The organism is Streptococcus sp. CCH8-C6, assembly GCF_001557225.1.
Taxonomy (GTDB): domain Bacteria; phylum Bacillota; class Bacilli; order Lactobacillales; family Streptococcaceae; genus Streptococcus; species Streptococcus sanguinis_C.
Genome location: NZ_LSJN01000018.1, coordinates 230,687 through 287,470 on the forward strand (window position 1 = coordinate 230,687; position 56,784 = coordinate 287,470).

At 41.2% G+C, this 56,784-nt stretch carries 60 protein-coding genes, 1 tRNA gene and 2 pseudogenes (2 of these 63 only partly in view); 54 read left to right on the top strand and 9 right to left on the bottom strand.

Annotated elements, in window-relative coordinates; genetic code table 11:
* From lepA to AX677_RS02065, 14 genes are all read left to right on the top strand, one after another.
* Positions 1 to 1,313: the 3' portion of a translation elongation factor 4 gene (lepA, locus tag AX677_RS02005; protein ID WP_060975991.1), read on the top strand. 511 nt of this gene lie to the left of the window's left edge; 1,313 of the gene's 1,824 nt are visible here — the last part of the coding sequence; its start codon lies beyond the left edge, outside the window; its stop codon occupies positions 1,311 to 1,313.
* A 103-nt stretch (positions 1,314 to 1,416) separates the two neighbouring features.
* Positions 1,417 to 1,731 carry a hypothetical protein gene (locus AX677_RS09475; protein WP_156445972.1) on the top strand — a complete coding sequence of 105 codons (315 nt, stop codon included), beginning with the start codon at positions 1,417 to 1,419 and terminating at the stop codon, positions 1,729 to 1,731.
* 26 nt (positions 1,732 to 1,757) lie between these two features.
* Positions 1,758 to 1,910: a hypothetical protein gene (locus tag AX677_RS09590; protein ID WP_082730190.1), complete on the top strand. Its 153-nt coding sequence runs from the start codon at positions 1,758 to 1,760 to the stop codon at positions 1,908 to 1,910.
* Positions 1,911 to 2,349: 439 nt separating this feature from the next.
* Entirely contained in the window at positions 2,350 to 3,141 is a 792-nt protein-coding gene (gene pnuC / locus AX677_RS02015; protein ID WP_002895303.1) for a nicotinamide riboside transporter PnuC, read from the top strand.
* A 104-nt stretch (positions 3,142 to 3,245) separates the two neighbouring features.
* A complete protein-coding gene (locus tag AX677_RS02020; RefSeq protein ID WP_082730191.1) occupies positions 3,246 to 3,890 on the top strand; it encodes a hypothetical protein in 645 nt (214 codons plus the stop codon).
* 167 nt (positions 3,891 to 4,057) lie between these two features.
* Positions 4,058 to 4,552, top strand: a complete 495-nt coding sequence (locus tag AX677_RS02025) for a YkgJ family cysteine cluster protein (protein ID WP_002909597.1) — start codon at positions 4,058 to 4,060, stop codon at positions 4,550 to 4,552.
* 88 nt (positions 4,553 to 4,640) lie between these two features.
* Complete coding sequence (locus AX677_RS02030) at positions 4,641 to 5,474, top strand: AraC family transcriptional regulator (protein WP_060975994.1); 834 nt, start codon at positions 4,641 to 4,643, stop codon at positions 5,472 to 5,474.
* 53 nt (positions 5,475 to 5,527) lie between these two features.
* Positions 5,528 to 6,454, top strand: a complete 927-nt coding sequence (locus AX677_RS02035) for a DNA repair protein RadC (RefSeq protein ID WP_060975995.1) — start codon at positions 5,528 to 5,530, stop codon at positions 6,452 to 6,454.
* A 190-nt stretch (positions 6,455 to 6,644) separates the two neighbouring features.
* Positions 6,645 to 7,334, top strand: coding sequence for a YjjG family noncanonical pyrimidine nucleotidase (locus tag AX677_RS02040; RefSeq protein WP_060975996.1), 690 nt, complete (start codon positions 6,645 to 6,647; stop codon positions 7,332 to 7,334).
* 230 nt (positions 7,335 to 7,564) lie between these two features.
* Positions 7,565 to 7,837, top strand: coding sequence for a 30S ribosomal protein S16 (rpsP, locus tag AX677_RS02045; protein ID WP_002895310.1), 273 nt, complete (start codon positions 7,565 to 7,567; stop codon positions 7,835 to 7,837).
* A gap of 19 nt (positions 7,838 to 7,856) precedes the next feature.
* Complete coding sequence (gene kphA / locus AX677_RS02050; protein ID WP_002895313.1) at positions 7,857 to 8,096, top strand: RNA-binding protein KphA; 240 nt, start codon at positions 7,857 to 7,859, stop codon at positions 8,094 to 8,096.
* Between the two features lie 116 nt (positions 8,097 to 8,212).
* A complete protein-coding gene (locus AX677_RS02055) occupies positions 8,213 to 8,761 on the top strand; it encodes a putative immunity protein (protein WP_060975997.1) in 549 nt (182 codons plus the stop codon).
* Between the two features lie 15 nt (positions 8,762 to 8,776).
* Complete coding sequence (locus AX677_RS02060) at positions 8,777 to 9,568, top strand: alpha/beta fold hydrolase (protein ID WP_060975998.1); 792 nt, start codon at positions 8,777 to 8,779, stop codon at positions 9,566 to 9,568.
* Between the two features lie 162 nt (positions 9,569 to 9,730).
* Positions 9,731 to 10,516 carry an alpha/beta fold hydrolase gene (locus AX677_RS02065; protein ID WP_060975999.1) on the top strand — a complete coding sequence of 262 codons (786 nt, stop codon included), beginning with the start codon at positions 9,731 to 9,733 and terminating at the stop codon, positions 10,514 to 10,516.
* A 110-nt stretch (positions 10,517 to 10,626) separates the two neighbouring features.
* On the opposite strand, the gene AX677_RS02070 is transcribed toward AX677_RS02065, so the two are convergent.
* Positions 10,627 to 11,085: a hypothetical protein gene (locus AX677_RS02070; protein WP_060976000.1), complete on the bottom strand. Its 459-nt coding sequence runs from the start codon at positions 11,083 to 11,085 to the stop codon at positions 10,627 to 10,629.
* Positions 11,086 to 11,283: 198 nt separating this feature from the next.
* Between AX677_RS02070 and rimM the strand changes: the two genes are divergently transcribed.
* The 3 genes from rimM to AX677_RS02085 all read left to right on the top strand — a co-directional run bounded on the left by rimM (position 11,284) and on the right by AX677_RS02085 (position 15,225).
* Positions 11,284 to 11,802 (top strand): ribosome maturation factor RimM, encoded by a 519-nt coding sequence (gene rimM / locus AX677_RS02075; protein ID WP_060976001.1) that lies wholly within the window; start codon positions 11,284 to 11,286, stop codon positions 11,800 to 11,802.
* The gene (gene trmD / locus AX677_RS02080; protein WP_002933534.1) at positions 11,792 to 12,514 is read left to right on the top strand and encodes a tRNA (guanosine(37)-N1)-methyltransferase TrmD; all 723 of its coding nucleotides are present in this window, start codon (positions 11,792 to 11,794) and stop codon (positions 12,512 to 12,514) included. The genes rimM and trmD overlap by 11 nt, the downstream gene beginning before the upstream one ends.
* Positions 12,515 to 12,723: 209 nt before the next feature.
* Positions 12,724 to 15,225, top strand: coding sequence for a CAP domain-containing protein (locus AX677_RS02085; RefSeq protein WP_060976002.1), 2,502 nt, complete (start codon positions 12,724 to 12,726; stop codon positions 15,223 to 15,225).
* A 163-nt stretch (positions 15,226 to 15,388) separates the two neighbouring features.
* Here the strand turns inward: AX677_RS02085 and AX677_RS02090 are convergent, their stop codons facing one another.
* From AX677_RS02090 to AX677_RS02100, 3 genes are all read right to left on the bottom strand, one after another.
* A complete protein-coding gene (locus AX677_RS02090) occupies positions 15,389 to 16,225 on the bottom strand; it encodes a sugar ABC transporter permease (protein WP_002895328.1) in 837 nt (278 codons plus the stop codon).
* The gene (locus AX677_RS02095) at positions 16,225 to 17,583 is read right to left on the bottom strand and encodes a carbohydrate ABC transporter permease (protein ID WP_060976003.1); all 1,359 of its coding nucleotides are present in this window, start codon (positions 17,581 to 17,583) and stop codon (positions 16,225 to 16,227) included. The genes AX677_RS02090 and AX677_RS02095 overlap by 1 nt, the downstream gene beginning before the upstream one ends.
* 81 nt (positions 17,584 to 17,664) lie before the next feature.
* Positions 17,665 to 18,921, bottom strand: a complete 1,257-nt coding sequence (locus AX677_RS02100; protein ID WP_002895331.1) for an extracellular solute-binding protein — start codon at positions 18,919 to 18,921, stop codon at positions 17,665 to 17,667.
* Positions 18,922 to 19,285: 364 nt separating this feature from the next.
* Here AX677_RS02100 and uvrC point away from each other — a divergent pair, with 364 nt between their 5' ends.
* Positions 19,286 to 21,121: an excinuclease ABC subunit UvrC gene (gene uvrC, locus AX677_RS02105; protein WP_060976004.1), complete on the top strand. Its 1,836-nt coding sequence runs from the start codon at positions 19,286 to 19,288 to the stop codon at positions 21,119 to 21,121.
* An 87-nt stretch (positions 21,122 to 21,208) separates the two neighbouring features.
* Positions 21,209 to 21,699, top strand: a pseudogene (locus AX677_RS09595) (DUF4274 domain-containing protein).
* A gap of 95 nt (positions 21,700 to 21,794) precedes the next feature.
* On the opposite strand, the gene AX677_RS02115 reads toward AX677_RS09595, so the two are convergent.
* Entirely contained in the window at positions 21,795 to 22,595 is an 801-nt protein-coding gene (locus tag AX677_RS02115; RefSeq protein WP_060976005.1) for an amino acid ABC transporter substrate-binding protein, read from the bottom strand.
* Between the two features lie 171 nt (positions 22,596 to 22,766).
* Here AX677_RS02115 and AX677_RS02120 point away from each other — a divergent pair, with 171 nt between their 5' ends.
* The 12 genes and pseudogenes from AX677_RS02120 to AX677_RS02175 all read left to right on the top strand — a co-directional run bounded on the left by AX677_RS02120 (position 22,767) and on the right by AX677_RS02175 (position 34,558).
* The gene (locus AX677_RS02120) at positions 22,767 to 23,372 is read left to right on the top strand and encodes a nitroreductase family protein (protein ID WP_060976006.1); all 606 of its coding nucleotides are present in this window, start codon (positions 22,767 to 22,769) and stop codon (positions 23,370 to 23,372) included.
* 69 nt (positions 23,373 to 23,441) lie between these two features.
* Positions 23,442 to 24,848 (top strand): dipeptidase PepV, encoded by a 1,407-nt coding sequence (gene pepV, locus AX677_RS02125; RefSeq protein WP_060976007.1) that lies wholly within the window; start codon positions 23,442 to 23,444, stop codon positions 24,846 to 24,848.
* Between the two features lie 53 nt (positions 24,849 to 24,901).
* On the top strand, positions 24,902 to 25,486 hold the full coding sequence (locus tag AX677_RS02130) for a uracil-DNA glycosylase family protein (RefSeq protein WP_060976008.1): 585 nt from the start codon (positions 24,902 to 24,904) through the stop codon (positions 25,484 to 25,486).
* An 11-nt stretch (positions 25,487 to 25,497) separates the two neighbouring features.
* Positions 25,498 to 25,986 carry a prolyl-tRNA synthetase associated domain-containing protein gene (locus AX677_RS02135; RefSeq protein ID WP_060976009.1) on the top strand — a complete coding sequence of 163 codons (489 nt, stop codon included), beginning with the start codon at positions 25,498 to 25,500 and terminating at the stop codon, positions 25,984 to 25,986.
* Between the two features lie 275 nt (positions 25,987 to 26,261).
* Positions 26,262 to 27,224, top strand: a complete 963-nt coding sequence (locus AX677_RS02140) for a zinc-binding alcohol dehydrogenase family protein (RefSeq protein WP_060976010.1) — start codon at positions 26,262 to 26,264, stop codon at positions 27,222 to 27,224.
* A complete protein-coding gene (locus AX677_RS02145) occupies positions 27,217 to 27,531 on the top strand; it encodes a rhodanese-like domain-containing protein (protein WP_082730193.1) in 315 nt (104 codons plus the stop codon). The genes AX677_RS02140 and AX677_RS02145 overlap by 8 nt, the downstream gene beginning before the upstream one ends.
* Positions 27,532 to 27,629: 98 nt before the next feature.
* Positions 27,630 to 28,754 carry a DUF6574 domain-containing protein gene (locus tag AX677_RS02150; RefSeq protein ID WP_060976012.1) on the top strand — a complete coding sequence of 375 codons (1,125 nt, stop codon included), beginning with the start codon at positions 27,630 to 27,632 and terminating at the stop codon, positions 28,752 to 28,754.
* Between the two features lie 24 nt (positions 28,755 to 28,778).
* Positions 28,779 to 29,190 (top strand): annotated as a pseudogene (locus AX677_RS08940) (hypothetical protein); the annotation flags it as partial.
* Between the two features lie 10 nt (positions 29,191 to 29,200).
* Positions 29,201 to 29,962, top strand: coding sequence for an LD-carboxypeptidase LdcB/DacB (ldcB, locus tag AX677_RS02160; RefSeq protein ID WP_268869223.1), 762 nt, complete (start codon positions 29,201 to 29,203; stop codon positions 29,960 to 29,962).
* A 75-nt stretch (positions 29,963 to 30,037) separates the two neighbouring features.
* The gene (locus AX677_RS02165; protein WP_002933561.1) at positions 30,038 to 30,328 is read left to right on the top strand and encodes an AraC family ligand binding domain-containing protein; all 291 of its coding nucleotides are present in this window, start codon (positions 30,038 to 30,040) and stop codon (positions 30,326 to 30,328) included.
* A 594-nt stretch (positions 30,329 to 30,922) separates the two neighbouring features.
* The gene (locus tag AX677_RS02170; RefSeq protein ID WP_060976013.1) at positions 30,923 to 32,887 is read left to right on the top strand and encodes a hypothetical protein; all 1,965 of its coding nucleotides are present in this window, start codon (positions 30,923 to 30,925) and stop codon (positions 32,885 to 32,887) included.
* Positions 32,888 to 33,109: 222 nt separating this feature from the next.
* The gene (locus AX677_RS02175) at positions 33,110 to 34,558 is read left to right on the top strand and encodes a hypothetical protein (RefSeq protein WP_060976014.1); all 1,449 of its coding nucleotides are present in this window, start codon (positions 33,110 to 33,112) and stop codon (positions 34,556 to 34,558) included.
* Positions 34,559 to 34,694: 136 nt separating this feature from the next.
* Here AX677_RS02175 and AX677_RS02180 read toward each other — a convergent pair whose 3' ends face one another.
* Together AX677_RS02180 and AX677_RS02185 are read right to left on the bottom strand one after the other, a co-directional pair.
* Positions 34,695 to 34,937, bottom strand: coding sequence for a type B 50S ribosomal protein L31 (locus AX677_RS02180; protein ID WP_002895374.1), 243 nt, complete (start codon positions 34,935 to 34,937; stop codon positions 34,695 to 34,697).
* A gap of 107 nt (positions 34,938 to 35,044) precedes the next feature.
* Positions 35,045 to 35,980: a bifunctional oligoribonuclease/PAP phosphatase NrnA gene (locus AX677_RS02185; protein WP_060976015.1), complete on the bottom strand. Its 936-nt coding sequence runs from the start codon at positions 35,978 to 35,980 to the stop codon at positions 35,045 to 35,047.
* Positions 35,981 to 36,085: 105 nt separating this feature from the next.
* Here AX677_RS02185 and AX677_RS02190 point away from each other — a divergent pair, with 105 nt between their 5' ends.
* From AX677_RS02190 to AX677_RS02220, 7 genes are all read left to right on the top strand, one after another.
* Positions 36,086 to 36,526, top strand: a complete 441-nt coding sequence (locus AX677_RS02190; protein ID WP_060976016.1) for a flavodoxin — start codon at positions 36,086 to 36,088, stop codon at positions 36,524 to 36,526.
* A 124-nt stretch (positions 36,527 to 36,650) separates the two neighbouring features.
* On the top strand, positions 36,651 to 38,033 hold the full coding sequence (gene sufB / locus AX677_RS02195; RefSeq protein ID WP_060976017.1) for a Fe-S cluster assembly protein SufB: 1,383 nt from the start codon (positions 36,651 to 36,653) through the stop codon (positions 38,031 to 38,033).
* Positions 38,034 to 38,184: 151 nt separating this feature from the next.
* The gene (locus AX677_RS02200; RefSeq protein WP_002900255.1) at positions 38,185 to 38,448 is read left to right on the top strand and encodes a chorismate mutase; all 264 of its coding nucleotides are present in this window, start codon (positions 38,185 to 38,187) and stop codon (positions 38,446 to 38,448) included.
* A complete protein-coding gene (gene crcB, locus AX677_RS02205; protein WP_060976018.1) occupies positions 38,448 to 38,822 on the top strand; it encodes a fluoride efflux transporter CrcB in 375 nt (124 codons plus the stop codon). Before AX677_RS02200 ends, crcB (AX677_RS02205) begins: the two co-directional genes overlap by 1 nt.
* On the top strand, positions 38,819 to 39,145 hold the full coding sequence (crcB, locus tag AX677_RS02210; RefSeq protein ID WP_060976019.1) for a fluoride efflux transporter CrcB: 327 nt from the start codon (positions 38,819 to 38,821) through the stop codon (positions 39,143 to 39,145). Before crcB (AX677_RS02205) ends, crcB (AX677_RS02210) begins: the two co-directional genes overlap by 4 nt.
* A gap of 118 nt (positions 39,146 to 39,263) precedes the next feature.
* Positions 39,264 to 39,611: a 50S ribosomal protein L19 gene (rplS, locus tag AX677_RS02215; RefSeq protein WP_002900259.1), complete on the top strand. Its 348-nt coding sequence runs from the start codon at positions 39,264 to 39,266 to the stop codon at positions 39,609 to 39,611.
* A gap of 40 nt (positions 39,612 to 39,651) precedes the next feature.
* Positions 39,652 to 39,723: transfer RNA gene (locus AX677_RS02220), tRNA-Arg, on the top strand.
* Positions 39,724 to 39,835: 112 nt separating this feature from the next.
* On the opposite strand, the gene mnmE is transcribed toward AX677_RS02220, so the two are convergent.
* Complete coding sequence (gene mnmE / locus AX677_RS02225) at positions 39,836 to 41,209, bottom strand: tRNA uridine-5-carboxymethylaminomethyl(34) synthesis GTPase MnmE (protein WP_060976020.1); 1,374 nt, start codon at positions 41,207 to 41,209, stop codon at positions 39,836 to 39,838.
* 177 nt (positions 41,210 to 41,386) lie between these two features.
* Here mnmE and rpiA point away from each other — a divergent pair, with 177 nt between their 5' ends.
* The 6 genes from rpiA to AX677_RS02255 all read left to right on the top strand — a co-directional run bounded on the left by rpiA (position 41,387) and on the right by AX677_RS02255 (position 46,633).
* On the top strand, positions 41,387 to 42,064 hold the full coding sequence (gene rpiA, locus AX677_RS02230; protein WP_060976021.1) for a ribose-5-phosphate isomerase RpiA: 678 nt from the start codon (positions 41,387 to 41,389) through the stop codon (positions 42,062 to 42,064).
* 13 nt (positions 42,065 to 42,077) lie between these two features.
* Positions 42,078 to 43,289, top strand: coding sequence for a phosphopentomutase (locus AX677_RS02235; protein ID WP_060976022.1), 1,212 nt, complete (start codon positions 42,078 to 42,080; stop codon positions 43,287 to 43,289).
* Positions 43,290 to 43,318: 29 nt separating this feature from the next.
* Complete coding sequence (locus tag AX677_RS02240; RefSeq protein ID WP_002924561.1) at positions 43,319 to 44,131, top strand: purine-nucleoside phosphorylase; 813 nt, start codon at positions 43,319 to 43,321, stop codon at positions 44,129 to 44,131.
* Positions 44,132 to 44,418: 287 nt separating this feature from the next.
* Positions 44,419 to 45,132, top strand: coding sequence for a purine-nucleoside phosphorylase (gene deoD / locus AX677_RS02245; RefSeq protein WP_060976049.1), 714 nt, complete (start codon positions 44,419 to 44,421; stop codon positions 45,130 to 45,132).
* Complete coding sequence (locus tag AX677_RS02250; RefSeq protein ID WP_060976023.1) at positions 45,129 to 45,890, top strand: hypothetical protein; 762 nt, start codon at positions 45,129 to 45,131, stop codon at positions 45,888 to 45,890. Before deoD ends, AX677_RS02250 begins: the two co-directional genes overlap by 4 nt.
* Positions 45,891 to 45,901: 11 nt before the next feature.
* Positions 45,902 to 46,633 carry an NAD-dependent protein deacylase gene (locus AX677_RS02255; protein ID WP_060976024.1) on the top strand — a complete coding sequence of 244 codons (732 nt, stop codon included), beginning with the start codon at positions 45,902 to 45,904 and terminating at the stop codon, positions 46,631 to 46,633.
* A gap of 41 nt (positions 46,634 to 46,674) precedes the next feature.
* Here AX677_RS02255 and AX677_RS02260 read toward each other — a convergent pair whose 3' ends face one another.
* Complete coding sequence (locus tag AX677_RS02260) at positions 46,675 to 47,583, bottom strand: LysR family transcriptional regulator (RefSeq protein ID WP_060976025.1); 909 nt, start codon at positions 47,581 to 47,583, stop codon at positions 46,675 to 46,677.
* Positions 47,584 to 47,828: 245 nt separating this feature from the next.
* Here AX677_RS02260 and AX677_RS02265 point away from each other — a divergent pair, with 245 nt between their 5' ends.
* The 10 genes from AX677_RS02265 to AX677_RS02310 all read left to right on the top strand — a co-directional run.
* Positions 47,829 to 48,674, top strand: a complete 846-nt coding sequence (locus AX677_RS02265; RefSeq protein ID WP_060976026.1) for a hypothetical protein — start codon at positions 47,829 to 47,831, stop codon at positions 48,672 to 48,674.
* Positions 48,675 to 48,704: 30 nt separating this feature from the next.
* Complete coding sequence (locus tag AX677_RS02270; protein ID WP_060976027.1) at positions 48,705 to 49,679, top strand: hypothetical protein; 975 nt, start codon at positions 48,705 to 48,707, stop codon at positions 49,677 to 49,679.
* A 104-nt stretch (positions 49,680 to 49,783) separates the two neighbouring features.
* The gene (locus tag AX677_RS02275; RefSeq protein WP_197416875.1) at positions 49,784 to 50,695 is read left to right on the top strand and encodes a dihydroorotate dehydrogenase electron transfer subunit; all 912 of its coding nucleotides are present in this window, start codon (positions 49,784 to 49,786) and stop codon (positions 50,693 to 50,695) included.
* Between the two features lie 12 nt (positions 50,696 to 50,707).
* Complete coding sequence (locus AX677_RS02280) at positions 50,708 to 51,646, top strand: dihydroorotate dehydrogenase (protein ID WP_060976029.1); 939 nt, start codon at positions 50,708 to 50,710, stop codon at positions 51,644 to 51,646.
* Positions 51,647 to 51,893: 247 nt separating this feature from the next.
* Positions 51,894 to 52,586, top strand: a complete 693-nt coding sequence (gene pyrF, locus AX677_RS02285; RefSeq protein ID WP_002912559.1) for an orotidine-5'-phosphate decarboxylase — start codon at positions 51,894 to 51,896, stop codon at positions 52,584 to 52,586.
* Positions 52,587 to 52,664: 78 nt separating this feature from the next.
* Positions 52,665 to 53,294 (top strand): orotate phosphoribosyltransferase, encoded by a 630-nt coding sequence (pyrE, locus tag AX677_RS02290; RefSeq protein WP_060976030.1) that lies wholly within the window; start codon positions 52,665 to 52,667, stop codon positions 53,292 to 53,294.
* 111 nt (positions 53,295 to 53,405) lie between these two features.
* Positions 53,406 to 54,944, top strand: coding sequence for a glycosyltransferase family 39 protein (locus tag AX677_RS02295; protein WP_060976031.1), 1,539 nt, complete (start codon positions 53,406 to 53,408; stop codon positions 54,942 to 54,944).
* Positions 54,941 to 55,693, top strand: a complete 753-nt coding sequence (locus AX677_RS02300) for a DUF4336 domain-containing protein (protein WP_060976032.1) — start codon at positions 54,941 to 54,943, stop codon at positions 55,691 to 55,693. The genes AX677_RS02295 and AX677_RS02300 overlap by 4 nt, the downstream gene beginning before the upstream one ends.
* A 36-nt stretch (positions 55,694 to 55,729) precedes the next feature.
* Complete coding sequence (locus AX677_RS02305; RefSeq protein WP_060976033.1) at positions 55,730 to 56,383, top strand: uracil-DNA glycosylase; 654 nt, start codon at positions 55,730 to 55,732, stop codon at positions 56,381 to 56,383.
* Between the two features lie 8 nt (positions 56,384 to 56,391).
* A protein-coding gene (locus AX677_RS02310) for an 8-oxo-dGTP diphosphatase (RefSeq protein WP_002904550.1) crosses the window boundary here: on the top strand, positions 56,392 to 56,784 show its 5' portion. Its footprint extends 72 nt past the window's final position; 393 of the gene's 465 nt are visible here — the first part of the coding sequence; it begins with the start codon at positions 56,392 to 56,394; its stop codon lies off the right edge, out of view.

Consider the following 56,784-nt stretch of genomic DNA (forward strand, 5'->3'; position numbering starts at 1 on the left):
CTGCCAAGGCTGGCATCGGAATTGAGGAAATTTTAGAGCAGATTGTGGAAAAAGTTCCAGCTCCAACTGGAAATGTAGAAGCACCGCTCAAGGCCTTGATTTTTGACTCGGTCTATGACGCCTATCGTGGGGTAATTCTGCAAGTGCGGGTTATGGATGGTGTGGTCAAGCCGGGAGATACCATTCAGCTCATGAGCAATGGCAAGACCTTTGATGTAACAGAGGTTGGCATCTTTACTCCCAAGGCCATTGGACGCGATTTCCTAGCGACAGGGGATGTTGGTTATATCGCAGCTTCTATCAAGACGGTACAGGATACTCGGGTCGGGGATACAGTGACCTTGGCGGACAATCCAGCTGCAGAGCCACTAGCTGGCTACAAGCAGATGAATCCGATGGTCTTCGCTGGTCTCTATCCGATTGAGTCCAATAAATACAATGACCTGCGTGAGGCACTTGAAAAGCTTCAGCTAAACGATGCCAGTCTGCAGTTTGAGCCAGAAACATCTCAAGCCCTTGGTTTTGGTTTCCGTTGTGGCTTCTTGGGCTTGCTGCACATGGATGTTATTCAGGAGCGTTTGGAGCGTGAGTTTAATATTGATTTAATCATGACGGCTCCGTCGGTTATCTATAAGGTCAATATGACGGACGGTGCCTCCCTTGATGTGTCCAATCCGAGCGAGTTTCCAGACCCGACCAAGATTTATTCCATCGAGGAGCCTTATGTCAAGGCGCAGATTATGGTGCCGCAGGAATTTGTCGGAGCAGTGATGGAGTTGGCTCAGCGCAAGCGCGGTGACTTTGTGACCATGGACTATATCGATGATAATCGGGTCAATGTCATCTATCAAATTCCGCTTGCTGAAATCGTCTTTGACTTCTTTGACAAGCTCAAGTCCTCTACTCGTGGCTATGCTAGCTTTGACTACGAAATTTCTGAGTATCGCTCGTCCAAGCTGGTTAAGATGGATATTCTCCTCAATGGCGACAAGGTTGATGCTCTTAGCTTCATTGTTCACAAGGAATTTGCTTATGAGCGTGGTAAGCTGATTGTAGACAAGCTCAAGAAAATCATTCCTCGTCAGCAGTTTGAAGTACCTATTCAAGCCGCTATCGGACAGAAAATCGTGGCTCGGACAGACATCAAGGCCTTGCGTAAGAATGTCTTGGCCAAGTGTTATGGTGGTGACGTTTCTCGGAAGCGCAAACTCCTAGAAAAACAAAAAGCCGGTAAAAAACGGATGAAAGCTATCGGCTCTGTCGAAGTCCCACAAGAAGCCTTCCTCAGTGTCCTGAGTATGGATGAGGAATAAAGTCCGGTGGACTTTATTCGCCTAAGCCCTGGATTATAAATGCGAAGGAAAAACCAGTTAATGTTTTTCACCCGAGCTAGGAAATAGGAGTGTGAGTCAAATCTTGGATAAAACGATTATCATGATTGTAGCCATAAGTTTCTTTATTGGCCTTACAAATTTAGTTTTATACCTATTCTATCGACGGGAGAAGAATATTCAGAAAAAATGTACTGCTAAAATTTCAGGTATAGTGGTAGATTATGATAATCGTAATGAAATGGTTATCCCTTTGCCTATTGTAGAATATCTCGTGAATGGGGAAACATACAGAAAAAAATTTGAATATGCTTATTATGTAGAAAATTCTAGAAAAAAGAACAAAAAGATGCCTTTGACAGGAAATATATTCTTAGCGCTGGAAAGAATTTACAGTTAAGAGAAATATTCCCAAAAGGCTCAGCCATGACGGTTTATTATAATCCTGAGAAGCCTGAAAAAGCCTTTGTAGAGCGTTATGCTAGCTATGATAGAATCTTTAGGTTGCTAATAATAATCTTTTCCATTATTGGTTTTGTTCTTACCGCAATAGTTCTAGGAATTTCCTATTTGAGTTGATACTTATTTGAGACTAGTTTGCTCATTATTCTACATTTTCAGCTATGAAATGCCCTAATCTCAAAAATGTTTTCAAACCTTCCTGATGGTCTTGAACGACTTATCTCTTGTTACTTATAGTCTAATGAAAATTATAGCAATCATAAATCGTCAAATTTTAATGATGCATTTATTATGTTTCACAAAAAGATTGTAACTAATCAAAAAACGTTCGACTACTATCAAATTTAAGTAAGAAGGCTTACAAAAATTTGTAGGTTTTTTCTTGAAATCCGAACGTTAGGAAATCTTTTTTAGATTTTACTTGACATTTTCTGAAATAGGAATATGATAAAATGTGAACACTGCATAAGACAAATCTTGTGCGTGTTCGAAAATAATAGAGCGTTGCATCCGTAAGTCAATTTGACACGGCTCTTAAAAAACAAAAGGAGAAAGAATGAATACTTATATCCAAAAGAAAATCGCAAACATGAAGCTGACGCTTTCTGAAATGTCTGGTGGCTATAAACGAATGGTGACTAGTATGAAGAAGCTCGGCTTTTCTGGTACCTTGAAACTTATCTGGGACGATCTGTTTGCTCATCGCAGTCTAGGTCAATGGGTTTATCTCTTGATTCTAGGGAGTTTTCCGCTCTGGCTGGAGCTGATATATGAACATCGCATCGTGGATTGGACAGGGATGATTTGCAGTCTGACTGGGATTATCTGTGTGATCTTCGTTTCTGAAGGACGGGCTAGCAATTACCTCTTTGGTTTGATTAATTCTGTGATTTACTTGATTTTGGCTTTGCAGAAAGGCTTCTATGGCGAGGTCCTGACGACTCTTTACTTTACCATCATGCAGCCAATTGGGCTCTTGGTGTGGATTTACCAAGGTCAGTTCAAAAAAGAAAAGCAAGAGTTTGTTGCTCGTAAGCTAGATGCCAAAGGATGGACAAAATATCTATCGCTTAGTGTGCTTTGGTGGTTGGTCTTTGGCTTGATTTATCAGTCTGTGGGTGCCAATCGTCCTTATAGAGATTCAATCACAGATGCGACAAATGGTGTAGGACAAATCTTGATGACGGCTGTTTATCGCGAACAGTGGATTTTCTGGGCAGCGACCAATATTTTTTCTATCTACCTCTGGTGGGGTGAAAGCCTTCAAATTCAAGGGAAATATTTAATCTATTTAATCAACAGTTTGGTAGGATGGTACCAGTGGAATAAGGCTGCTAAAAAAGCATAGTCCTATAAACAGAAAAAAAATCGGATGCGACAATGTCTCTCTTTCCTTCCGTCCTAAAAATATGGTAAACTAGTATTAGTAAAATTTATTAGATTTAGGAAGGAATGACCATGAAAAAGAAGTACTTTCTGCTCTCCCTGATAATCTTAGCCAGCCTCTCCCTGTCCTCTTGTAGCCTTATTAAGAGTTATAGCAGTCGGAAAGCATCTGATTCTTCCAGTCGAGTTTCCCTGAGAGATGACAGTGATACAAGTAGTAGCAGTCGTAAAGAAAAAGATTCGTCAAAGACTACTGGTACGCAGCGGGTTGGCTCTGATGATTATGGCTATATTAGTATTCCTGATAATTGGATTAAGTTTACAGACGTAGATGGTGGCGACAGCGTCCAGTATACGGATGGAAGTGGCTATAACATTGTCACGATGAACGCTTATACAAAAGAAAAAGCCAATATTGGAGAAGGTGAAGAATTCAACGCTGAAACCATTGCCCAGCGGATCGCTTACCACTGGAAGGATAATAAGGAAGTCGATGACTTTTGGGGAGCAAAGAGTACCGTAGCCGGAAATGAAGCCTTTCAGATTAATGTTATTTTAAAATCCACTCAAAATCTAACGGTTTGGGTCTTCAAACAAGGCGATAAGGTCTATATGATGTCCTTTGAAGGCGATGAAGACACTCTGTATGAATTTATCCCCTATATTGAAGATACATGGAGCATCAGCAAGGACGGTGGAAAAAGCATTTAGCGACGGCATTTGATGATAACTCTCTAAGTTCATAAAAAGCAAATCTGGGACTTATTCTCAGATTTTTTTGTGAGATGGAATATATCATATTCTTTGAGTTTGATAAGATTTAAGAAGGCTCATTTTATGATATAATAAAAAGAATTTGAATTCAGAAAGAAAAATATATGACCCAAGAAATCGACCTTGAAAAATATCATCAGCTAGCCCTGCAGAAGCAGAAAGAGCATCGAAAATTTTTAGCCAGTCTCAAGAAAAAGCCCCCAAAAAACCTTGATAAGATTGCCCAGCAAATCCATGATGAGGTCTTTGAGGAGATTGACTGTACAGCCTGCGCTAATTGCTGTAAGACTCTGGGACCAGACTTTAAGGAAGCCGATATTGTCCGTATTGCCAAGTATTTCAAGATGAAGCTGCCGGCTTTTGAAGAGGAGTTTCTACAGGTGGACGAAGACGGTGACAAGGTTTTCAAATCTATGCCTTGTCCTTTTTTAGGTGGAGACAATCTCTGCTCGATCTACGATGTCCGTCCAAAGGCTTGTCGAGAGTTCCCTCATACAGACCGCAAGAAGATTCATCAGATTAATCATCTAACAATCAAAAACACCCTGACTTGCCCAGCGGCTTATCTTTTTGTGGAGAAGCTGCGGGATAGGTTGTAACATCCCCCTCTAAATCTTGTACAAAAATTCTAGGGCGGAAGTATCTTATATCTGTTAGACTATAGATAGGAGGTAAGAAGAAAAGAATATGATGCATCAATTCAATCGAACCATGGAATATCTGGAAAGTAAGCTGGACGCAGAAGTGGATTTGCAGAAATTCCAGCAGCTATCGGGCTATTCTTATGCTCTCTTTAGCAGGCTCTTTTCTATTCTAGCAGATATGACTTTAGCAGAATACTTGCGCAATCGCAGGCTGTCAGAAGCTGTGATAGACTTGCGGGAAAGCTCTGAGAAAGTCATTGACATAGCGATGAAATACGGCTATGACTCTGCGGATGCTTTCAGCGCAGCCTTCAAGAAATTCCATGGTGCGACTCCCTCAGAAGTTCGAAATGGAAAACCTTATCGCGTCTTTCCTAGACTTCAATTATCATTAAAGATTACAGGAGGAAAGAACATGGATATCAAGATTCAAAAGAAACCTGCTTTTACCGTGGCAGGCGTCCTATTGGAAGCTATTGACAATAGCCAGTGCCCGTCTGCTTGGGAGCAGCTCTATGCAAATCACAGTTTTGAAAGCCTAGAAAGTGTGGGCAGCGGCCAATCCTTTGGTGTATGCTCGGATGTCAAAGAAGGCGAAATCATCAACTATATGGCCGTTTATGATGTGACGGATAAAGCGAAAGCAGAAGAACTAGGTCTGTCAATCAAAGAAATCGCAGAAGCTGAATATGCCATCGTACCAGTCAAGGGAGCTATACCAGCCAGCATCCACCATGCTTGGAAATACGTCTTAGAAGTCTTTTTCCCAGAAACTGGCTATCGCCACTCAGGAGCACCAGATTTTGAAGTTTACACCGAGGGAGACATGTCCTCCCTAGACTATCAAATGGAACTCTGGATTCCAGTGGTGAAATAAAATGGTGATTGCAAGTCATTTTTTAGGCGTTGATTACAGAGGAGGATGATGCTATGCTGATGTATTTTGGGGACGTTTCTCTTTGTTATACATATTCACTTGCGATGGTGCTGCATTCGTATGGTTATGATGTTCGCCCTGAGTTTTTGGAAGCCATTATGGTAATGGGAAATGGCGCTAGTATTGTAAAGGAAGATGAAAAACACCCGCTAGTCTTCTTTGATAATGGGATGCCAGATAGTTCTATCAGTCATTCTTTAGACATTCTAGGCTTTACATATGATGAATACTATATAAAGGATTCAAATGAGGTGAATCTTCTCTCTATCAGAGAAATGTTAAGTAAGTTCTTACTTAGTGGGGCAGTTGTTCTTGGCCCTTTGGACATGGGTTATCTCACTTATAATCCCAATCATATTCATTTGTATGAGGCGGACCATTTTGTTTCAGTTTATGATCTAGATGATGAGTTTATCTATTTCCATGATCCAGCGGGTTTTGCTTGTATGAAAATGAGTTTGTCAGAATTTGCGAATGCCTGGGAAGCTAAAAATATCGACTATAAAAGAGGTTCTTTCTCCATGTGGGGAAACTTTAAAAAAATCAAATCTCCTACTTCCAAAGAGATTTACCAGAAAACATCTATGTTGATGAAGCAACAATATGAAGATGGCGAGGAGAATGTGATCGAAAGATATGCTAAGTCGGTAGCGGACAATGGCTTGAATGAAGAACAAAAGCATCTTCATCAATACTTTAGTTTCAAATTAGCTTCTATCAGAAATCTATACATGAGCAAGTTCTTAAAAGACCACGATACGGTCAGATCTGAAATAAAAGTAAATTTAGCAAAATTGTTTGGCCAAGCTCATCTATTTTGTATTAAGGAAGATTACCAGAAACTATCAGAAGTCTTGTTTGGCATTGCAGCGCTAGATAATAAATTTAGAGATTTGTGCATTCACTATAAAGAAGAGTAGAAAAAGTGGGAAAAATGAAGATGCTGTTTGGAAATGCAGCTGAATCAAAACAAGAGCCACCAAACTATCAAATGAGAGTCTGGATACCAGTGGTGAAATAGATCAGAAACCAGCCCTTCATTTTTGAGGGGCTGGTTTTTGTAGCTTGTGGTATAATGAAGCTACTACAGTTACAGAAAGGATTTCTACCTTGTCATACAAATTTCTACTTTTCGACCTTGACCATACGCTGCTGGATTTTGATACGGCGGAAGACATTGCCTTAACTCATTTTTTGGAGGAGCAGGGCGTAACGGAGATTCAGACTTACAAAGACTATTATATTCCCATGAACAAGGGGCTTTGGCGAGAACTGGAGCAGGGTAAAATTACCAAGCCGGAGCTGGTCAACACCCGCTTTTCTCGTCTTTTTGCTCATTTTGGCATTGAGAAGGATGGCGCTGAGTTAGCTCTCCTCTATCAACAGCATATCGCTCAGCAAGGACAAACCTACGCTGGTGCTAGCGAGTTGTTGGACAGTCTGACAGCAGCTGATTATGAGATTTACGGAGCGACCAATGGCATCACGGCTATTCAGACTGGCCGCATGGCCCATTCCGACATTTCACCCTATTTTAACCATATCTTTATATCGGAGCAGATGGGGACTCAGAAGCCTGAAGTTTTGTTTTATGAAAAAATAGCAGAGCAGATACCAGATTTTGCCCTGTCTCAGACTTTGATGATTGGAGATTCCTTGACGGCAGATATTGCTGGCGCTAATAATGCTGGACTAGACTCTATCTGGTACAATCCCAAGCAGCTAGAAAATGAAAGTCCTTTTCAACCGACCTATACCGCCTATTCTTATGACGATATTATTAGACTATTGGTTCCATAAGGAGACTGTAAATGAAAAAATCCTTGCCTTGTTTTCTCTTAAATATATTTATATCGAGTAAGCTAGTAAAAACGCATTGCGTTTTTAAGGTGAAAAGACATAGCTAAAAAATTTTTAACTCTGTCAAGAAAAAAACTTGACAGCTATTTTTAATCTGCTATAATAGAACATGTGCTTAATAGCTCTGCTATTTCACCAAAAGAAAAAAATAAAGAAAAGAGACCTTAATAATGGCAGTAAAAATCCGTTTGACTCGTATGGGTTCTAAGAAAAAACCTTTCTACCGTATCAATGTTGCAGACTCACGTTCACCTCGTGACGGACGTTTCATCGAAACAGTTGGTACTTACAACCCACTTGTAGCTGAAAACCAAGTGACTTTGAAGGAAGACCGTATCCTTGAGTGGTTGGGTAATGGTGCACAACCTTCTGATACTGTACGCAACATCCTTTCAAAAGAAGGCGTATTGAAGAAATTCCACGATTCAAAATACTCTAAATAATAGAAGTGTAGGTTGACATATGGACACGATTGAAAATCTAATTATTGCGATAGTGAAACCTTTGATTTCACAGCCAGATGCCTTAACTATCAAGATTGAGGATACACCTGAATTTTTAGAATATCACCTAGATCTTGATCAGAGTGATGTTGGACGTGTAATCGGTCGTAAAGGTCGTACTATCTCCGCTATAAGGACGATTGTTTACTCTGTCCCAACTGAATACAAAAAAGTTCGCATCGTTATTGATGAGAAGTAAGAAGAACGGGACCGGTGTGTCTCGTTTTTTTCTATTTCTCTTAGCGAACTGAGTGCGCAGCTCTCAAGTGAGCTTAGAGAAATTGATGCCCATCGAAGCGTGGAAACGGAGGAAATATGAAGTCAGAAGATTTCGCTTGGAACACCCATGAACGAGAGTGTTATGAGAATGGACAAGTGAGTCTGCCTAGTCCTTACAAGATAAAGATTCTTGATGACGGTCAGAAAAGATTGGAACTGGAGCAAATCTTGGCACAGCTTCCTCAGCAGCAGCTTGCTCAATGGGCAATGGAACATGCTACTCGCTTTATAGCTTTGATAAATATTGGTGACAATCTAAAAAAACAGCAAATCTTGACTCGAGTTCAGGAAGTGTTTGAAGCACGACTTGCGGGAAATGTTTCTGCCTATGAGCTGAGAAAGGCTGGTTTCTTGGCTCAGCAGCTATCTCAGCAAGCTAAATCACCAGTCAGTAAGTATGCCGCGCGTGTCTTTGCCCAAGCGGTCGCAACAGCCCACATGCGAGGTCATGCCATTGTCTCGGCTGATTATGCAGTGAAAGTAATAAATCTGCAGAGTCCAGATGATATGCAAGCGGTTATCAGAGAAAGAAAGCAACAGATAGAATTAGCCAAAGAATGGCAGAAAAGTATAAATGAGCTGTAGAATGGAGGTAATAGGATGGATCATATCGAAAGAACTGATGGTAGGGTATCCTATCGGATAGAAGGGCGAGGTCACAAAGAAACGCTTGTGCTCCTGCATGGTCTGAGTGCTGACTCGGGCATGTTTCAGCCTCAGATAGATTTTTTTAAGGATCGCTATCAGGTTATTGCGCCTGATTTACGAGGAAATGGGGAATCAAGCCAGCTGAATTGTCAGGTGGATCAGGTTCTAGATATACAGGCTGCAGATGTGCTGGCGATTTTGGAAAAAGAAGGTATCAGCCAAGCCGTTATCGGAGGTACTTCCTATGGTGGTATTTTAACCATGCACCTCATGACTCAAAATCCGCAAATCTTTAAGGGAGCTATCTTGTGCGATACTTTTTGTACGACGGATTTGTCACCAATGATGAACTCTCTGGCTCAACTTACGGCTCCTTTGGTGAAATACTCATGGTTTATGAAGCTATCAACCTTGCCAATTTATAAACACTGGCCTTTAGCTCGCTCCTATTTTGCTGATTTATTCGACCGGATACGACCTGAGGAGTCTGTTTTGCAGCGCAGGGCAATTGAAGCCATTGATTATCGTGCTGCCTTGGATAAGTGCAAGATTCCTACACTTTTGCTGGCGGGAGATTTTTCAGGGAAATTAGTCCAAATGATGAAAACAACCAAGGAACATCTGAGGCTTGCTCAGGATCTTGTCATTGCTGATTCGTTTGATCCGTCGAATCTATGCCAACCAGCCAAGTTTAATGCTTTGGTGGAGCAATTTGCTAAACAGGTTTTCGAAGAGAGGTCTTAACGCTTTTAAGGTAATACTAGCAACTGCCTCTTGTAACACGGAGCTTTATTGAATATAAAAAATTTTTGGTATTGGGGTGTCCTTATTCCACTAGTAAAATAGCTATCTCTCAGATAGCAGTGTGTGCCCAGATAATATTTTTAAGAATTGATTGGAAACATTATGAAAGAAAAAATAATCAAAACGAAAATAGGACAGCTATTTGTATCTTATCGACCTGCGGAAAAGATTGCTGTATTTTTAAGCGGTGCAGGGAGTCTGCCGACCTATGAAAATTTTTTGCCAGTTATTCGGAAGTTACCTAAAAATTGGGGCTATTTAACAATAGATTACCCTAATGCTGGCCAAAGCCCACTGGAAAATCAAGAAAATTTTGTTTTGGACGATTTGGTCCAATCTATTATAGAGGTTTTATCGCATTTTAAAGTCATCCAGTATGCTGTTTGCGCGCACAGTATTAGTGGTCTTGTAGCAGTTAAAGTTGCTGAGTCAGAGCCGTTTTGTCAGGGACTAATCTTGATTGAGCCGACCACTTATTCTGTTCTATATGGCGAATTAGCTCAGAATCCTTATCCCGAATTTTTAGCCTTACAGGAGAAAGTTCAGACGCTCGGTGGAGGATATGAATATCTGAAAAAAATAGGACAAGAAAGTTTTTCCGTAGCTGATTTTAAAATCCTATGGGAGAAGGCAGAAAGGAGTTCGGATAGATTAAAATCTTTACAAGAAGGATTTCAACATTATTGCAGTATCGCAAAAAGCGATTTTCAAAACTTAGATATCTCTTTTCAATTCCCGATTTTTATACTGAGTCAGGCCTATCGAGAACAAGAATATAAAGATTCCGAATTTGCTTCACAAAAAACTCAGATTATTTTAGGAGGTAACCATCATTATTTACATTGGAGTGAGTCAGAAAAGATAGCTGAGCTTCTTTTAGAAGTGTGATGGGTAAGTTGTATGCAAGTTTTATTTTGTATACTGAAAGCAGGAGTAAATATACATGCAAAATAGCTGAGATTTTTATCTCAGCTATTTAGTACGTATTTATGAGAGTTCTATCCTAGTATCTCAGCAATAGCATCTCGGATTTCCTGAACGGTTGCGGATTTGCTATGGTCACTGGTATCAAACTCAATGTATTTGCCATCAGCATCAACAGTTCCACCTACAGGCCCTTCGGATCCGTCCACAGATGTTCCGATGGCTGGTGGCAAACTTTTATCCGCATCATCAGTATCAATAACTATGATGCGAGTATTGGACTCGAGATCATCTATCATTGGAAGAGACGATGCGGAGGTCATGTTCTGACTAGCATAATATTCTAGAAAAGCCTTGATGGTTAGATTGTCAATTTGAGCAATTTTTTCATCAAGGGCTGAGAGATTTCTAGTTTCCCTCGTTTCATTTTCCATCGCTTGGCCTTTTTTGACCTGTGTCAAAGCAGTTAGACTGGCGGCTGTTGTGGCTAGAATAGCAGTAGAGAGCAGGAGTTTACTTAACTTTTTTCCCATAGTCGTCACCAACTTCTTTCTAGTTTTGCGTAAACACACTCGGGTGTTTATAGTGTTAAAGCTCTATATGTATAATTATACGTTAAACAGCAATTTTAATCAAATAAATATAGGCAAGGGAATTCCCTCTTATCTCCCTTGTACATTCCCCTATATCATGATAAAATACTAGGCAGAGTATAATATGTTGGAGTCGAGATGAATTATTTTAATGTTGGAAAAATCGTCAATACGCAAGGTTTACAAGGTGAGATGCGGGTTTTGTCAGTGACGGATTTTGCAGAAGAGCGTTTTAAAAAAGGTAATACCCTTGCCCTGTTTGACAAGAAAGATCGGTTTGTTATGGATGTAGAGATTGCCAGTCATCGCAAGGTCAAAAACTTTGATATTATCAAGTTCAAGGGGATGTACCACATCAATGACATTGAAAAATTTCGTGATTTCACTCTGAAGGTCCGAGAGGAAGATTTGACGGACTTGGAAGATGGTGAATTTTACTACCATGAAATCATCGGTCTTGAAGTCTATGAAAATGACCTTCTTCTTGGTAGGATTAAGGAAATTCTGCAGCCAGGAGCCAATGATGTCTGGGTTGTCAAACGCAAAGGCAAGCGTGATTTACTTTTACCATACATTCCGCCAGTTATGCTGGGGATTGACATTGAGCAAGGTCGGGTTGATGTAGAGATACCGGAAGGACTGGACGATGAAAATTGATATTTTGACTCTCTTTCCGGAGATGTTTGCGCCATTGGAGCACTCTATCGTCGGTAAAGCTCGGGAAAAAGGCCTCTTAGAAATCAATTACCACAATTTCCGAGAAAAGGCTGAAAAATCCCGGCATGTAGATGACGAGCCATACGGCGGAGGTCAGGGTATGCTGCTACGGGCTCAACCTATTTTTGATGCCTATGATGCCATTGAAAAGAAGCAACCGCGCGTGATTTTGCTAGATCCTGCTGGTCGGACTTTTGACCAAGCCTATGCTGAGGAGTTGGCTAAGGAAGAAGAACTCATTTTCATCTGTGGCCATTACGAAGGCTATGATGAGCGGATCAAGACTTTAGTGACAGATGAGATCTCGCTTGGGGACTATGTCCTTACTGGGGGAGAATTAGCAGCTATGACTATGATTGATGCCACAGTTCGCCTGATTCCAGAGGTTATCGGCAAGGAAGCCAGTCATACAGATGACAGTTTTTCGTCTGGGCTCTTGGAGTATCCTCAGTACACTCGGCCCTATGAATATCGGGGGATGGTCGTTCCGGAAGTCCTCATGAGTGGCCATCATGAAAATATCCGCAAATGGCGTCTCTATGAAAGTCTGAAAAAGACCTATCTAAGACGACCTGATTTGCTGGAACACTATGAAATGACGACCGAAGAAGAAGCAATGTTAGAAGAAATTCGACAAGCTCAATCGGACTGACAAACAAGGTTAACTCTTAGAAGCTATCTAGGAGTTTTAGCTTTATGTGATTGTTTTTGTATCTGTCACAATTTTGTAATAAAAATTCTATCAAAAAGATACTTTTTTACACTAGTTAATACTACTCTTTTGTGTTAGTATATTACCATGAGGCAAAGTGCATCATTTAAATAAATGTATGTGAGATTACCAAGGAGGAGAATGAAATTATGGAAAAGAAAATTGGCAAATCTGTTGTAGCAACCGGTATTGCGGCTACAACTATTATTTCTGGTGGACTGACCCATCAAGTGCATGCTGATGAGTTGATTGAATCAACTACAACAGCTCTTAAAGCGACTGAGGTGACTGAAAAGCCAGTGACGGCAGCTGATGTGGCTATAGCACAAGAAAATGCTGAGATTGCTAAGACGAAACTTGAAGAACAAAAGTCAGTAGTTGATACTGCTAAAAGTGAAGCAGAAGCTGCAGAATCTAGCGTAAAGGAAGCGGAAGCTACAGTTGAAGAAGCAAAAGAAAATCAGGCAGAAGCGACAGAAGAAAATATTTCTAAAGCTGAAGCCAATGTAAAAACAGCTGAAGAAGAAGTTGTTTCTAAAGAAGCTATTCTTAAAGAAACAACTGCTGAAGCGGAACAGGCAGAGCAGTCGGTAAAAAATCAAGAGAATATTATTAAAGCAAGCCAATCTCTGGTAGATGTTGCAGAGACTGAGTTGAAACAAGCTAAAACACCACTTAACTCAGAGGAGCAAGCTGTAGCAACTGCTAAGAGCCAGCAAAGTCAAGCACAGACCGCTTTAGACAATGCAAAGACAGAGTTGACAAAGGCGGAACAAGCAGCGTCTTCTGCTCCACAAGTGCAGGCTGAAATCCAGAATAAAATCAATCAGGCAAAGGTATCTTTGAGCCAAACCAATCAAGCTATCAGCTCTCTTGAAGCGCAAATTCCGGCTACAGAGAAAGCAGCAGCAACAGCTCCTGTTGACCTTCGCAATACGACTTATTCCCAATTTTTAGAAAATGTTCGTAACAATGCGGCTAATCAAGAAATTCGTGATGCTGCTAACAATGCTCTTGCAGTTTACCAAAGTGGACAAAATGAATTTGGTATCTCAGTTAATTCTGATCCAACCAGTCCAGCTAGTCTAGAAAATAATCTTCAAGCTTTGGAGTTGGTTAAGGCGATTAATGCTTACCGTCGTAATGCCGGCTTACAAGAGCTGTTGGTTGATCCGTATGCGAATGTGGCTAGCCAGATTCAGACTATCTACTTTGAGCGTAATAACTGGCACATGGGCAAGCTGATTGGTAACGAAAATGTAGCGATTAGCTTTGACCCACAAGGAGCTGTCAATTTCTGGCACAGTGAAAAAGCACTCTATCAACAGATTGCAGCGCAATATGGACTGCCTACTGATGAAACTCAGATTGATGCTAATGCTATCTATATGAGAGTTGGGGCTGGTGTATTTGCTCAGATTGGTCACTATGTTCAGATGATGGACAATAAAGCGAATGCTATCTCAGCAGCTTATGATAAACATCCAAATCAATGGGGCACTCCTCATGGTACATCCGAAGTTGGTTTCCATCATATTAGCAACTTTGACCAACGTGTTAATAATGGTACTTTGCTGACTGTTGCTGCTATGGAGCAGTTGTTGCGTGCTGGTGGCGGTCGTTCTGCAGGTTCTAACGCAAATGTTACAGCACTTAAGAATCAGTTAGCTGAACTCAAGGCTCAAAAAGTTGGTCAGGAATCAGCTATCAATATCCTAAATGCTCAATTAGTTGATGCTCAAAAGGTAGCGGCAACTCAAATTTCAGCAGTTGAAGCAGCTCGTCAGAAGGTAGCAACTGCTGAAAATAATCTAGCTTTGACCAAGCAGAATGTTGCTCTCAAGCAAGAAGCTCTTGACAGAGCAACAGATAAGATTGCAGCAAGTTTGGCTCCTTACCAAACTAACTTGAGCAATGCTCAGGCGGCTCTAGCGGCAGCTAAGGATAAGTTGGCAGAGCTTCAGTCAGCTCAAGAAGCTGCAAAAGCTAATTTGATAATTGCTCAAGAGGACTTGCTGTCTGCTCAAAAGACATTTGCAGCAGCTAAAAAGAAAGTTATTGACCTTCAAAACGCTCCACATTTACTTGCTGAAGCAGAGCAAGAACTTGCAGCTGCGCAAGTCAATTTTGAGGCTAAACAAGCAATTCTAAATCAAGAACAGTCAATTCTTAAGGGGCTTGAAGAGGCATACAATAATCTTCAAGAGACATATGAATCCCTTCTAAATTCTTTGATTCTGTCTGATTCGATTTATACGAATGCTTTAGATACAAACTATCGTTTAGGTGAAGATAAACAGACTCTAACAGCTGTAAAAGCCGGAGCTACTGGTCCAGGTGCAGAGGATGAATCTAAGAAAGATTCAGATCCTAAGACTGCAGAAGTTCATGCGAACACTCGTGAAGTCAAAGGAGCAACTACAGGTGCTGTTCAAGCGGCAGGTGAAGGATTAATTGCTGATTTTGTTGTAAATCCTGCAGCTCAGTTAGCTAGTGTGGCTACAACTGCCGATAAGGCTCCAACCGTACCTGCTATTCTGCCAAATACTGGTTCAGAAGCAGAACGTCTTGCAATTTTTGGTATGGCACTTGGTGCAGCAGCCTTTTTGGGAACGAACAAGCGCCGTCGCAGAGACGAAGATTATAATTAATGAAATACAAAATGAGACTGGAATAATTTCCAGACTCATTTTTTTGTCCAAGCTAATAAGCAATCTCATATGAAAGGGATGAGGAGTTAAGTTCCACATTTTCTAAGAAAGATAAAAACTTCCGATTTAAATTGTCGGAAGTTTTTGATATACATATTAGAGTCTATTTGACCGCTCCGCCTGTAACACCTTCTACGTAGTATTTCTGCATGAAGATGAAGAGAAGAGTGATTGGGATAGCGATGATAATCGCTCCAGATGTGAAAGGCAAGAACCATTTATTGATGGCGTCTTTATTAAGCATTTGGAAAAGTCCTAAAGCCACTGTATATTTTTCCTTGACATCGCCTAGGATGACAGAGGCAAAGATGAAGTCAACCCAAGGTCCCATGAAAGCCATAAGCGCTGTATAAACGATAATCGGTTTTGACAGCGGTAATGTAATAGTCCGGAAGATTTGGAAGCGAGTCGCTCCGTCGATCATAGCGGATTCGTCTAAAGAATATGGGATTGTATCAAAGAAACCTTTAGCAATATAGAAGCCTAGAGCTGCTCCAGCTGAATATACTAGAATCAGTGAAGTCAGGGTTTGTGTCAAATTAAGTGCTTTTAAAATGTAGTAAACCGCAATCATAGACATGAAGCCTGGGAACATATTAAGAACCAGAGCCAACTTGAGGAAACGGTTTTTATGCTTGAATTTGATACGGCTTAGTGAGTAAGCCATACCCACAGTAATCAAAGTAGACAGGATACAGGTTGCTGTCGCAACAATCAGTGTATTCATAAACCACTGAACAAAAGGATATGTGTTGTTATTAAACAGTCTGATATAGTTGTCAAGTGTATAGGTTTTAGGGAAGAAGTAAGGGACTGCATTAGAGCCTTCACCACGGAAGCTAGTCAGAAAAATCCAGATAATTGGTGTAAGCCAGATGAATGCTAAAACAGCCAGTAAGACATAAATCCCTAATAAACTGAGTTTTTTTCTATTTTTCATTATTTAGCAGTTCCTTCCTTGAATGATGCGGATCTAGTATAGGCTAAGAGACTGAAGGCTGCAGAGATTGCAAAGATCAGGATACCAATAACAGATGCCAGATTGTAATCCTTGGCTGAAACGGTCAGTTTATAGAGCCAGGTAACCAAGAGGTCAGTTGAGCCTGCCTGATAGTAAGAAGAGTTAGTAGGTCCACCGCCTGTCAGGAAGTAGATAACGTTGAAGTTGTTGATGTTCCCGATAAACTGCTGGATAAGTGATGGCGCCATTATCAAGAGAATTTGAGGGAAAGTAATGCTCTTGAAGATTTGAAGCTTGCTAGCTCCATCAATTTCAGCAGCCTCGATTTGCTCGCTAGGTAGGTTCATGATAATCCCAGTCGCTACCAGCATGGTAAATGGAATACCAATCCACATATTAACCAGGATGATTGAGAACTTAGCCCAAACAGGATCACTCAGAAATGGAATTGGATTCTGGATGAGATGGAGGCTTTGCAATAGTCCATTCAAAGGCCCATTGTCATTCAGGAAATTACGCATCAAGAGCAGGGATACGAATTGCGGTACAGCAATAGTGATAACGAAGAGTGTTCGCCAAACTTTCTTGTACTTGAGGCCTTTGGTATTGAGCAAGAGAGCTAAAACGATACCGAAGAAGAAAGTAGTAGCAGTCGCAGCAACTGCCCAAATCAAGGTCCAGCCTAAAAGTGGGAAGAAGGTGCTAGCCATGCGACCTGAGAAAACATCACCGAAGCTAGAGAAGCCAACCCAGTCAAAGAGTGACTTAGGAGCAGGATGCTTATGGTCAAAGTTAGTAAAGGCCAAACAGATCATATAGATCAGAGGCAAGATGGTAAAGAGCAGTACTCCGATAAGAGGGATGCTCATTAGGCCCATGTGAAAGCGGCCGTCAGCAAGCGTCTTGAAGTCTTCAACGAAGTTAGGAATCTTCTGACCGGACTGCTTGAGAGCCATCAAGTGACGAGCACTTTTCAGATTACACCAGTAGATGTAGGCGAAGACTGCACAGAAGATAAGAGAAGCAAGTCCAAAAATCAGCATCAGCATAGAGTTGTCACCCGCTACTTGAACAGTGATTTCCAAGCCGTTAACTTTTTTGATAGCCTCTCCCTGCTCTAGAGTCCCCAATGTAATCATGCCGCCAATAGCTGGTAGGATTTGGACTGCAAAAGCAATTAGGAAAGCAATTTCTGAGAAGAGGAAGAGCAGCCCCTTGATAAATTGTTTGTTTACAAGGTTGCTCAGTCCCATTACCAAAAAAGAGAGTTTGACATCCCAGGTTCCCTCTTTAAAGACCTGAACCATGGATGCATTGTCATAGGATGACTGAGTCATAGTATTCTCCTTATATTTACAAAGAAAGAAGTGAGGAGGCTGCCCTCCTCACTTCAATGCTTATTTTTATTCGTTTGAGGATTATTTAGCTGCTGCTAAATCTTTATCAAACTGTTGTAATTTTGCGAGGTATTGATCTTCACCAAATTTACCATTGTAAGCATCGCTGAGGATTGCAGCACTTTCAGTCCAGAAGACAGACATTTGGCTAAGTTTAGGCATAACTGTTGTGTAGGTATCAGAAGATCCCATTGTGATAACAGCTTGTGCCAAGGCATCTTTCTTAACATCTTCAGACTCTTGTACTTCTTTGTTAGCAGGGATGATGTGACGTCCTTCAAACTTGAATTGGTTTTCTTGGCTTTCTTTGCTAGTAAGAGCTTGAGCCAGTTTGTAGCTTGCTGCGATACGGTCAGTGTCGCCGTTTGAAGGTGTTTGGTTAACTGCGTAAAGTTTTACACCGAGGAAGGCTTTTTGTTGAACGTCTTGTCCACCGATATTAACAGTTGGATAAACAGAGATACCAAGGTTATCTTTACCGACAGCTTTTTCAGCTGCTGCGTAGTCCCATGGACCAGATTGGAAAGCGTCAACTGAACCATCTTCAAATTTAGCAAGAAGGTTAGAAGCATCTACGTTTACAAAACCGCTGTTATTCTTTTGAGCTGCGATGAACTTCAGAACGTTCACACCAGCTTCGTTACCCCAGTTTGTTCCGTCTACTTGCTCACCATCTTTACCAAAGAGAGTGTCGCCAACAGAAAGGAAGAGTGGAGCAGTGGCGTAGGCATTAACTTCTTTCAAGTTTCCGCCGAATTTAGCTTTAGAAGTGATGGTTTCATAAGACTTAACATCGTCAGCAGAAAGTTTTGACTTGTTATAGTAGGTTACTTGTGACTCGATACCGAATGGGAAAGCATAAGTTTTACCTTTGTACTGAGCACCAATAGCTGCTTGTTCTGTATCGTTCTTCTTGATTTCTTCTGCCATATTAGAAGGAACTTCTTGGATAGCTCCGGCTTCAACTAATTTACCAAGTTGGTCATGTGGCAGAGAGAAAACATCGGCAGCAGTACTAGCATCTTTTGTCAGATTTTCCTGAGCGTTTGGATCTTCCATTTCGACTACGTCAACCTTGTAGCCTGATTCTTTCTCGAACTTGCTAACTGTATCAGAGTAAGAATCTTTAGCACCGGTTGGTACCCAAAGTTTCAAGGTCTTGCTATCGGCTTTAGAAGAAGAGCTCTCCTTGCTGCTATTCGAGCTACAAGCTGCTAACAGCGTTCCTGCAGCCAGCAAGCTGACACTGCCTAATACCACTTTTTTCCATGTTTTCATTCCTATTTCCTCCCGGAATTTTTATTTACAATTCTATTATGCAACCGTTTGCAATTTTTGTCAAGTCTTTTTTTGAAAATTTTTTAAAAATATATTAATTTTTCTAAAATTTTTCTATTTTATTACTGTTTATTTAATCAAAGCCTATTAAAATGGCTGTGCAATCGCTTGCTTGATTTTTACTTAGAAAACGCTTTTTTATGAAGAAAATCATGTTTCTTTTGAAATAGATTTTTGGTACTTGCAAGAAGATATGAAGACAAGTTATAGTTCAGTATTACCAAAGAAAGGAATAAAACTTTTGATTTTCTAACATTCTAACGTCTTCCTGTTGAATGCTTCCCTTTTCTGCTATAATAGACCTATGAATAAGCTAATCCAATCAAAGCTGGAACTGTTGCCGACCAGTCCCGGCTGTTACATTCACAAAGACAAAAACGGTACCATTATCTATGTCGGAAAAGCCAAGAATCTTCGTAATCGGGTTCGTTCTTATTTCCGTGGCAGTCATGACACCAAGACTGAGGCCCTGGTTTCCGAGATTGAGGATTTTGAGTTTATTGTCACCGAGTCTAACATTGAGGCTTTGCTTCTGGAGATTAATCTAATCAAGGAAAACAAGCCTAAGTACAATATCATGCTCAAGGACGATAAGTCCTATCCATTTATCAAGATTACCAACGAAACCTATCCGCGCCTGATTATCACGCGCCAAGTCAAAAAGGACAGTGGGCTTTATTTTGGTCCCTATCCTGATGTTGGTGCGGCCAATGAAATTAAACGTCTCTTAGATCGCCTCTTTCCTTTTCGTAAGTGTACCAATCCACCTGAAAAGGTCTGCTTTTACTACCATCTAGGGCAGTGCAAGGCCCACACTATTTGCCAGGTAGACAGCCAGTATTTCAAGGACTTGGCTCAAGAGGTAGCAGCCTTTCTCAAGGGCCAGGATGACCAGATTATTGAGGATTTGCGGGGGAAAATGTCTGGCGCAGCGCAAGCTATGGAGTTTGAAAAGGCAGCAGAGTACCGCGACTTGATTCAGTCCATTGGTACGCTGCGAACCAAGCAGCGGGTCATGGCCAAGGATTTGCAGAATCGCGATGTCTTTGGCTACTATGTGGATAAGGGATGGATGTGCGTACAGGTCTTCTTTGTCCGCCAGGGCAAGCTAATTGAGCGCGATGTCAATCTTTTTCCTTATTACAATGATCCGGACGAAGATTTTCTGACCTATATCGGCCAGTTCTATCAGGAAAAATCCCACCTCAAGCCTAATGAAATTTTGATTCCAGCAGATATTGACGAAGAAGCTGTCCGAGTCCTGGTGGATACCAAGGTGCTTAAGCCCCAGCGAGGCGAAAAGAAACAGCTGGTCAATCTGGCTATCAAAAACGCCCGAGTTAGTCTCCAGCAGAAATTTGACCTCTTGGAGAAATCTATTGAAAAGACCCAAGGTGCAATTGAGAATCTAGGGCAGCTCCTTAACATTCCAACGCCTGTTCGTATTGAGTCTTTTGATAACTCCAATATCATGGGGACCAGTCCTGTATCAGCTATGGTAGTCTTTGTCAATGGTAAACCCAGCAAGAAGGATTATCGCAAATATAAGATCAAGACTGTCGTAGGACCTGATGACTACGCAAGTATGCGTGAGGTCATCAAGCGGCGCTATAGTCGGGTGATTCGAGATGGACTGACTCCGCCTGATCTGATTGTCATTGACGGTGGACAGGGCCAGGTCAATGTCGCTAAAGAAGTTATTCAGGAGCAGTTGGGATTGGATATTCCCATCGCTGGACTGCAAAAAAATGACAAGCACCAGACTCATGAATTGCTCTTTGGTGACCCTTTGCAGGTTGTAGAATTATCCCGGAATTCGCAGGAATTTTTCCTGCTTCAACGCATTCAAGATGAAGTCCACCGCTTCGCCATTACCTTCCACCGCCAGCTTCGGTCTAGGAATTCCTTCTCATCTCAGCTAGATGGCATTGAAGGCTTGGGACCAAAACGCAAGCAAAATCTCATGAAACACTTTAAATCTCTAACCAAGATTAAAGAAGCCAGTGTTGACCAAATCGTCGAAGTCGGCGTACCACGAGCAGTGGCAGAAGCAGTGCAGGAGAAGTTAAAGCCGAAAACTCAGGAGCAGGAACAAGCACAGTTGCGAGAGGTGGCGGAGCCAGTTGTAGACATAGATTGAAAGATTAGTTTATCGGATTTTAGAGAGTCTTATAAAATAAACTTAAATGAAAGCTTTGCAAAAATTGGGAAAATTATAACTATTATAATGGAGTTGTCTTTGGAAATGGATAATCACCAGTTGCAAGAAATATCTGATATTTTGTATGCTGAAAGCAATGCTAAGGCTGTATCGTATATTAAGAGTCTTCAAACCGAAGATGAACTGTTTGTTTTACTTGATAATTTTAACTGGGATAATGGTTTTGAAGTACCCCAAGCAGTTATTGAACATTCTAAGTGTACTCTTTCAATTGTTTTATTATCCTCTTATCAAGCAGCTGGCATCAGGTATTTATTAGATGCAGAAGCAGCCTTTGTAAATTCTTCATCTAAGGAGTGGGAAGAATTAAGGAGTGGGAAGAATTTGTAAAAGATGTCTATGATAAAATTATCAGAAGGAGATTTCCGAATGGGAATATCTCTTTTCAACCCGAAATAATAGGAATTCAAAAATTCAAACTTAAAAAATTAAAACCCGCATTAAATCCAACTTTCATTGATGGAATTTTGGGGAAAGATTTGAATATAGTAATTTAATTAAATAATTAGAATAACCATACAGACATTGTGGATGGTTTTCGTGTTATGTCCTAAAGCCATAATAAAAGGATTGGCGAGCGCCAATCCTTTTATTATTTCAACTCAGAGGAATCTGGTAGGTAGGAACCACCAAGGTAGGTATTGCTGAGTTTTTCAAGGCTTCCGTCTTGATAGAGTTCTTTTAATGCATTATCAAATTGTTCCTTGAATGCTTTTTCTTCGCTAGAAAATATAATATAGTTGCTAGGACTGTCAGTGGAAGGAAGATCAACAACAGATAGATCCAAGCCACGTTCTTTAATAATTTTTTGAACGGAAACTTTGTCAAAGATTAGGAAATCAAAGTCACCGTTGGAAAGATCAAAGATACGTTGTCCGATATCTTCCCCTGAGTATTGGATAGAGGCTGGATTATCAGTGTGTTTTTGATTCCAATTGTTGATGAATTGGGCATTCGAAGTTCCGATATCCTCTTGAGTTGTTTTACCAGCTATTTGCTCAAGAGAAGTTAAAGGATTCTTCTTATTACTAACGAGTACTAAAGGATTTTTTGAGATGGGGAGTGAGTAGAGGTATTTATCTGCTCTCTCTTTTGTGTAACTCAAGTTATTGGCTGCAGCTTGATAGTGACCGGAATCAAGTCCTGGGAAGATACTTTCCCAAGCAATTCTTTGAAAGTGAATTTCGTAATCACTGAGCTTCTCATCAATTGCTTTAAGTACTTCAATATCGTAGCCAGTCAGGTTGCCGTTTTCCTCATAGGCGAATGGTGGGACATCGCCAGCTGTTGCAACAGTAATTGTTTTTGGGGACGAATTTTTTTGAGGTGTGCTCTGGTGACTGCAGGCGGCTAACAGTGGAAGGATGATTAGTAACAGGACGATTTTTCTCATGTTTTACTCCATTCAAATTGGTATTATTTTATAGCTTATCAGAAACTATCTTGATTATCCAATATATATTTTTTATAGCTGCGATAAGAAACCTTAATAATGAAAAACTTCTGCAAACTCTTACAAAATATGATAAAATGAAGCTAGTATATTTAGAAAAGGATGCGACTTATGAAATTTCTAGAACTCAATAAAAAGCGTCACGCAACCAAGCATTTCAATGATAAACCTGTGGATCCAAAGGATGTCCGTACAGCGATTGAAATTGCGACTTTGGCACCTAGTGCCCACAATAGCCAGCCATGGAAATTTGTAGTAGTACGAGAGCGCAATCAAGACTTAGCAGAAATTGCTTTTGGCTCTAACCAAGATCAGATTAAAGAAGCTACAGTGACCATTGCACTCTTTACTGATACTGATTTAACCAAGCGGGCTCGCAAGATTGCGCGTGTGGCTGGAGTTAAGAATTTCTCTGATGAGCAGCTTCAATTTTACATGCAGAATCTGCCTGCTGAGTTTGCTCGCTATAGTGAACAGCAAAAGAGTGATTATTTAGCTCTTAATGCTGGTCTGGTGGCTATGAATCTTGTTCTGGCTCTGACTGACCAAGGTATCGGATCTAACATTATCTTAGGTTTCGATAAATCTAAGGTTAATGAGGTTTTGGAAATTGATGAGCGTTTTCGTCCGGAACTCTTAATTACGGTTGGTTATACTAATGAAAAACTAGAACCTAGTTATCGTTTGCCGGTTGATGAAATCATTGAGAAACGTTGATATAGTTATGTTTTTGATTTAATTCGTATGTGCATTGATTTAAATCGAATTAGAGATTGGGGTAAAATAATGACAATTGATTTTAAAGCAGAAGTTGAAAAACGAAGAGAAGATCTCTTAGCTGACCTGTTCAGTCTTTTGGAAATCAACTCAGAACGGGACGATTCCAAGGCAGACAAGGAGCATCCTTTTGGACCTGGACCTGTTCAAGCTCTGCATAAGTTTTTAGAAATTGCTGAACGCGATGGTTATGAAACCAAGAATGTGGACAATTATGCTGGTCACTTTACTTTTGGTGAGGGTACGGAAGAACTTGGGATTTTTGCCCACATGGATGTAGTCCCTGCCGGGAGTGGCTGGAATACAGATCCTTACAAACCTGAAATTATTGATGGTAAGCTTTATGCGCGTGGTTCGTCTGATGATAAAGGGCCAACCATGGCTTGTTACTACGGTTTGAAAATCATCAAAGACTTGGGCTTGCCAGTATCTAAGCGCGTGCGTTTTGTGGTTGGGACAGACGAGGAATCCGGTTGGCAAGACATGGATTATTATTTCAAACATGTTGGTCTACCTGAGCCAGACTTTGGTTTCTCACCAGATGCTGAGTTCCCAATCATTAACGGTGAAAAAGGGAATATCACAGAATATCTCCACTTTGGTAACAGTAATGATGGTAGCTTTAAACTCAAGAGCTTCACTGGCGGACTTCGCGAGAATATGGTGCCAGAATCAGCGACAGCTATTTTTACAGCAGCAGTTGATGCAGCGGAATTGGATGTCAAATTACAAGACTTTGCTGCTACGCACAAGGTTTCAGCTAGTCTGAAAGCAAGTGGCGACGCTCTTGAAGTGACAGTCATTGGGAAATCAGCTCATGGTTCTACACCGGAGGATGGTATCAACGGAGCAACCTATCTGGCTCTCTTCCTCAACCAATTTGACTTTGGTGGTGACGCCAAGGCTTATCTGGAAGTTGCGGCTCAAGTTCTGCACGAGGACTTTGCTGGTGAGAAGTTAGGAATTGCTTATACAGATGCTAAAATGGGTGCTCTTAGCATGAATGCTGGTGTCTTCCATTTTGACAGTGCTAAGGCTGACAATACTATCGCTCTGAACATCCGTTACCCTCAAGGTACTGATCCGAAAACAATTCAGGCCGGTCTTGAAAAAGTTACTGGTGTTGTGTCAGTGAGTCTGTCTGAACACGGACACACTCCACACTATGTTCCAGCAGATGATGAGTTGGTAGCAACTCTTTTGAATGTTTATGAAAAACAAACAGGTCTCAAAGGACATGAGCAAGTCATTGGTGGTGGAACCTTTGGCCGTCTTTTGAAGCGCGGTGTGGCTTTTGGGGCTATGTTCCCAGGCTATGTCAACACTATGCACCAAGCCAATGAATTTACAGATGTAGAAGACCTTTTCCGTGCTGCGGCCATTTACGCGGAAGCTATCTACGAATTAATCAAATAAAAAAGAAGAACTCGTTTGGTCTTGCCAAATGAGTTTCTTTGCAAGGAGTTGCTATGCATACTTTAGAAGATATTACTAAGGCCATCATGGCCGACCCAGAAAATAAAGAATTTACGGAGCAAGGGATCAAGCCGCTTTTTGCGGCACCAAAGAATGCTCGAATTAACATTGTTGGTCAGGCGCCGGGGCTGAAAACTCAAGAGGCAGGGCTTTACTGGAAAGATAAGAGTGGTGACCGGTTGAGAGAATGGCTGAGTGTTGATGAAGAGATGTTTTATAATTCTGGCTACTTTGCAGTTTTGCCCATGGATTTTTATTTTCCAGGACATGGAAAATCTGGTGATTTACCGCCTCGTAAGGACTTTGCGGATAAATGGCATCAGCCGATTTTAGAGCTTTTGCCAGATATTGAGCTGACTATTTTGATTGGTCAGTATGCACAGAAATACTATCTTCATCAAACAGGAAATATCAAGCTGACTGAGACGGTTCAGCATTATCAAGACTACCTGCCTGACTTTTTCCCTTTGGTACACCCATCGCCCCGCAACCAAATCTGGATGGCTAAAAATCCTTGGTTTGAGGCAGAAGTGGTTCCAGACTTACAAGCATTGGTACAAAAGATTATTCATCAATAAAGGAAAAAACTATGGATGCTTATCAACAAGTAGCTAATAAGCTACAAGAGTTGGGGATTACCTTTGATGTGGTGGAGCACCCACCTGCATTTACGACAGAGCAGGCAGATAGCTATATTGAAGGCATGGAAGGCGTTCGAACTAAGTCCATGTTTTTGACCAACAAAAAGAAAACTCAGTATTATTTGCTGATTATGGATGACAAGAAGATTTTGGATATGGATTTGTTTAAAGAGCTGGTTTCAGCCAACCGAATTCGTATGGCTTCAGCGGATTCCCTCTATGAAAAAATGCAGTTGCCACCAGGAACGGTATCGCCTTTTGGCCTGCTTAACAATGAGGAGAAGGACATTCAAGTTTATTTTGATAAGGACATCGTATCAGAGGATATCATGACTTTCCATCCTAATACCAATGAAAAGACTATCTTTGTCTCTACAAGAGATTTGTTTAAATTCTTGCAAGATTTGGGCTACTCTTACCAAGTGCTGGAGCTTTAACTAACTGTTTTGCTGAGATAGAGTAGTACTATCCAGCTGCTCTTTCGGGTGATTAAACCTAGCGGATTGCTATCACTCGTTTGCTAGCGTCTTTGTACCTCTATCTTGATTTTGGATGAAGGACATATCCAGCAACGTGCTTCCCCTCAGGAGATTCTCCAACAGTCGGCTGATGATTTTTTCAAAGAACTATTAGATCTTGCAAGAGTATCTGACTGTCTTTTTGATAAGTCTAAGCTTAGAATGCTAAACTTTGTAGAAAGCGAGGTGATTCTATGGAAACGATGAAAGCTATAGTCATTTACGAAGCGGGTGGGCCAGAAAAGCTTCTGCTGGAAGAAAGACCGATTCCAGAACTTCAAGAAGGCTGGACCCTAGTCAAGGTCAGAGGGTTTGGGATTAACCACTCGGAGATTTTTACTCGTGAGGGTTTATCGCCTAGTGTCACCTTTCCTCGGATTTTAGGCATTGAGTGCGTTGGCCAAGTGGCCGAGACGACTCGAGAAGATTTAGAGATTGGCCAGAAAGTGGTTTCCATCATGGGAGAAATGGGGCGAGCTTTTGACGGCTCTTATGCCGAGTATGTCCTTCTACCTAACGATCAAATTTATACAGTCGAGACCAACCTGACCTGGACAGAGCTGGCTGCAGTGCCAGAGACCTATTATACTGCCCTAGGTTCTATGAAAAATCTGCGCATTGAGCCCAATGACAAGATTTTGGTTCGGGCTGCCACTAGCGGTGTCGGTTTGGCCTTTGCTCGTCTGGTCAAGGCACAGTTTCCAGACACACATATCGTCGGATCGGTCAATAGCGGTTCTAAACAATTTCTGCTCAAACACCAAGCCTACGACGATATCATCATAGACCAGGATGGTCGACTGGAAACAGAGGAGAAGTTTGACAAAATCCTGGAGTTAGTCGGTCCGGCAACTGTCAAGGATTCTTTTGACCATATCGCAGAGGGCGGGATTATCTGTGTGACTGGACTCTTGGGTGGCCAGTGGGAGCTGAATGGTTTCAACCCAATTGAGGAAATTAAAAACAACAGTTTTCTGACAAGTTTCCACTCAGCTCATGTGAGCCAAGACCTGATGGATGAATTATTTGATTACATTGACCGCTACCAAGTCAATGTTACACCAAGGCGTGTCTTTTCCCTAGAGCAAGTGCCCAAAGCTCATGCATTTATCGAAGGGACGGCAGGTTTTGGAAAAATCGTGATTATGAATGAATAGGAGAAAAATGATGCAAAAAATTAGTGCGAAAGATTTATATGACAAATTACAGGCAGAAGAACTGCAGTTGATTGACGTTCGCGAGGTGGATGAATTTACTGCTGGACATATCTCTGGGGCTCAGAATCTGCCTCTCAGCACCTTGCCTGAAAATTATAGAAAATTAGATAAACAAATCTCCTACCATATCATCTGCCAAAAGGGAGGCCGTTCAGCGCGCGCCTGCGAATTTTTGGAAGCTAAGGGTTACCAAGTAACCAATGTTGAAGGAGGAGTCGAAGCTTTTCCTGCTAAATTGACGATATGACAAGCGATTAAGAAGAGCAAATGCCGGAATAGATTGAATTTTCAGTATTTTTTTTGTATACTATACTGGTATAATAATTTATAGATAGGAGAAAATCTATGTCAAAACAAGATTGGCTTGAATATTTTGAAGCTGTAAATGGTCGTTCAGCAACTGAGGAAGAAATTGCTCAGGCAATGCTATCTGGAGAATTTCTCGAAGCCGAACAAGCAAATGTAGATCAAGTGATTAATGAGGGAACTCAATCTTCATCAACATTTAATCAGCCTCAACAAGAACTTCAAGGAAGCGAACCTCCACAACAACCTTTTGTTCAGCAACAAAATTTCCAACAACCTTTTGCTCAACAGTCTTCTCAGCAGTATCAAGAGGTACCACAGCAACAATCAAATCCAAATCAATTTGCAAATCAGACGCAACCGTTTGCTCAACCAGATTATCCTTATCAACAATCTGGTGGAGTTCAAACCAACCCCTTTACTGGTCAACAGCAGAATTCTGGTCAGGCTGATTTTAATCAACAAGCTTATCAAAATAATCCGCAGGGGCAATTCAACGCTCAAATGCCTCAACAAGGACATCAGGGGCATTACAGTCAGCAACAACCTATTCAGCCTAACGAGTTTTCTAAAACAATGAAAGGTTTCTGGGCTTGGCTTATCTCAGCGTGGAAATCGCCAACATCTGAAGTTGAAAGTAGTAAGATAAATGGTTATCTTTCCTTGGGGTTGACAGTCTTGTTCTCGGCAATAGTACTTAATTCAAATATTTTCAACGTTTTTAGAATGGTAACTTTTGGTTATTTTGGCGCACCAATCTTTGATTTTAAAATTTTCTTTGTCTCACTGATTGCAGCTGCTCTAATCCTCTTCTCTATTATTTTAGGTGGATTTGTTGTGAAGCGCTGGGTTTACAAGGATGAAAGTTTTAGTTTTAATAAAGCCTTTGATTGGTACGGTCGCCTTTATGCTATTGTATTGCCTTTTGTTGCTGTGTCGGCTTTGTTAAGTCTTCTTGGCATTGTTTCATTGTCTCTCTTTTTGACATGGATTGGTGTTTTGATTATTGGGGTTGGAGCAACCTTTGCTTTGATTTATTCAAAAACAACTACGTCCATGGATCCTTTCTATAAATACTTATTGGCTATTGTTGTAAATGGTATTGTCACATTCTTCTTCTCATTTATTGCCTTTTCTCTCTTGACAAGCATTATGATGATGTAGTTTCAAAGGAGAAGGATAGATGGTACCAAAATAAAAGAGAAGAATGAAGAAGCAAAAAAGGGAGAAGCTCAAAAAGCAAAAATTTCTTCTTTCCTAACGGAATATCGTAGAGCCGTTTTTTAGTTCAGTTTCAAGTCGTACTAATGATTATTCTCAATACTATGATACGTGTAGTGCTGTATATAAGGATATGGTTGAATGGACGACAAGTGGCGGTGTTAAAAAAGCAAAATTTGATTATTATGAGCCAGGAAAATTAGAAGTTCGTGAAATCAAAGAAGAAAATGGTTCTTACACCGTTACTTCTCATGAGGACTATACAGTCCACTATACTGATAGCACCCCAAATAGTTTAAATCGCAAAAATAAGACTTATTACTTGAAGTCTAGTGGTGATTCTTTTGTAATCTATAATCTTGAGGTCTCGGAAAGTTAATATTATGCTAATAAAATACTGTAAACTATTTTTTCTTGCTACATTTGTTCTTGTTTTAAGCGCGTGTTCATCAGGTAAAGACAATACCAGAGATAACTCTACTAATCAAGAGGGTGAAGTGATGCAAAAGCACAATTCAAGCTCTGAAAAAGATATAGTAACAAATCCTGATAATACGCATGAAAAAAGCAATCGGGATAAGACAATTTCGGTTGATAAGAGTGTATCCTATAATGGTAGCTACTATAGTGTTCAAGGGAAATATGATCAAATTATCATCGCAAATAAACATTATCCTTTGTCTTCAGATTATAATCCAGGAGAGAATGTTACTGCTAAATCAGCATTATTAGATTTAATAGCAGATATGCAAGCTCAAGGCTATCCCGTTAGTAATCAATACAGTGGCTTTCGAAGTTACGAAGCACAAGAGAATTTGTACCAAAAGTATGCAAACCAAGATGGTCAAGCTGCGGCGGATCGCTACTCAGCAAGACCAGGGTATAGTGAGCATCAAACTGGATTAGCATTTGATTTAATTGATATAAGCGGAAATTTAGTTGAAGAGCCTGAAGCGAGTCAATGGCTTTTAGATAATGCTTATAAATATGGCTTTGTAGTGCGTTACCCTGTTGGAAAGGAAACTTCAACAGGCTATATACCAGAAAGTTGGCATTTACGTTATGTAGGTAAAGAAGCGAAAGAAATATCTGATTCAGGTCTTACTTTAGAGGAGTATTATCACTTTACGGGTGGTGACTACGAAAAATAATTTTTAATTTTAGTCAAGACCTGTTTAGTTGAACAGGTCTTGACTGGCTTTATAAGGTCGAAAGGAGCTCAAAAAATGAAATTCTATCAAACTAATCTTAATAATGCTTTTGTAGAAACACCAGTAGAAGAAGATGGGAGAATCATTCATCATCTTCATCTTGCTAAAGGAAAAGAAGTACCAGAACATTGTGCAGATGCCCTAGTAACAGTTGTTTGTTTATCTGGGGATGTGATCTTTTCTGCTGGAGATCATACTGTGCGACTTGTTCCAGGATCCTTTCTAACGATGGAGCCAAATGAACCACATAGTTTATTTGGAGAAAAAGATAGCCATATTTTAGTTATTAAACAGTTAAAATACTAAAATATTTAAAAAAGAGGAATCTTATAATTCCTCTTTTTTTATATAAATTTAAGAATATGTCTAATTATAGATATATCTTTAAGTATTGATTTATTTTTTTGCTATTATAAGATACTTCAAAAAATCAGTAATATAAGGGTTTTAGCTTTGTATTCAAATATGATAAATAAAAAGCGAAAAAATATTTTACACAGTGTAAACTGAATTTAAATATCATTGAATAAAATAACATTCGGATTTAATGCTTTTATAAATAATAAATTCTGGTTTTATAAAAAAAAAGAACAAAAAATCCGAACCTTTTAAAAATGACCATCATAAAATTTTACACAATGTCAATCAAAACTGTTGATTTAGAAAAAATCTTGTGCTATAATTTCAAATCGAGGGTGAGATATGCATAAAAAAGTATTTTTTGAGCATATAATCTATTTAATATCTAAACTAAAAAAGGGAGAAGAGATTAGAAGATTATTATGCTGGCTCAAATAAATTATTTTTTTATGAAGTTGTGCACAAAAAAATAATTTACCCCCCCCTAATAAAAAAGTTTTTTTTGAAGCGACACTCTGTTGCTTTTGGAGGTTTAATTCAATGGATAAAAAATTCAGATTTGTAACTAGATCTGTTTTGGCTGCTGCGGTTATTATTCCAGTTTTGGCTGCGAATAACGCACAAGCGGCTGAATACGGCTACAATAACCGTTACCAACCAGGATATAATTACTGGAATACAAATACACGTACTACTCGTACTTCTCGCAACACAAACAGAACGCGTAATAACTATAGCTACAATAACTATGGTTATAACTACAACAATTATGGCTATGGCTACAACAACTATAACTATGGTTATAACAACTATTACTACGGCTATAACAATTATAACTATGGCTATAACAACTATAACTACGGTTATAACAACTATTACCCAGGTTATAACAACTGGAATTATAACTACAACAATCTTGAAAATGATGACAATTATATTTACTGGAATGGTAACCATTACTATCGCATGAGTGACGGAACTTACCGTATCTACCGTGATGGTGCGTGGAAACCTTTGACAAACAACAGTAACAATAATTCATCAACTAACAATTTGGAGAATGATCCACATTATCGCTATGAAAATGGCTACCATTACTATGTTTTAGAGAATGGTGACTATTACTATTATCAAAATGGTAAGTGGGTGCTTGTTAAAGATTCTGCTGATACAACAACTCCAGCACAGCCAGAACAACCAACAACTCCAACAACTCCGGCGCAGCCAGAACAACCAACAACTCCAACAGAGCCAGCTCAACCAGAAGTTCCTGCTCCAACTCCAGCTGAACCAGCTCAACCGACTCCAGCTCCTAGCGATAGACCTGCAGAGCCAACAACACCAGCTGAACCAAAACCAGAACAACCAACAACTCCAAGTGTTGATTTGCCAGATAATCCACCAATTAATGGTGCTGATAGCGAGTTTGATCCATTCAAACCATCTACAGAAACGCCAGCTGAACCAAAACCTGAAACACCAGCAACACCAGCTGTTCCAACAACACCAGGTTTGGTAACAACTGATGAACCAAGTGAAAACCAAATCCCTGATTATGTTGAAAAACCAGCAGAAGGACTTGAGCACTTGGCATGGGCACCAAATGGACAAACACCAAAATTGGTTTACCCACCAGGAAAACCAGGTGATAAAGCCCTAAAAAATGATAAAAACTACTACTTCGATGGTAGCACACATTATTACTATGTACCATCTAACTCAGAGCGTACAGGTTATTCACCATATTGGAAGTGGATTGGTGGAAAATGGAAACTTCAAGGTATGACTGATCCAAACGATCCAGCACTTGATCCAAAACTTCACGAAAATACTGCTGACGATGAGTACATGTACAGTGATCAAAACTCTAGCGTGAAATTGTACTCAACTAATCTAGTTGCTACTGCTAAAGCAGGTCAGCCGCTTCCGTTTAAGAACGTTGAAGAGTTCAAAAACTACGTTATCGAAAAGATGAAACCTAAGTTCCTTGATAACTCAGGTTGGGATGCTAAAGTTGAGTGGGAAATCGAAGATCCAGAAATCTTTGAGAAAACCAAAGAAAACCCATACGCTAAGGATTATGTCTTGATTGCGAACCTTAAGAGTGGTGTTGAAGACAAGAAATACAGTGATGTAGAGTTTGGTTATGTTAAGTTTGTTTACCGTGTTGAAGCAACAAACGATACAAACTATGACTATGTTTCAAAAGCTAAAGAAGCTTTCGCTAAAATCAATGAAGAACGTAAAGCTCAAGGTTTGAAAGAGTTGACTTGGTCAGAAGATATTTATCAAAATCAAGCACTTCCAAAAGTAAATGAAATCTCACGTCAATACGATAGCTCAGGCTTTGTTGGACGTCGTGATGAAGATGCCTCTGTTGTCGTTAAAAAATGGGCTAACAGCGGTCTGAGAGAATTGCTTCTTGATCCTAACGTAACTGAAGGTGCAGTAGCTACAGTTGTAGACGGAAACGGTGTTTACTACTGGGCATACAGCTATAAATAATATTTAATTTAAATTCCTAATAATATTGACTTAATTAACGGAAAAACACCCTTAGGAGCGGCCTAACTCCCTAGGGTGTTTTTTTATACAAAATAGTAGAAGTGTTTAATTGTAGGATAATATTTTTGTTATTATTTGACGGAGAAAAACTAGAGTATTAAAATATTATAATAAGAAGAGGTGGATTTTCGGTGATTTTTTGTGATAAAAGGAGTGAAAATCATGAACATAAAAAGAAATCACTTATTAAAAGCTTTAATCATTTATGGAGCTCTTGCTTTCTCTTTCTTTTTGGTTGTCAGAAGTAATGCTGAAACAAATTATGGTAGAGATTACATGATTCAACCGGGCTATCGTTATTATAACAGACGCGGTTATGATTATGGTTATAGCTACGGCAACGGCCGTTATCTGGGATATTACAATCCTTGGTATCGTTCTGATATTTTTTATTGGAACGGCTCTTATTATTATAAGAACAAAGACGGTGACTACTATATCTATAGAAATGGCAAGTGGGAACTCTACTATCAAGATGGCTTTAACAAGCTAAAAAATGATCCTCATTACCGTTATGAAAATGGCTATCACTATTATGTATTGGATGATGGCTCTTATTATTACCAAAACGGTCAGTGGGTTTATGTGAAGAAGGCAGAGGAACCATCTCCAACACCGACTCCAGATCCAGAACCAAGTCCAGATCCACAACCAGAACCTAAGCCTGGGCTAGATAAGCCAGAAACACCTGACTGGGCTCCGAAACCGAATATCGACTATAGCAAACTACCAAAACCTCTCTACAGACCTGATGATCCTCGGATGAAGAGTGATCATCGCTTTGTAGATGATAACGGCACCTATTATTACCGAGTCCATCTAGGAGACGAAAACCCTGATGGTATTGATGGATACTACAAGTGGATGGGCGACCGCTGGAAACTCTTTAACGGAACAGATTTAGACGATCCGGCTCTTGATCCAAATAATCATTCCAATCCAAAAGACGATGAATACAATTATGATGATAATGCATCTAGTGTTAAACTTTATTCTGAAAATGTGGTAGGAACTGGTAAAGCAGGAGAAGCGCTACCGTTTAAGAATAAAGAAGAATTTATTGATTATGTTCAGAAACAGTTGTCACCAAAAATGCTGGATAATGCAGGTTACGAATGTAAAGTAACTTATGAAATCGAAGAAGAAGATGTCTTCAAACAGGCAGTGGAACATGCTTGGGCTAGAGATTATGTTCTGACTGCTAATCTAACCAGCAGTGTTAAGGGTTATGAAAAAACGGAATTCGGCTCCATCAAATTTATCTATCGAGTTGAGAAAACAGAAGATTCTAATTTCCCAGATATAGATAAGGCCAAGGCAGCTTTTGCAGCCATTAATGCTGCTCGTAAGGAGCAAAATCTACCTGAATTAATCTGGTCTGATGATATCTACAATAATCAATCTCTCCCAACAGCCAATAAATTAGCTGTTAGCTATGACAGTGATGCTGGCATTACCTTCCGTCGAGAGGATGATGCGTCAGTAGTAGCTTCTAAATGGCTTAAAAGTGGCAATCGTAAGCTATTGCTCAGCCCGGATGCTAAAGAGGGCGCTGTAGCTTGTTTACTAGCAGGAGATGGTACCTATTATTGGATATTCAACTATAAATAATTTTTATTTAGTCTAAATTATTCTTTATAATCTATCTCTTCAAAAAAGCTGGGCACCTCTACCCAGTTTTTCCTCTCTATCTTTACATTTTATAAACATACTAGGATACAAAAAAAGCACCGATTGGTGCTTATGATTATTTGAGACCGTATTTTTTGTTGAAACGATCCACACGTCCATCTGCTTGAGTGAACTTTTGACGTCCAGTGTAGAATGGGTGTGAGTCTGATGAAATTTCTACACGGATCAATGGGTAAGTTTCCCCTTCGAATTCAACTGTTTCGTTTGAACGCTTAGTTGAACCACTAAGGAACTGGTAGCCGGTAGAAGTGTCCATGAAGACAACTGGTCGGTATTCTGGATGAATATCTTTTCTCATTTTACAAAAATTTCCTTTCTGCCATGGTCTCTTTGCGAGCCATAGATTAGTTACTTTGATAGTTTATCAAATTCTGATTGATTTGACAAGACTTTTAGACTAATTTCTTACTTTTTTGCCAATTCTTTCATCTCGGTGTAGATTTGCTCTATTTCTTCTTTAGAAAATGCATTGGCTCCGCTGGCTAAGGGGTGTCCTCCGCCATGATGATTTTTAGCAATACCGTTGATAGGAATAACCTTGCTGCGCATGCGGACACGGTAGTGACCATCTGGCTGCTCAACAAAGATAGCCCACAGACCGACATCTTCAATTCGTCCAGGTGCCCCGACGATGGCTGCTGTATCAGCATCGGTCAGTTGATAGGCTTGTAAAACTTCCTGAGGCAGAATGACCCGCGCAGTCCCATTTTCATCTATTTCCAATTGCTCATAGACATAGCCCTGCAGTTTAGCTACCTGGCGGCTGATAGAGTCCATTTTGCGGGACAAGGTTGATAAGTCGAAATCGTACTGGCGTAGCTTGGCAGCTACTTCGAATGTGCGGGCGCTAGTGGAAGGATAAAGGAAGCGGCCAGTGTCGCCGATGATACCAGCATAGAGGAGTTCAGCAGCTTCCTTGCTCAAGTCTAAGTTATTTTCAAAGGCAAAGAGAGCGATCATCTCACTGGCACTGCTGGAGCTTGTATCAACTAGAGAAATATCTCCGTAAACCTCATCATCAGGATGATGATCGATTTTGATGAGGAAGTCGCCTGTCGTGTAGCGTTGGTCGTCAATGCGGGCTGTATTAGCGGTGTCACAGACGATGACTAGGGCCTCTTGGTATTCTTCGTCTGCGACTTGGTCCATTTGTGCCAACCACATGAGATTGGGCTCATCGTAGCCTGTTACTTTTATTGTCTTTTCTGGGAAGTGGTACTGAAGCAGCTTTTTCAGTCCGACCTGACTGCCAAGAGCATCGGGATCTGGTCGCATATGGCGATGGATGATAATAGTATCGTATTCTTTGATCTTACTTAAAATATCATGATAAAGAGTCATAAATAACCTCGTCAACTTTCTTTACCCATTGTAGCATAAGAGTTTTTATTTTTAAAATAAAAAAGATATGATATAATGGGAGCAGATTAGAATTTGGAGGAAACTATGACCTTAGCGAAAATTGTATTTGCCAGCATGACTGGAAACACCGAGGAAATTGCTGATATTGTGGCGGATAAGCTAAGAGAACTGGATGTAGAAGTTGAAGTGGACGAGTGCACCACTGTCGATGCAGAAGATTTCTTGGAAGCAGATATCGCGATTGTAGCGACCTATACCTATGGTGATGGTGAGCTGCCGGATGAGATGATGGACTTCTACGAAGACTTATCTGGTTTGGATTTGTCTGGCAAGGTCTACGGAGTGGTCGGTTCGGGCGATACTTTCTATGATGAATTCTGCAAGGCTGTCGATGACTTTGATGCTGCCTTTGCTGCTACAGGAGCGGTTAAGGGTGCAGAAAGTGTTAAAGTAGACCTATCTGCGGAAGATGATGATATTGCACGCTTAGAAGCTTTTGCGGAAGGCTTGGTTAATAAAGTTTAAAGTGATAGATAGATGAAACGGCTGCGGCCGTTTTTTTTGTGCGAAAGTGTTATTTTCTGACAATTCTTATGATTAGGAGTATAATATAGGTAAGCGCTATCCATCAGATAAAGGAGGAGTTCCTATGAAAGAACGCGACTATGCTTTTGGCTTTCATGATGATGTCAAGCCGCTCTTTTCGACTGGTAAAGGTTTGACCGAAGAAGTAGTTCGAGAAATCTCAGAAATCAAGAATGAGCCCCAGTGGATGCTGGACTATCGTCTGCGCTCCTTGGAACTCTTTCATAAGTTACCTATGCCCGACTTTGGCCCGGATTTGTCAGGGATTCGTTTTGATGATGTTATCTATTATCAAAAGCTAAGCGGAGATCGGGCTCGCAGTTGGGATGAAGTTCCAGAAGAGATTAAGAAAACCTTTGACCGCTTGGGAATTCCAGAAGCTGAGAAGCAGTTCCTATCTGGAGCTGTGGCTCAGTATGAATCTGAAGTGGTTTACCACAATATGAAGGAAGAGTTTGCCAAGCTGGGGATTATCTTCACCGATACGGATACGGCTGTTCAGGAATATCCGGACTTGGTCAAGCAGTTTTTTGGTACTGTGATTTCAAATGCTGAGCATAAATTTTCTGCGCTTAATAGCGCAGTTTGGTCCGGCGGAACCTTTATCTATGTGCCCAAGAATGTCCAGTGCCAAGTTCCTGTTCAGACCTATTTTCGAATCAATGGTGAAAATGCTGGCCAGTTTGAGCGTTCCTTGATGATTATCGAGGAGGGCGGTTCTATACAGTATATCGAGGGCTGTACAGCACCGACTTACACAAGCAATAGTCTTCATGCGGCAAATGTCGAAATCATTGTCAAAAAGGATGCCTTTTTCCGCTATACAACCATTCAAAACTGGTCGGACAATGTCTATAACCTCGTAACCGAGCGGGGGATTGTTGAGGAAGGCGGCACCTTAGAGTGGATTGATGGGAACTTAGGCAGTAAGGTCAATATGAAATATCCTTGTAGCATTCTTAATGGCCGCAATGCACGGACTTCTGTTTTATCCATGTCTTTTGCCAACTATGGTCAGCACTTGGATGCGGGTTGTAAGGTCTTTCATAATGCACCCAAGACTTCCAGTACCTTAATTTCTAAATCAGTGGCCAAGGATGGTGGAAAGACAGACTATCGTGGTCAGGTCCGCTTTGGTAAGAATAGTGCAGGCTCCAAATCTCATATCGAGTGTGATACCATTCTGATGGATGGTGAGTCCAGTTCTGACACCATTCCTTTTAATGAAATCCATAATTCCAATGTCGCGCTAGAGCATGAAGCCAAGGTTTCCAAAGTATCTGAGGACCAGCTCTACTACCTAATGAGCCGAGGAATAAGCGAAGAAGAAGCCACAGCTATGATTATCAATGGATTTATGGAACCCATTACTAAGGAACTACCAATGGAATACGCCGTCGAACTCAACCAACTCATCAACATGAGTATGGAAGGCTCAGTTGGCTAAAACAGTTCGGGGGACTGTTTTAGGTTGCGGATAAAAACTCGCTTTTGCAAGTTCTCTTTAATCTAAGGTCCATTGGACCTTTTTATTTAGAATTAAACTAGAAAATTTTACTATTTTTTGATATGATAGATAGAATATAAGGAGGAATGAGATGACGTTAGAAGAAATCAGACAGGAAATTGATCAAGTGGATGATGCAATCGTTACCTTACTGGAGCAACGCATGAATCTGGTCGACCAAGTCGTGGCTTTAAAAAAATTAACAGGTACAGCTGTCTTGGATAGCAAGAGAGAAGATGTGATTTTTGCCAGAGTGGCGGATAAGGTTGAAAACAAGGACTACAAGGAAACTGTTGTTGCGACCTTTTCTGACATTTTAAAACGTTCGCGTGAATTTCAGAATAAAAATATCTAATGAAAGAAGTACAGAACTCTATTGCTGTGGCTTTATCTGCGATGGCAGGTGGTTGGCTACGTTACCAAGTAGCGCTCTTATCAGTTTTTGCGAATCCATTTCCGATAGGTACCTTACTGGTCAATTATTTGGGAACTTTTTTGCTGGTCTATATTATCAAGGGCTATCTTAGCAGTAAAGTCAAGTCCCAGCGTCTGCTTTTAGCGCTTTCGACTGGTTTTTGCGGAGGTCTGACGACTTTTTCTGGTCTTCTACTAGACAGTATCAAACTAGCAGATTCAGGGCGCTATATGGAGCTTCTTATCTATCTAGTTTTAAGTGTAGGTGGTGGCCTTGCAATCGCCTTATGGGCTGGAAAGCAGGTGAAGCCATGATGTCGGCGATGTTAATCTGCTGTGGCACTGGTGCTCTCGTTCGTTATGTTTTCTCCAAGGTCAATAGCAGAGCATCTCTGCCGATTGGGACTTTATTGGCAAACATTCTAGGTGCTTTTCTCATTGGATATTTTTATAAGCATATAGAAGACAAGCAACTTTATGTGATTTTAGCAACAGGCTTCTGTGGTGGTTTGACGACCTTTTCCACTTTGAATGCTGAGCTGGCAGATCTCTTTTCGGAGCGAAAGAAATTTGTTCTCTATTTGGCTTTTACTTATATTCTCGGAATTTTAGCGATTCTTTTGGGAATTTTCATTTAAACATCTTTACATTTTTAGAAATTTTGATATAATATAGTTTGTGCCTAATGGAAGCACAAAAAACGGCTAATCCGCTGCGGTCATGAACCTTAAGATTAGTAAGATAGGAGTAGAAAAAATGAATCCATTAATCCAAAGCTTGACTGAAGGTCAACTTCGTACTGACATCCCTGCATTCCGTCCTGGTGACACTGTCCGCGTTCACGCGAAAGTTGTCGAAGGAAGTCGCGAACGTATCCAGATCTTTGAAGGTGTGGTTATCGCTCGTAAAGGTGCTGGTATTTCAGAAACATACACCGTTCGTAAAATCTCTAACGGTATCGGTGTTGAACGTACTTTCCCAATCCACACTCCACGTGTTGACAAGATTGAAGTCGTTCGTTACGGTAAAGTCCGTCGTGCTAAATTGTACTACCTTCGTGCATTGCAAGGTAAGGCAGCGCGTATCAAAGAAATTCGCCGTTAATCTTAGAAAGACTCTGTCGTTGGGCAGAGTTTTTCTCTAAGTCCCCTTAGTTCAATGGATATAACAACTCCCTCCTAAGGAGTAGTTGCTGGTTCGATTCCGGCAGGGGACATGGATATGAAAAACTACGTTGTCAAACGTAGTTTTTTCTATATTTTAACTTGCTGTGTTGTTTTGTTTTTATTCATCATAAAAAGGACTGAGTGTATCAGTCCTTTTGTTCTCTATTTCCCTAAGCAGAATTGGCTGAAGAGTTGGGTTATGAGTTCGTCTGGTGCGGCGTCACCAGTGATTTCACCGAGGATTTCCCAAGTACGGGTCATATCAACTTGGAGAAGGTCTACCGGCATACCCATTTCCAATCCTTGGTTGACGGCTTGAAGGCTTTCCAGAGCTTTTTCAATCAAGGAGATATGGCGTGCGTTAGACAGGTAGGTGGCGTCTTGTTCGACGATACCAGCATTTTCAAAGAAGAGTTGATTGATGCGTTCTTCAATTTTGTCGATATTTTGGTTGTGAAGGACAGAAATCTTGATAGCATCTGCTGGCAGCTGGTCCAGCTCAATCTTTTCTTCGAGGTCAGTCTTGTTAAGTAAGACGATACGATTGCTATCTTGGCTGATTTCAAGCAATTGTTTGTCCTGATCTGTCAAAGGCTCGCTGGCATTGAGAACTAAGAGGACCAAGTCGGCTTCCTGCAGAGCTTTTTTAGAGCGCTCAACTCCAATTTGTTCTACAAGGTCATCGGTTTCCCGAATTCCTGCTGTATCAATAAGCTTGAGCGGTACTCCCTTGATATTGACATACTCCTCAATCACATCCCGAGTCGTACCCTCGATATCAGTCACAATGGCCTTGTCCTCGCGCAGGAGATTGTTGAGCAGACTGGACTTGCCAACATTAGGTCTGCCGATGATAGCAGTGGAAATGCCTTCGCGTAAAATCTTACCTCGTCTTGCAGTATTGAGAAGATTGCTTAGCAGAGCCTCGAACTCAGCTGTTTTCTCTCGCATCAATTGGGTCGTCATCTCTTCCACATCGTCGTACTCCGGATAGTCAATGTTGACCTCGACCTGAGCCAAAGTGTTGAGAATTTCCTGACGAGTATTGTTGATAAGATTGGAGAGAGACCCATCCAGCTGCTTGACAGCATTGTTCATGGCTTTATCGGTCTTGGCGCGGATGATATCCATAACTGCCTCAGCCTGAGTCAGGTCCACTCGACCATTCAAAAAGGCCCGCTTGGTAAACTCACCAGGCTCTGCCATTCTAGCTCCTTCTCGGATAACTAGTTGCAGGATTTCATTAGTAACCGCAATTCCCCCGTGAGTGTTTATTTCAATGATGTCCTCGCGCGTGAATGTCTTGGGAGAGCGCATAGCACCAACCATGACCTCGTCCAAAATTTCCTGATTTTGAGGGTCAACGATATGGCCATAGTTGAGTGTGTGACTTTCTACTTTGCTTAGATTTTTCCCTTTGAAGATTTTTTGGGCAATAGCAAAGCTGTCAGTCCCGCTTAGTCTGACGATGCCGATGGCCCCTTCGCCAAGAGGCGTAGAAATCGCAGCGATTGTATCAAATTCTCTGGTAATCATACTGTATTTTTCCTTGTGTTTTAAAATCAATTACCCTAATTGTAACGCAAAAATCAAGGAGGAGCAAGGCTTTCGATTATCAAGCGGAAGGAATGAAATTTAAGTCCGTTAAAGAAAACACTTTCATGTTAGTGAGAATCATGATATAATAAAAGTAGTGTGATTTGAGGAGGTGCTATGGAAAATCTAAAGAAACTGGCAGGAATCAAGGCTGCTGAATTTGTCCAAAGCGGGATGATAGTTGGTCTCGGGACGGGTTCGACCGCTTATTATTTTGTCGAAGAAATTGGCCGTCGTATAAAAGAAGAAGGACTACACATTACAGCTGTTACGACTTCCAGTGTCACTAGCAAACAGGCGGAATGTTTAGGTATATCGCTCAAATCCATTGATGAAGTTGACTTTGTTGATGTGACAGTTGATGGTGCTGATGAGGTTGATTCAGCTTTTAACGGTATCAAGGGCGGTGGCGGCGCGCTTCTCATGGAGAAAGTCGTAGCAGTGCCTACAAAGCACTATATCTGGGTAGTCGATGAGAGCAAGATGGTCGAGAAGTTAGGTGCCTTCAAGCTACCAGTAGAAGTTGTTCAGTATGGTGCTGAACAGCTCTTTCGTCGCTTTGAGCGTGCTGGATATAAGCCAGCCTTTCGTGAGAAAGATGACCAACGTTTTGTCACGGACATGCAGAATTTCATTATTGACTTAGATTTAGGTGTGATTGAAAATCCAGTTGAGTTTGCACAAGAACTTGATCATGTTGTGGGAGTAGTGGAGCATGGATTGTTTAATCAAATGGTAGACAAGGTTATTGTTGCTGGAAAATCAGGTCTTCAAGTTTTAGAGGCCAATAAATAGAAAGAGGTATTTTATGCCAAAATTTAATCGTATTCACTTGGTAGTTATGGACTCAGTTGGTATCGGTGCTGCACCGGATGCCAATAATTTTGTCAATGCAGGGGTACCAGATGGTGCTTCAGATACTCTGGGACATATTTCCAAAACGGTAGGACTGAATGTGCCAAACATGGCTAAGATTGGTCTGGGAAATATTGAGCGTCCTGCTCCTTTGAAGACAGTTCCTCAAGAAGAAAATCCTAGCGGCTACTATACCAAGCTGGAAGAAGTATCTCTTGGAAAAGACACGATGACAGGACACTGGGAAATCATGGGTCTCAATATTACTGAGCCTTTTGATACTTTCTGGAATGGCTTCCCAGAAGAAATCCTGACTCAGATTGAAGAATTTTCTGGTCGCAAGGTCATTCGTGAGGCTAACAAGCCATACTCTGGTACAGCAGTTATTGATGACTTTGGTCCTCGTCAGATGGAAACCGGCGAGCTGATTATCTACACCTCTGCTGATCCAGTATTGCAAATTGCGGCACACGAAGAAGTGATTCCTTTGGAAGAGCTCTATCGTATCTGTGAATTCGTCCGCTCTATTACCTTGGAACGCCCTGCGCTTCTGGGACGTATTATCGCTCGTCCTTATGTAGGTGAGCCAGGCAACTTTACTCGTACAGCCAATCGTCACGACTATGCCGTATCTCCGTTCAATCCAACTGTACTTGACAAGCTCAATGAAGCCGGAATTGATACTTATTCTGTTGGTAAGATTAACGACATCTTCAATGGTGCTGGAATCAACCATGATATGGGACACAATAAGTCTAACAATCATGGTGTAGATACATTGGTCAAAGCCCTGAAAGACGACAACTTCAAAGAAGGTTTCTCATTCACTAACCTAGTAGACTTTGATGCTCTTTATGGTCACCGCCGTGATCCACATGGCTACCGTGACTGCTTGGAAGAGTTTGATGCTCGCATCCCAGAAATTATTAAAAACATGCGTGAAGATGACTTGCTCATGATTACTGCTGACCATGGTAATGATCCGACCTATGCCGGAACGGATCACACTCGTGAGTACATTCCGCTCTTGGTCTTCGGAAAATCGCTGAGCGGTCAAGGTCATATTCCTGTTGGCCACTTTGCGGACATCTCAGCTACCATTTCTGAAAACTTCGGAGTGGATAAGGCGATGATTGGAGAAAGCTTCTTGGACAAATTGGTATAAGCATTATAAGAGAGTGAGGAAAATATTTTATGACAAGCTTATCAGAAAAAATCAAAGAAACAGCAGCCTTCCTGAAAGAAAAAGGTATGACAGAGCCTGAGTTTGGTCTGATTTTGGGATCTGGTTTGGGAGAATTGGCTTCTGAAATCGAAAATGCCGTTAGTCTTGATTATGCGGATATTCCAAACTGGGGTCGTTCAACTGTTGTTGGCCACGCTGGTAAATTAGTTTATGGAGACTTGGCAGGACGTAAAGTCTTGGCTCTTCAAGGTCGTTTCCATTTCTATGAAGGAAATCCTTTAGAAATCGTTACTTTCCCCGTACGTGTGATGAAGGCTCTTGGTGCGACAGGTGTTATTGTGACCAATGCTGCCGGTGGTATCGGCTATGGCCCTGGTACGCTTATGGCGATCACTGACCACATCAATATGACTGGCCAAAATCCTTTGATCGGTGAAAACTTGGATGAATTTGGTCCACGTTTCCCTGATATGTCTAAATCTTACACTCCAGAATACCGTGCCGTCGCTCACAAAGTTGCTGATAAGCTTGGTATCAAGCTGGATGAGGGTGTTTATATCGGTGTAACTGGACCAACTTATGAAACGCCAGCAGAAATCCGTGCTTATAAGACGCTTGGGGCGGATGCAGTCGGCATGTCTACTGTTCCTGAAGTGATTGTAGCAGCACATTCTGGTTTGAAAGTCCTTGGAATTTCATGCATTACAAACTTTGCTGCTGGGTTCCAAGAAGAGCTTAATCATGAGGAAGTGGTTGAAGTAACAGAACGTGTCAAGGGTGATTTCAAACGACTTCTTAAAGAAACACTTGCTGAATTGTAAAAAAATGTTGAAAGGCGGAGTGTCTGGGTTGGTAATTAAACCCGGAACAGCCTTTCTATCTATGCTGATAAAATCATTAAACTAAAGAAAGGTAGAGTGAGTTGTTCAGATTTGAACACGAGCAAAAACTATCTTTCAAATAAAAACAGAAAGGAAGGGCATCTGAGTTTGAATTGAACTCGGGCTAGAGGCGGTGCAAAAAAGATAAATCTACCTAGATGCAGTCGCATCTTCGTTTGATTTCCTATTTTTTCTTTGCCTCTTTTAAGCCCTTAGTATCTTATATTATGTCTATTCATATTTCTGCTAAACAAGGCGAGATTGCTGATAAAATCCTTCTTCCAGGGGATCCGCTTCGGGCTAAGTTTATTGCTGAGAACTTTTTAGAAGATGCTGTTTGCTTCAATGAAGTCCGCAATATGTTCGGCTACACTGGAACTTATAAAGGCCAGCGTGTTTCTGTTATGGGGACAGGGATGGGAATGCCATCAATCTCTATCTACGCGCGTGAGCTGATTGTTGACTACGGTGTGAAAAAGCTAATCCGTGTCGGAACAGCGGGCTCGCTGAATGCTGATGTCCATGTTCGTGAATTGGTTTTGGCGCAGGCGGCTGCAACTAACTCCAACATTATCCGTAATGACTGGCCACAGTATGATTTTCCGCAAATCGCTAGCTTTGATTTGTTAGATAAGGCTTACCATATCGCCAAACATCTTGGTATGACAACCCATGTTGGGAATGTTTTGTCGTCTGATGTCTTTTACTCAAACTACTTTGAAAAGAATATCGAGCTTGGTAAGTGGGGCGTTAAGGCAGTTGAAATGGAAGCGGCAGCTCTTTACTATCTGGCTGCTCAGCACCATGTAGATGCTCTGGCAATTATGACTATTTCTGACAGCTTGGTCAATCCTGAAGAGGATACAACAGCTGAAGAGCGCCAAAATACCTTCACCGATATGATGAAGGTTGGTTTGGAAACCTTGATTGCAGAAGCATGAAAGTAGATGTCAAAGAAGCCATTCTCTTTGCTATTTCCCGCTATGACTATGCTTATGCTCATAAACTAGCTGAGAGAGCAGGAAGTGGTGTCCAGTCTGACTTGGTCCGTCTTCTTGGCGCTTTAGCGGAGCGAAGAGAGCTCAACATCCAATCTATGATGAATCTAAAGTTGGAAATCACTGGGTCTAACCTAGCTGATTTTCAGCTTTTTTGCCATGAAAATGAATCGGACGAGCAGTTGGTCAATTACCTTTATGATCTGGAAGCCAAGCTGAGAAATGAGCAGCTGATTGACTTTATCCGAGCTGTTAGTCCAGCTATTTATCGGATTTTTATGCGGCTGATTCGCATGCAAATACCGGATATTGACTGCTATATTCATAACTCGCGAGGGGCTAGTTACGACCGTTGGAAGTTTGAAAAGATGCGAAATTCTGATAATCCTGACCTGCAAAATTTTCATGCAGAAAGCACGGTCAATTCTTCTAGTTTGACGGAGCTGATTTTGCAGTTGAATTTACACGAATCTGTCAAAGAATCAGCACAGCAGCTAAGAGAGTTAGAAAAATCAGTCCGCAATCCGTTGGCTCATCTTATCAAGCCTTTCGATGAGGAAGAATTGCACAGGACGACAGGTTTCTCGTCTCAGCACTTTATGGCGCTTCTGGTTGATTTGGCTCTGGAGACAGGCATTGTCTATCAGAGAGAACCTTTTTACTTTGACCGAGCGAATGCGGTCATAGAAAGTCTCTTATAAGGAGTAGCAGGATGGATAAGATTGCAAGGCTGCAAGAATTAATAGACCAAAGTCAGAATATCGTCTTTTTCGGTGGAGCGGGGGTTTCGACTGAGTCCAATATTCCGGACTTCCGCAGTTCTGATGGGATATACAGCGTCAAGCTAGGACGGCATTTTACAGCGGAGCAGCTGGTTTCTCATACTATGTTTGAGCGCTATCCGCAGGAGTTTTTTGACTTTTACAAGAAGTACCTGCTCTATCCGGATGCCAAGCCTAATGCTGCTCATGTCTACTTGGCGGACTTGGAGAAGACGGGCAAGCTCAAGGCTGTAGTGACTCAAAATATCGATAGCTTGCATGAAATGGCCGGTTCAAAGAAGGTTCTCAAACTACATGGCAGCGCGGATAGAAATTACTGTCTGAATTGTCAGCGATTCTACGATTTGGACGTCTTTCTGGCTCTGCAGGGTACCATTCCTCACTGCCTTGACTGTGGCGGTATTGTCAAGCCAGATGTGACTCTTTATGAAGAGCCTCTAGATATGGAAGTTTTCCGTCAGGCGGCCCAAGCTATCCAGCAAGCAGATCTGCTGATAATCGGCGGCACGTCCTTGGTCGTCTATCCCGCAGCCAGCCTCATCCAGTACTTTGCAGGTAAGCATCTGGTTGTCATCAACAAGACCAGCATCCCTCAAGACAGCCATGCAGATCTAGTCATTGAGGGTAAGATAGGGGAAGTGTTGGGGAAGTTGAAACATTAGAAAAAACACCTGAGATAGCTTTTTCAGGTGTTTTTTGCAGTTTATTTATCAAACTTCACTTCCTCAATTAGATAGTCAATGAAGCGTTCTCCCATTTTGGATAGGCTGGCTTTTTCATGCTGGATGTAGACCAGTTCAATCGGATCATCAATGTCCAGTGGGATTGACACGATATTATCTCCGTTGAGATTACTGTTTAGAATACCGGTTGCAATCGTGTAGCCATCCAGACCAATCAAAAGGTTAAAGAGGGTCGCGCGGTCACTGACGACGATTGATTTTTTATGGTGTTCCTGAGAGAGAATTTCCTCAGAAAAATAGAAGGAATTGTGAGTTCCTTGGTCATAGCTGAGGTAGGGGAAGTTTTCTAAGTCAGATAATTGGACCAGCTTTTTCTTGGCCAGCGGATTGGACTTGCTGACAAAGATATGGGGCTGAGCCGTAAAGAGATGAGTCGCAATCAGATGATTGTCATCCAGCATCTTGGATAGGACATCGCGGTTGTAGCTATTGAGAAAGAGGACGCCGATTTCACTGCGGAAATTTTTTACGTCGTCAATGATCTCCCAAGTTCGAGTTTCCCGCAGAAAGAGCTCGTATTTCTCCATATCGCTTTTTTTAAGCAGGGAGACAAAGGCATTAACTACAAAAGCATAGTGCTGAGCAGACACGCTGAAAAGCTCGCGGTGGGCGACAGGGTTTTTGTATCGCTCCTCTAGAAGTTGCGTCTGCTCAACAACCTGCCGGGCATAAGAAAGAAACTCCATGCCGTCCTTGGTCAAGGTAATTCCTTTGGGATTGCGAATGAAAATCTCGATACCCATTTCATTTTCCAAATCCCGTACAGCGTTAGATAGGCTAGGCTGGGTAATGAAAAGCTGCTTGGCAGCTTCGTTCATGCTGCCAGTCTCGACGATTTTGATAATATAGTGTAACTGTTGAATTCTCATAGGACTATTTTATCACAAACTGGGGATTTTTTCCCAATAAATCAATGAAAGCTAGCATGGTTTTATAATTGAATCTATCAAATGGACAGATGGTAAAAGAAATTCTATTGGATATAGTGACATTTTTAAAGTTTATTCTTATCGGAATTATAGAGCGATTTTATCAAGTCTTTTATAATGAAACGGGTTTTGCAATTTCAAGTTATTCGTGATATGATGATTTTTAGACTGTAAAAGGAGTAGTTATGAAGAGAAAAGAAGATTCTTTTGAAGATATTGCTCTTGAGTTAGAGAAGGAGACATCTAAGTCTAAGTTCTTACCATTCGTTCTATTAGCCATTATTGGCTTTTCTATCGTTGGAGCAGTTTTTTTGATGCTTTCTATATCGCAAAAGACTAAATCTAAGCAACCGGTGAGCCAGTCAAGTCAGATTATTTCACCATCAAAAAAATTAGAGGATAAGATGACTGAAGTGAAAAAATTCGCTGAAAGTCTTACAGTTCCTCCAGAAAAAAGTGGTTCCTTTCTTTGGACGGTTGACAAGGCAGTTTCTCTACCCATGGACAAAGATAAAGGCGGAGCTGTCTTGGAAGATGTTTTAAGAGAATTTGGAAGACCTGTTGAAGCTGGTTCGTGGATTGATTTTTCATCAAATAATGAAATTCAAAAGCATATTCGTCTTTTTTGGAAAGAGAAGGATGGTGCTCTTGGTTATGTTTCTTTAATATTTGCTGAATTTGATGGTGTCTATAAGCTCATTTCCAAGTACCATTCTAACCTTGCAAGTGATGAAATTAAGGTGGATCAAAATCCTAATAGAAACTTTTTATGGACACAAGAATATATAGATAGTCTTGTTATTGGTGCTAGAGAAGGTACTGACAAAGGTACGGTGTATGATGAGATTGTTTCAAATGTTGGTTTGCCGCTGTATCAGACGATTTTGGGAGAGGACAATCAACTTCAAATGCGAGTTACTTATCATAATCCTCATTCTTTGACAAATCCGGAACAATTGAAGTCTGTCAATCTAGAATTCTATAAGCAAGAAGATGGAACATGGCGTTTGGTTTCTAAACAAAACCAGTAAACTAAAATAAAAAAGACAGAGGAGATAATCTTGAGAAGGAGTAGCAAGAAAAAACATGATGCTAATTCATTTAGAGCCATAAAAAAAGAACTTTATCAACAACAAAAGATAAAAAGAGAAGAACTTAGCATGATGGCCATACAGGAGGAGAAAAAAAGGATTAATTCGGCCTTTATTCTTCTTTGTTTGACCTTGTCATTTGCTTTATTCTTTGGCTTCTATTATTTTTCTCAAAAGATTCCTAGAGCCAACCTTAAGTACAAATATAATAAGACAGTGTCGTCAGTTAGTAAAGAAAGCTCTACTACTCAGCAAGATGAAGCTGAGTTAGAAATGGACAAAAAACAGAAGGAACTGAAAAAGAAAATTGTTGAGGAAGATGAAAAAAAGTTTGTTTTTAATTGGACATTAGACAATTTTGTAGAACTCAAAATAGCCAAAGTCGGGGAGTGGGAAAATAATCCGACTTTGGAAGAGGTTATTACGAAATACGGTAAGGGTTCAAATGTGAGTTTTACCGAAAATGGATTGACACTAACTTATAAGACAAGAATTGTTGATGTTCCAAGATATGGTTCATCAGGACATCCTCAGGAAATCAGTTTGGGTTTTTATGACCCCGATTCCAATGGAAAAAAGTACTATTTAATAACTAAAACGGCAGTTTACTTGGATGACATTCATAACCTACCAGCTATCAAAAATGAGTTTGTTTTTAAGTGGAAGCCAGAAGATATGGATACATTGACAGTAGGTGATAGTCAATATGGAAAAGGTGGAATGACATATCAGGAGATTGTTGCTCGATTTGGACTGCCTTCAGATAGTAATTTTTCTGGAAGCGATACAGATTATAGCCCGTTATCGTTGCGGGTGAATTATTTTAATATTCATCGTCCACCTGCTGAACGAAAATTGGATAGGGTGTCTTTGATTTTCAAGAGGCAGGAGAATGGCAGCTTTCGTCTTGCGGATGCAAGAAGTGAATTCGACAAGAGCTGGTAATGCTTCGATTCATTAGTGATATGAAAATTCTAATATTTTTTATGCCTTGACAATCCTCATCTCTAACGATATAATGTTTACAATTTAACCTTTAATCAAGTCCAGTGAGGCTGCAAGGTGGGAAAAACGGTATAAGAGGCAATTGGTTGCCTTGTTTTTTGCGAAACCTTGCTGCGGCGAGGTTTTTTCTTGTAGAAAGTGAGGTTGTCATGGTTAGTGACAGTTGTAAAAAGAGATTTGGCAAGATTATGCTGGAGCAGATGGAGCTGCTTGAGCAAGTAGAAATTGCGCCTAATATTTTTTCCATGATTCTAAAGGGACAAATGGTTGCTCAGATGCAGGCTGGGCAGTTTTTACATATTCGGGTACCAGATGACAGCAAGCTTTTGCGCCGGCCTATCTCAATCGCAGAGATTGACCGAGACAATCTGACTTGTCGCATTATTTATCGGATAGAAGGCGGCGGAACAGCTATTTTTTCTCAACTTCCTGCTGGTTCTTATCTTGATGTTATGGGGCCTCAGGGAAATGGTTTTGATTTGACCCCTGTAAGGTCAGGTGACCAAGTTTTGATTATCGGTGGTGGGATTGGTGTTCCACCTCTGCTTGAGGTTGCTAAAGAATTGCATGCTAAGGGTGCTCAGGTGACGGCTGTATTGGGATTTGCTGATAAAGCTGCTCTTATTTTAGAAAAAGAAATGAAAAAATACGCTGAGGTCATTGTTACGACGGATAATGGTTCCTATGGTCGCAAGGGCTATGTATCAGCAGTTGTAGATAAATTGCCCCAAGACTATGCTGCTGTCTATTCCTGTGGAGCGCCAGCCATGCTCCAGTATGTCGATCGTAAGTTTCAGGACCATCCGCATGCTTATCTTTCTATGGAATCCCGTATGGCTTGTGGCATGGGCGCCTGCTATGCCTGCGTCGTTCATGTGGCAGGTCAGGACGAGTCGGTCAATAAGCGCGTTTGTGAAGACGGTCCGGTCTTTGAGACGGGCACGATTATTGTCTAGGAGGGAAAAAGAATGAGTGACCAACGTTTAAGAGTTTCCTTGCCAGGCTTGGATCTGAAAAATCCAATTATTCCAGCATCTGGCTGCTTTGGTTTCGGTCAAGAATATGCCAAGTACTATGACTTAGACTTGCTAGGCTCCATCATGATAAAGGCTACGACTTTGGACCCCCGCTTTGGCAATCCCACTCCTCGTGTGGCAGAAACGCCCGCTGGTATGCTCAATGCCATCGGCCTGCAAAATCCAGGTGTTGAGGTTGTTCTAGCTGAAAAACTGCCCTGGCTGGAAAAGCATTATCCCGACCTGCCAATCATTGCTAATGTAGCGGGCTTTTCCAATCAAGAATATGCCACAGTGGCTGGGAAAATTTCCCAAGCCCCCAATGTCAAGGCTATTGAGCTAAATATCTCCTGCCCTAATGTTGACCATGGAAATGCTGGCCTTTTGATTGGCCAAGTTCCAGAATTAGCCTACGAAGCAACCAAGGCAGCAGTAGATGCTTCTGCAGTACCTGTCTATGTCAAATTAACTCCGAGTGTGGCTGATATCACTCAGGTAGCCAAGGCTGTTGAAGACGCTGGTGCTGCTGGTTTTACCATGATTAACACCTTGGTAGGTATGCGATTTGACTTGAGGTCGCGCAAGCCTATTATCGCCAATGGCACTGGTGGCATGTCTGGCCCTGCTGTCTTTCCTGTAGCGCTCAAGCTGATTCGTCAAGTGGCGCAAGCAAGTAACCTTCCCATTATTGGTATGGGGGGAGTTGATTCTGCGGAGGCTGCTCTGGAGATGTTTATAGCAGGCGCTTCAGCTATTGGAGTGGGCACTGCCAATTTTACGGATCCATATGCCTGTCTGACTATCATTGAGAACCTGCCTAAGGCTATGGATAAATACGGCATTGAAAGTCTTGAAAGCTTACGAAAAGAAGTTCGAGAGAATTTACTTTAAAGTTACATTTTTACTTGACAATCCTGCTGTGAAATTATAGAATGAACTAGATATAACCTTTAAAGAAGTCCAGAGAGGCTACTAAGGTACATACGTTTGAATGGCAGATACTGCCACATTTTCGTGTAACCTTGCTCTCAGGCAAGGTTTTTCTATGTCTCTGAGCCTAATGTGAAGGTCGATTTGGATATAGGAGTACCTAGCAGATTTTTTTAAAGTTAAAAATTTAAAAGGAGATTTTCCCCTCATGCGTGAAGAACGGCCTATTATCGCCCTCGACTTTCCATCTTTTGACGATGTTAAAGATTTCTTGGAGCATTTTCCGGAAGATGAAAAACTTTATGTCAAAATCGGCATGGAATTCTTCTATGCCATCGGTCCTGAAATCGTTCATTACCTGAAAGGTCTTGGACACAGTATTTTCTTGGATCTGAAACTGCACGACATTCCCAATACGGTCCGCTCAGCCATGTCTGTCTTAGGTACATTTGGCATCGACATGGTGACGGTTCATGCAGCAGGTGGTGTGGAGATGATGAGCGAAGCCAAGAAGGTCTTGGGTGATAAGGCTAAGTTGGTTGCGGTGACCCAGCTGACCTCGACCAGCGAGGAAGATATGCGTGATTGCCAAAATATCCAGACTACGGTTCAGGAGTCTGTTGTCAACTACGCTCGGAAGGCTAAAGAAGCTGGCTTGGATGGCGTAGTTTGCTCAGCTCAAGAAGTGGAACTGATTAAGGCGGCAACTGCTGAAGACTTTCTCTGTGTGACGCCGGGTATTCGGCCAGCTGGATCAGAAATCGGTGACCAAAAGCGGGTCATGACTCCGCAGGAAGCTCATCAAATCGGCAGTGATTATATTGTAGTCGGCCGTCCGATTATCCAAGCTGAAAATCCTTGGGATGCCTACCACGAGATTAAAAAGCAGTGGAATAGCTAAGCAAAACAAGAAATTCGAATTAAATCGTTATATGTAATTGACAGCATCATAAACATTCAAATTTATAAGGAGCAACAAATGACTTTAGCAAAAGAGATTGCGCGTGATTTATTGAAAATCAAAGCTGTGTATTTGAAGCCAGAAGAGCCTTTTACATGGGCGTCGGGCATCAAGTCACCTATATATACGGACAACCGTGTGACCTTGGCTTATCCAGAAACTCGGACCTTGATTGAAGATGGTTTCGTTGAAAAGATTCGGGCGGAATTTCCAGATGTAGAAGTCATTGCTGGAACTGCGACAGCAGGCATTCCTCACGGAGCCATTATCGCAGATAAGATGAACCTGCCATTTGCCTATATCCGCAGCAAACCAAAAGATCACGGAGCGGGCAATCAAATCGAAGGTCGCGTAGCGCCTGGGCAGAAGATGGTTGTCATTGAAGACTTAATCTCTACTGGTGGTTCGGTCTTGGATGCGATTGCTGCAGCGAAACGTGAAGGTGCGGATGTGATTGGCGCAGCAGCTATCTTTACCTATGAGCTACCAAAAGCAGAAAAGAACTTTAATGATGCGGGTGTGAAATTAATAACGCTTTCTAACTACACTGAGCTAATCACTCTGGCCGAAGCAGAAGGTTATGTCAGTCCTGAAGGATTGGCCTTGCTTGAGAAATTTAAGCATGACCAAGAAAATTGGCAGGCCTAGACCGAATACAAATAAAATGATCTGACCCTTATTCAGGTCATTTTTCAGTAAAACGTCCTTGTATTGCCTTTAAAAATGGCTTAAAGTCTTGGTGTTTGGTATAATAGAGCTATGTCTAAGATTTATCATCTATCCTTTTCGATATTACAGAAAGTTATGCTGATTACGGCTGTTCACTGGTTTCTGATTGCCATCTGGCATGTTGCAGAGCTGAATAGTATAGCTATTATTGCTTTTGCTGGGTTAGCGTATCTAGGCTATCGCTATCGGCATTTGCTAGGAAAAGCTTATCATTGGCTGATGAAGCATAAACTTCTTATTATGCTAGCCGTCTTTATTTTTCAGCTGATCATGCTCTTTTCAGCTGAGCTTTTGATTAGGCGGGATGCAGCAGTTGTCTTTACAGGGGCTTTCAAGACTCTAAAAGAAAGCTCCATTTCCAGCTATCTGACCCGGAACCCTAACAATGTCTCACTCTTTCTCTACGAGCGCTTTTTCTTTAATGTATTTGGGGAATCTGGCTTATGGGTCATGCAGGCCTTGAATATTGTTTATACTAACGTAACGGCCTTGATTCTCTATAAGGGCTGCCAAAAGTATTTTTCACAAAGGACTGCAGATGCTGTCTTTAGTTTATATGTGCTCTTACTGGGCTTCTCTCCTTATTTCTTTTCAATGTATACCGATATTCCGCCCCTGCCTTTCATTAGCCTGCAGATTTTCTTAGTTCTGGGATTGCTGAAGGGAGAGGAGTCCAGCCGACAGCTGGTTTGGCGCAGTATTTTGCTTGGACTGATGACTAGTCTGGCTTTCTTCTTTAGACCAACAGTAATGATTCTGCTGATAGCTGTCTTCGGAGTTCTCTTTTTCAAAAAGAATTGGAAGAAGTTCTTTCTGACACTAGTTGTTTTTGCTTGCAGTTTTGCGATTAGCTACGCCCCGCTGCATTACTGGTCCAAGCATCAGAAGGAAGTGCCGATTATGGAGGGAGAGGGATTGGCAAAAGGTCCCCTGCTCTTTATCAATCTAGGTCTGACTTTCAATGGCCACAATCAGGAAGATATGAAAGAAGGGCTCTTGCAGTATATTGAGCCCGACAAGCAATATGACTATAACAATGGCATGTTTGCCAAGGAATATGTTATCAAGGAAATCAAGCGGCGCTTAAGTGAATATAATCCTTTGACTTTAGCTCATCATCTCTTCCACAAGCAGTCTCTGACTGTAGCAGAAGGAGATTTGGGCTGGCTCTACCGCAGTGTTGAAAATGAAAAGACACCTTATATATCGCCTTTTTACCAAGATACGAAGGATAATCCTCTAACTCAGTTTGTCCGTGACTTCTTCTTGAATACTGACAAGTCAGAATTTGTCTATTTCTCGCTGTCCAAGCAGGTGGTTTGGATTGTCATGGCAGCAGGACTTGTCTTTGCCCTTTGGAAATACCGCTCCAGTGATGAACTGAATTTTCTAACCTTAGCTGTTTTTGGCGGCCTGCTCTTTCTGCAGATTTTCGAAGGAGGCAAGACGCGTTATCTGATTCAGTTTTTGCCACAGATTTTGGTTCTGTCTGCCCTAGGATTGGCCCAGTATCCTCAAGCTCTAGGGAAGTTTCGCTTTTGGACTAGAAAGAAGGACTCTTTGAAATGAAAAAATCTGTTCCTATCTATGAACCGCTTTATAGCTTGAAGCCCATTGCTGAGAATATCTGGATTGTCGACGGTGATTTGATTGAGATGGATGCAGTGGTGACAAAGTTGCCTTTTTCTACCCGCATGACTGTCATTAAGTTAGCAAATGGTCAGCTCTGGTGTCATTCACCAATCCAGCCAAATCAAGCCTTGTTTGACCAGTTGGACGCTTTGGGACCAGTCGCACACCTCGTTTCACCTAATAAGATTCACTATGCCTATATAGCTGACTGGAAGAAGCGTTATCCTGAGGCAATTGCTTGGTCTAGCCCAGGAGTGGAAGAGAGAGCAGCCAAGCAGAAAATACCAGTCTCTTTTGATAAAAAGCTGACAGATGAGGCTCCAGAAGCTTGGGCAGGTCAGATAGATCAGTTGGTTTTCAAGGGAAGTACTTATATTGAGGAAGTTGTCTTTTTTCATAAGGACTGTCAAACCTTGATTTTGACAGATTTGATTGAGAATTTTGAAACAGAGCATTTTCCAAGTCAGATTCGCGGCAAGGCTTATAAATTAGTTCGAGTTGCAGCTCCGGATGGCCAGACACCTATTGACTACCGCATGACCTTTATCGGTCATCAAAAAGAAGCCAAAGAATGTCTAGAGCAGATGCTGGCTTGGCAACCGGAGAAAATCATACTAGCCCATGGTTCTTGTTTTCTGGAAAATGGCAGAGCAGAGCTCAGAAGAGCACTTAGGTGGATTAAGTAATAGAATTTTTATCGTAGAAAATGAGAGGAGACATATATGCAACATTCAGCTTGGCACGCTTTGATTAAGGAGCAGCTGCCGGAAGGTTATTTTGCAAAAATCAATCATTTTTTAGACGAAGTGTATGCTTCAGGGACCATTTACCCACCTCGGGAAAAGGTTTTTAATGCGATTCAGACGACAGATTTAGCGGATGTTAAGGTGGTTATTTTGGGGCAGGATCCCTACCATGGACCTAGACAGGCACAGGGCTTGAGTTTTTCTGTACCTGATGACATTCCAGCTCCGCCTTCTTTGCAGAATATTCTCAAAGAACTGGCAGACGATATCGGAGTGAAAGAGTCGCATGATTTGACTTCCTGGGCTCAGCAAGGTGTTCTCTTGCTCAATGCTGGTCTGACAGTGCCTGCTGGGCAGGCCAATGCGCATGCAGGCTTAATCTGGGAGCCTTTTACGGATGCTATTATCAAAGTAGTCAATGAAAAGTCTGATCCAGTTGTTTTTATCTTATGGGGTTCTTACGCTCGCAAGAAAAAAGCCCTGATTAGCAATTCGCAACATTTGATAATCGAGTCAGCTCACCCAAGTCCGCTGTCTGCGTATCGTGGTTTCTTTGGCAGCAAACCCTTTTCTCGTACCAATGATTTCTTAGTGGCTAAGGGCTTGGAACCTATCAATTGGTTATCTTAGGAGGTAATATGGTTCAGTTAGCAACGATTTGTTATATTGATAATGGTCGGGAGTTTCTCATGCTTCACCGCAACAAAAAGCCCAATGATGTTCATGCTGGGAAGTGGATTGGTGTCGGTGGCAAACTAGAGCGAGGAGAAACCCCACAGGAATGTGCTGCGCGCGAGATTCTAGAGGAAACAGGTCTAAAGGCAAAGCCCGTTCTTAAAGGCGTTATCACTTTTCCAGAATTTACTCCCGACTTAGACTGGTATACCTATGTTTTCAAGGTAACGGAGTTTGAGGGGGAACTGATTGACTGCAACGAAGGGACTCTGGAATGGGTGCCCTATGATCAGGTTTTGTCTAAACCAACCTGGGAAGGTGATCATACCTTTGTTGAATGGCTTTTAGAAGACAAG

Coding starts and splice junctions, on each gene's coding strand:
- AX677_RS09590 (WP_082730190.1), top strand. CDS start 1,758: ATGACGGTTTATTATAATCCTGAGAAGCCTGAAAAAGCCTTTGTAGAG.
- pnuC (WP_002895303.1), top strand. CDS start 2,350: ATGAATACTTATATCCAAAAGAAAATCGCAAACATGAAGCTGACGCTT.
- AX677_RS02020 (WP_082730191.1), top strand. CDS start 3,246: ATGACCATGAAAAAGAAGTACTTTCTGCTCTCCCTGATAATCTTAGCC.
- AX677_RS02025 (WP_002909597.1), top strand. CDS start 4,058: ATGACCCAAGAAATCGACCTTGAAAAATATCATCAGCTAGCCCTGCAG.
- AX677_RS02030 (WP_060975994.1), top strand. CDS start 4,641: ATGATGCATCAATTCAATCGAACCATGGAATATCTGGAAAGTAAGCTG.
- AX677_RS02035 (WP_060975995.1), top strand. CDS start 5,528: ATGCTGATGTATTTTGGGGACGTTTCTCTTTGTTATACATATTCACTT.
- rpsP (WP_002895310.1), top strand. CDS start 7,565: ATGGCAGTAAAAATCCGTTTGACTCGTATGGGTTCTAAGAAAAAACCT.
- kphA (WP_002895313.1), top strand. CDS start 7,857: ATGGACACGATTGAAAATCTAATTATTGCGATAGTGAAACCTTTGATT.
- AX677_RS02055 (WP_060975997.1), top strand. CDS start 8,213: ATGAAGTCAGAAGATTTCGCTTGGAACACCCATGAACGAGAGTGTTAT.
- AX677_RS02060 (WP_060975998.1), top strand. CDS start 8,777: ATGGATCATATCGAAAGAACTGATGGTAGGGTATCCTATCGGATAGAA.
- AX677_RS02065 (WP_060975999.1), top strand. CDS start 9,731: ATGAAAGAAAAAATAATCAAAACGAAAATAGGACAGCTATTTGTATCT.
- AX677_RS02070 (WP_060976000.1), bottom strand. CDS start 11,085: ATGGGAAAAAAGTTAAGTAAACTCCTGCTCTCTACTGCTATTCTAGCC.
- rimM (WP_060976001.1), top strand. CDS start 11,284: ATGAATTATTTTAATGTTGGAAAAATCGTCAATACGCAAGGTTTACAA.
- trmD (WP_002933534.1), top strand. CDS start 11,792: ATGAAAATTGATATTTTGACTCTCTTTCCGGAGATGTTTGCGCCATTG.
- AX677_RS02085 (WP_060976002.1), top strand. CDS start 12,724: ATGGAAAAGAAAATTGGCAAATCTGTTGTAGCAACCGGTATTGCGGCT.
- AX677_RS02090 (WP_002895328.1), bottom strand. CDS start 16,225: ATGAAAAATAGAAAAAAACTCAGTTTATTAGGGATTTATGTCTTACTG.
- AX677_RS02095 (WP_060976003.1), bottom strand. CDS start 17,583: ATGACTCAGTCATCCTATGACAATGCATCCATGGTTCAGGTCTTTAAA.
- AX677_RS02100 (WP_002895331.1), bottom strand. CDS start 18,921: ATGAAAACATGGAAAAAAGTGGTATTAGGCAGTGTCAGCTTGCTGGCT.
- uvrC (WP_060976004.1), top strand. CDS start 19,286: ATGAATAAGCTAATCCAATCAAAGCTGGAACTGTTGCCGACCAGTCCC.
- AX677_RS02115 (WP_060976005.1), bottom strand. CDS start 22,595: ATGAGAAAAATCGTCCTGTTACTAATCATCCTTCCACTGTTAGCCGCC.
- AX677_RS02120 (WP_060976006.1), top strand. CDS start 22,767: ATGAAATTTCTAGAACTCAATAAAAAGCGTCACGCAACCAAGCATTTC.
- pepV (WP_060976007.1), top strand. CDS start 23,442: ATGACAATTGATTTTAAAGCAGAAGTTGAAAAACGAAGAGAAGATCTC.
- AX677_RS02130 (WP_060976008.1), top strand. CDS start 24,902: ATGCATACTTTAGAAGATATTACTAAGGCCATCATGGCCGACCCAGAA.
- AX677_RS02135 (WP_060976009.1), top strand. CDS start 25,498: ATGGATGCTTATCAACAAGTAGCTAATAAGCTACAAGAGTTGGGGATT.
- AX677_RS02140 (WP_060976010.1), top strand. CDS start 26,262: ATGGAAACGATGAAAGCTATAGTCATTTACGAAGCGGGTGGGCCAGAA.
- AX677_RS02145 (WP_082730193.1), top strand. CDS start 27,217: ATGAATAGGAGAAAAATGATGCAAAAAATTAGTGCGAAAGATTTATAT.
- AX677_RS02150 (WP_060976012.1), top strand. CDS start 27,630: ATGTCAAAACAAGATTGGCTTGAATATTTTGAAGCTGTAAATGGTCGT.
- AX677_RS02165 (WP_002933561.1), top strand. CDS start 30,038: ATGAAATTCTATCAAACTAATCTTAATAATGCTTTTGTAGAAACACCA.
- AX677_RS02170 (WP_060976013.1), top strand. CDS start 30,923: ATGGATAAAAAATTCAGATTTGTAACTAGATCTGTTTTGGCTGCTGCG.
- AX677_RS02175 (WP_060976014.1), top strand. CDS start 33,110: ATGAACATAAAAAGAAATCACTTATTAAAAGCTTTAATCATTTATGGA.
- AX677_RS02180 (WP_002895374.1), bottom strand. CDS start 34,937: ATGAGAAAAGATATTCATCCAGAATACCGACCAGTTGTCTTCATGGAC.
- AX677_RS02185 (WP_060976015.1), bottom strand. CDS start 35,980: ATGACTCTTTATCATGATATTTTAAGTAAGATCAAAGAATACGATACT.
- AX677_RS02190 (WP_060976016.1), top strand. CDS start 36,086: ATGACCTTAGCGAAAATTGTATTTGCCAGCATGACTGGAAACACCGAG.
- sufB (WP_060976017.1), top strand. CDS start 36,651: ATGAAAGAACGCGACTATGCTTTTGGCTTTCATGATGATGTCAAGCCG.
- AX677_RS02200 (WP_002900255.1), top strand. CDS start 38,185: ATGACGTTAGAAGAAATCAGACAGGAAATTGATCAAGTGGATGATGCA.
- crcB (WP_060976018.1), top strand. CDS start 38,448: ATGAAAGAAGTACAGAACTCTATTGCTGTGGCTTTATCTGCGATGGCA.
- crcB (WP_060976019.1), top strand. CDS start 38,819: ATGATGTCGGCGATGTTAATCTGCTGTGGCACTGGTGCTCTCGTTCGT.
- rplS (WP_002900259.1), top strand. CDS start 39,264: ATGAATCCATTAATCCAAAGCTTGACTGAAGGTCAACTTCGTACTGAC.
- mnmE (WP_060976020.1), bottom strand. CDS start 41,209: ATGATTACCAGAGAATTTGATACAATCGCTGCGATTTCTACGCCTCTT.
- rpiA (WP_060976021.1), top strand. CDS start 41,387: ATGGAAAATCTAAAGAAACTGGCAGGAATCAAGGCTGCTGAATTTGTC.
- AX677_RS02235 (WP_060976022.1), top strand. CDS start 42,078: ATGCCAAAATTTAATCGTATTCACTTGGTAGTTATGGACTCAGTTGGT.
- AX677_RS02240 (WP_002924561.1), top strand. CDS start 43,319: ATGACAAGCTTATCAGAAAAAATCAAAGAAACAGCAGCCTTCCTGAAA.
- deoD (WP_060976049.1), top strand. CDS start 44,419: ATGTCTATTCATATTTCTGCTAAACAAGGCGAGATTGCTGATAAAATC.
- AX677_RS02250 (WP_060976023.1), top strand. CDS start 45,129: ATGAAAGTAGATGTCAAAGAAGCCATTCTCTTTGCTATTTCCCGCTAT.
- AX677_RS02255 (WP_060976024.1), top strand. CDS start 45,902: ATGGATAAGATTGCAAGGCTGCAAGAATTAATAGACCAAAGTCAGAAT.
- AX677_RS02260 (WP_060976025.1), bottom strand. CDS start 47,583: ATGAGAATTCAACAGTTACACTATATTATCAAAATCGTCGAGACTGGC.
- AX677_RS02265 (WP_060976026.1), top strand. CDS start 47,829: ATGAAGAGAAAAGAAGATTCTTTTGAAGATATTGCTCTTGAGTTAGAG.
- AX677_RS02280 (WP_060976029.1), top strand. CDS start 50,708: ATGAGTGACCAACGTTTAAGAGTTTCCTTGCCAGGCTTGGATCTGAAA.
- pyrF (WP_002912559.1), top strand. CDS start 51,894: ATGCGTGAAGAACGGCCTATTATCGCCCTCGACTTTCCATCTTTTGAC.
- pyrE (WP_060976030.1), top strand. CDS start 52,665: ATGACTTTAGCAAAAGAGATTGCGCGTGATTTATTGAAAATCAAAGCT.
- AX677_RS02295 (WP_060976031.1), top strand. CDS start 53,406: ATGTCTAAGATTTATCATCTATCCTTTTCGATATTACAGAAAGTTATG.
- AX677_RS02300 (WP_060976032.1), top strand. CDS start 54,941: ATGAAAAAATCTGTTCCTATCTATGAACCGCTTTATAGCTTGAAGCCC.
- AX677_RS02305 (WP_060976033.1), top strand. CDS start 55,730: ATGCAACATTCAGCTTGGCACGCTTTGATTAAGGAGCAGCTGCCGGAA.